A 56,697-nucleotide genomic window follows, 5' to 3' on the forward strand; every position below is an offset into this window, starting at 1 on the left:
CCGCTCCACCGGACGCAGCGCAGCGCTGCCCTGGGTCGGGAACTCGCGCGCCCCCCGGGCGCGAGTCTCCGCCGACCGGTCCGCCCGCCGAGCACCCTCGCCCGCGCCCCGGGTCCGCTCCGCCGCGATCCGGCCCCCCGACCGCGGTGCGCGCTGCCCGGCGCCGGCGATGTCCCGACGCTTGTCTACGTTCATGTCCCCTCCCCCTCTTCGTCCGTGGTGTCCCCCGGCGCCCGCCGCGGATCCGGACCGGATCCCGTGGTCGACGCCGTCCCCGGTTGGTGCATCGCCTTGACCCGGCGGCGGTACCGTTCGCGGTCGGTACGCCCCCGTTGCCGTGCCTGCGGGTCGATCCGCTCCGCGGCCCGCAGGCGCACCGAAGCGGCCCGCGGGTTCGCGGTGACCTCCGCCTCCCCAGGCAGTTCCGCGCCCCGGCTGAGCAGCCGGAACGTCGGTTCTGACCCGGGCAGTTCGACCGGGAGGTCGATCGGACCCGTGCTGCGGACCCGATCGGCGAGCGCCTGCTTGGTGAGCCGGTCCTCCAGCGAGTGGTAGGACAGGACCACCAGGCGACCGCCGACGGCGAGCCGGTCCAGAGCGGCCGGCAGCGCTGTCTCCAGCACTGCCAGTTCTCTGTTTACCTCGATCCGTAAAGCCTGAAACGTTCTCTTTGCCGGGTGCCCCCCGGTTCGTCGGGCTGGTGCCGGAATCGACTCCCGGACCAGCTCGGCCAGCCGCGCCGACGAGGTGATCCGGCCACGTTCCCGCTCCCGGATGATCGCCGAGGCAATCCGCCCGGCGAACTTTTCCTCGCCGTACACCCGCAGCACCCGGGCCAACTCCGGGTGCGGGTAGGTGTTGACCACCTCCTCGGCGGTCACCCCCCGGGTCTGGTCCATCCGCATGTCCAGCGGCGCGTCCTGCGCGTACGCGAACCCGCGGTCGGGCGCGTCGAGCTGCAGCGAGGAGACACCGAGATCGAACAGGATCCCGTCCACGGACGGATATCCCAGCCGGTCGAGCACCTCGGGCAGTTCGTCGTAGACGGCGTGCTCCAGATGGACGCGGTCGGCGAACCGGGCCAGCCGGACCCTGGCGTGGGCCAGCGCCTCGGTGTCCCGGTCCAGGCCCACCAGCACCGTCTCCGGCTGGGCCTGCAACACGGCCTCGGCGTGGCCGGCAAGACCCAGCGTCGCGTCGACATGCACGGTGCGCCCACCCCGGCCCAGCGCGGGGGCCAGCAGCTCGAGACACCGCTCGAGCAGCACCGGCACGTGCGTGCCGCGTAGCTCCCCCATGTCGACCCCCACTGGTTGAACCGGTTGTGAATCCGCGCCCTGTTCGTCGGACGACGCCGTGCCGTCGTACCGCCAGATCCCCATCCGCTCTCCGCCCGCCCATCGGGCCGCAGGGCCCGGAGGGTCGGATCGTGCGCCTGGCACCGGGGAAGGGATGCCAGGAACTCGAAAGCGGCTGGAGATCTCGCAGTACGTCGGGCGTCGCCACGCCTACAGACCGCCGGGCAGCACCCCTTCCTCGATGTCGGCGAAGTCGTCTTCGCTTTCGGCGAGGTAGGTCTCCCAGGCGACCTTGTCCCAGATCTCCACCCGGGTGCTCGCACCGATGACCACCAGGTCCCGGTCGAGCCCCGCATATGTACGTAGGTGCGGCGGGATGGTCACCCGACCCTGCTTGTCCGGCACCTCGTCGTGCGCGCTGGCGAAGAACACACGGCTGTAGGCCCGGGCCGCCTTGTGCGTCATCGGCTGCGCGCGCAACTGCTCCGCGATCCGCTGAAACTCCGGCGTCGGGAAGACGTAGAGGCAGCGCTCCTGCCCTTTGGTGATCACGACACCCCCCGCCAGCCCATCCCGGAACTTCGCCGGAAGGATCAACCGGCCTTTGTCGTCCAGGCGCGGAGTGTGGGTGCCGAGAAACATCGGCCCAACCCCCTCGCCCTTTGAGCGGCGTTCGCGCGCCGCCGACCCCCCGGGCCGGTGGGCCCCTCCCGGCCCCACCAATGCGCCCCACTCTACTCCACTTCCCTCCACTCGCAACCAGATTTGACCGCGTGGCGCGCCGCGCGTCGCCACAAAAGCGCACGTCAGGCGGGGTGGAGCGGAGTGGAGGGCCGAGCGGGCGCCCCCGGGTGGGTCCGCTTTCCGACATTGATCGACTCCGTCCGGCCGAGGGTCACCCGACCGGGCGCTGGCCGCGCCGAGCGAACGGATCGCCGTCGGTGCCGATCTCGCGGGTCCGCTGGTCCGGTAACCTCGCTCGGGTGACGGACGCGAAGATGCCCCTGCGGGCCAAGGTGGCCAGCTCCATGTCACGGACCGCCGCGGCGTTGTCGCGGGCGGCGGGCCGGGGCGACGGCTCGGTGATCGGTGGTTGGCTCGGCCTGAAGATCGACCCCGAACTGCTCGCCCACCTCTCCGCCGGACGGGCCATCGCGCTGATCTCCGGCACCAACGGCAAGACCACCACCACCCGGCTCGCCGCCGCGGCCGTCGGGGTACTCGGCCGGGTCGCCACCAACTCGTTCGGTGCCAACATGCCGACCGGGCACACCTCCGCGCTGGCCAAGGCCGGCAGCACGCCGTACGCGGTGCTGGAGGTCGACGAGCACTACCTCGCCCAGGTGATCGAGGCGACCGACCCGCACGTGGTGGCACTGCTCAACCTCTCCCGTGACCAGCTGGACCGGGCCAAGGAGGTCGCCATGATGGCGCAGCTCTGGCGCGCGGCGCTGGCCCGGCACCCGGACATCCGGGTGGTCGCCAACGCCGACGACCCGATGGTGGTCTGGGCCGCCACCCCGCCGGCCTCACACGACCAGCGGATCACCCCGCCGCACGTCACCTGGTTCTCCGCCGGTCAGCGCTGGCACGACGACTCCTGGGTCTGCCCCGAGTGCGGCTCCACCATCCAGCGCTCCGGCGAGCAGTGGTGGTGCACCGGCTGCCCGCTACGCCGGCCGGCGCCGCAGTGGACCGTGGACGAGGAGGGCGTCGTCGACCCGACCGGCGCCTGGTACAAGGTCAAACTCCAGCTTCCGGGCAAGGTCAACATCGGCAACGCGGCGACCGCGCTGGCGGTCGCCGCCGAATTCGGCGTACGTCCCTTCGACGCGGTCCCCCACCTCGGCGACGTGACCTCGGTGGCCGGGCGCTACGCCCAGGTCGTTCGGGACGGTCGCACCGTGCGGCTGCTGCTGGCCAAGAACCCGGCCAGTTGGCTGGAGGCGTTCGACATGGCCGACGAGGCGCCGACGCTGCTGTCCATCAACGCCCGGGACCCCGACGGGCTGGACACCTCCTGGCTCTTCGACGTCGACTTCGCCCCACTGCGCGGCCGCCTGGTGCTCATCACCGGCGACCGGGCGTACGACCTGGCCGTACGGCTGGAGGTCAATGACGTGCCCTTCCAGTACGTACGCACCTTCGACGAGGCGGTCCGGGCGGTACCGCCGGGTCGGTTGGAGGTCATCGCGAACTACACCGCGTTCCAGGACATCCGAGCGGAGTTGGATCGTGTCAACTGAAACCCTGCGCATCGTCTGGATCTACCCGGACCTGCTGTCGACCTACGGCGACCGGGGCAACGCCCTGATCCTGGCCCGCCGGGCCCAGCAGCGCGGGTTTCCGGTCGAGGTGCTGGAGGTCCGCTCCGACGAGCGGTTGCCCACCACGGCCGACATCTACCTCATCGGGGGCGGGGAGGACGGCCCGCAGGCACTCGGCGCGCAACGACTGCTCGCCGACGGTGGCCTGCACCGGGCGGTGGCCCAGGGTTCGGTGGTCTTCGGCGTCTGCGCCGGCTACCAGTTGCTGGGCACCTCGTTCTTCGCCAAGGGCACCCAGTACCAGGGCCTGGAACTGCTCGACCTCTCCTCGGACCGGGGCCCCAGCCGGGCCGTCGGCGAGTTGGCCGGCGACATCGACGCCCGCCTCGGCCTGCCACCGCTGACCGGGTTCGAGAACCACGGCGGGCGCACCCACCTGGGCCCCGGCGTCTCACCGTTGGCCCGGGTCACCGCCGGGGTCGGCAACGACGGTGCCACCGAGGGAGCCTGGCGGGGCAAGCTGCTGGGCACGTACTCGCACGGCCCGGCGCTGGCCCGCAACCCGGCCCTGGCCGACCTGCTGCTGCGCTGGGCGACCGGCGCGCAGCACCTACCCCCGCTCGACGACACCTGGGCCGACCGGCTGCGGGCCGAACGCCGGACCGCGGTGGCCACCGCCCGGGCATGATCCGCAAGCTGCGGAGACGACTACTGCGGGCGAGCCGGGCGGGCGACCCCGTAGCCGGCCCTCCGCAGCCCGACACACCACCGCTCGGCCCCCCGCCCGCCGGGTTGCGCCGCCTGCTGGTCGCCGCGACGCCGTCGGCCAGCCGGTTCGCGCTGCTGCTGCTCCTGCTCACCGCCTTCGGGGTGACCCTGCTGCTGGTGCCGCACCCGGAACCGACGGCACTGCCGGACCTCGCCGACCGGATGGGCGGGCTCGCTCCGGTGGCCGGGGTGCTCGGCGGCGCGCTGCTGCTGGTGGCGCTGGTCCCCCGCACGTTCATCACGCTGGCCGCGGGCGCGATCTTCGGTGCCCTGGAAGGTGCCGCGTACGCGCTCGGCGCCGCCCTGCTGGCGGCGGCGATCGGCTTCACCGTGGGTCGGGTGCTGGGCCGGGAGTTCGTCGCCGAACGCGTGCGAGGCCGACTGGCCCGCCTCGACCGCTGGTTCACCCGGCAGAGCGTGCTCGGCGTGGTCACCGTACGGCTGCTGCCGATCTCCGGTTTCGGCCTGGTCAGCTACGGCTACGGCACCACCGGCGCACGGGTGCTGCCGTTCCTCGTCGGCAGCGTGATCGCCTCCGCGCCGACCGCGTTCGGCTACGCCGCCGTCGGTGCCGCGGTGACCAGCCCCGGCGGGATCAACTGGTTCGCCGCCGCCCCGGCGTCGCTGGGCTTCATCGCCAGCGCCGTACTGTTCGCCCGATGGTGGCGCGCCGAACGCCGCCCCCGCCGCTGACCCCACTCCCCACGCCCCCCGACCACCACCCCCGCAGGCACCCCACGCACCCCGCAGGCCGCGCACCCCACTGCACCCCACGCACGCAGGCCGCGCATCTTCGGGGAAAGTGCTGGGTCCGAGGCGGTCGAGGCAGCACTTTCCCCGAAGATGCGGGCGCCGGTAAGGCGGGGGCGGGGGTGGGGGCCGGGGCGGGTCAGCGGGGTGGGGTGACCAGGCCGGCCTCGTACGCGGCGATGACCAGGTGAACCCGGTCGCGGGCGCCGAGCTTGCTGAACAGTCGGGCCACGTGCGCCTTGGCGGTGGCCGCGCTGATCACCAGTTCGGCCGCGATCTCGGCGTTGGAAAGGCCCCGACCGACGAGGGTGAGCACCTCGCGCTCCCGATCGGTCACCCCGGACAACGGCCGGGGCGACGGGACCGCCGGCCGGCGGGTGAACTCGGCGATCAGTCGCCGGGTGACGCCCGGCGCGATCAACGCGTCCCCGGCCGCCACCACCCTGATCGCGCCGAGAATGTCCTCCAACGCCATGTCCTTGACCAGAAAGCCACTCGCACCGGCCCGCAGCGCGGCGTGCACGTGCTCGTCGTCGTCGAAGGTGGTGAGCACCAACACCCGGGCAGGCCCGCCGGAGCCGGTGATCGTCCGTGTCGCCTGGATGCCGTCGGTCCCCGGCATCCGCAGGTCCATCAGCACCACGTCGGGCAGCACCTCCCGAGTCAGGCGCACCGCCTCGGCGCCGGTGCCAGCCTCGCCGACCACCGCCATGTCCGGCACGTCGGCGATCAGCACACGCAGCCCGGCCCGCACCAGTGGCTGGTCGTCGACGAGCAGCACCCGGATGGTCACCCGTCCACCGCCTCGTCCCGGCGGCCTTCGGCCCCGCCACCACGATCCGAACGACCACCGGCGCCGCCGCCGTCGACCGGACGACCACCGGCAGAACCAGCACCACCCAGACAGCCCCCGACGTGACCGTCGTCAACGGGACGAGCGCCAGCACGGTCGCCGTGGGCCGGACGATCGCCGGCCGGGACGGCGGTCTCCGACGACACCGGCAGCCAGGCTGTCACGCGGAAGCCACCCTCGGCGCGTGGTCCGGCCCGGAACCGGCCACCGATGTCCGTGACCCGCTCGCGCATGCCGATCAAGCCGTGCCCCTCGACGCCGACCGGTCCGCCCCGGCCGTCGTCCACGACCTCGACCATGACGGCGTGTTCGCCGCGCTCGACGACGACCCGGCACGCGTCGACCCCGGCGTGCCGGACCACGTTGGTGAGCGCCTCCTGGACGATGCGGAACGCGGTGAGGTCGATCTCGGCCGGGACCGGCCCGTCGCCGGCCGTGCACAGCTCGACCCGGACTCCGGCATCACCCGTCGCGGCTATCAGCCGCTCCAGGCCCACCAACCCGGGCACCGGCTCCAGCGGTGCCGGATCCCCGTCGCCGCGGCGCAGCGCGCCGAGGGTACGCCGCAGCCCGGCCAGGGTGTCCCGACTGGCCGCCTCGATGGTGGCCAGCGCGGCGCGGGCCTGCGCCGGCTGGGTGTCGATCACCCGTGCACCGACCCCGGCCTGGATGGCGATGACACCGATGCTGTGCGCGACCATGTCGTGCAGTTCCCGGGCGATGCGCAGCCGCTCGGCGGTGACCGCCTCGGCGGCGGCGTGCCCGCGCATCGCGGCCGCGTGGCTCCGCCGTGCCCGCACCGAATTGCCGGCGATCCAGGCTGTCGCGACCGCCAGCACGGTCAGCACCGCCTGGTCCACCGGCTCGACTCCGAGGTTCACGAAGGCGGCGAGCACCTGCGTCACCAGCACCGCCCCGGCGGCCGGCAGCGACACCCGACGGGAGCGGTTCGCGGCGACGACGGCGAGCGCCGCGTCGACGGCGAGGAACTGGAGGTTGAAGAGATCGCCCAGATACCCGGGCTCCCAGCCGTGCACGCTCGCGGCGCACAGCGTCGCTCCGGCGAGCATCAGGCCGAGCGCGGTCACCGGGCGGTGACGCAGCAGACCTGCCGGCAGCAGCACGATCAGCACCGGCACCAGATAGCGCACCGGCAGCCACCAGCCCATGACGCCGACACCGCCGCCGCTGGTCGCCACGGCCGGCGCCATCACCCAGAGCACCGGCAGGAGGACGACCCCGGCCCAGACCAGCACCGCCCGTACCACCGGCACGGCGGCACGCGGCCGGATCAGGGCGGTGGCGTCCACCGGCACACCGTATCCAGCGGCACGCCGCACCGGCATCGGCCCGGGGGCGTACGCCCGCAGGCCACTGTCCAGGCACCCGGTACGGCCGGCGGGCCGACGCGGCAGTGACCGGCCACCCGGCAGCGTGAACGGCATGATCGAACTTGATGGCCTGACCCGGCGGTACGGCCGCATCACCGCCGTCGACGGTCTGACCCTGACCGTCCGACCCGGCCGGGTGACCGGCTTCCTCGGCCCGAACGGTGCCGGCAAGTCCACCACCCTGCGCATGGTTCTCGGGCTGACCACTCCGACCGGCGGCACCGTCACGGTCGCTGGCGTCCGGTTCCGGGACCTCGCCCGAGGGCTACGGCACGCCGGCGCGCTGCTCGACGCCGGGGACGTGCACGGCGGGCGCAGCGCGCGGGCGCACCTGGCGGCCCTCGCCCGCGGCAACGGCATCGGTTCCCGGCGGGCCGACGAGGTCCTGGGACTGGTCGGTCTCGACGATGCCGCCAACCGCCGGGTCGGCCGATTCTCGCTCGGCATGCGGCAACGTCTCGGTATCGCCGCCGCGTTGCTGGGCGACCCGCCCGTGTTGATGTTCGACGAGCCGTTCAACGGCCTCGACCCGGAAGGCGTGCGCTGGGTACGGAAGCTGTTCCGACGGCTCGCCGCCGAGGGCCGTACCGTCTTCGTCTCCAGTCACCTGATGGGCGAGGTCGAGCACTGCGCCGACCACCTCGTCGTCATGGGCCGGGGCCGGTTGATCGCCGACGAGTCCCTGGACGACTTCGCCGCCCGCGCCGGCCGGGCCGAGGTCGTCCTGCGTACCCCCGAACCGGCCGCCCTGACCACGGCGCTGGTGGGCGTCGGCGCGGACGTGCGGCCGGATGCGAGTGGTGCGCTCGCCGTCACCGGGGTGGGCACGGAACAGATCGGCGAACTGGCCCTCGGCCTGCGAATCCCGCTGCACCAGTTGACCACCCGCACCGCCTCACTGGAGGAAGCCTTCATGGCACTCACCGCCACCGATGTCGAGTACGCCGCCGGGGAGACTCGATGACCGCCGCGACCCGACCCGCCACCCGCGCCATCCCGACCCGCTACCGCGATCTGCTCGCCGCCGAATGGATCAAGCTCTGGTCTCTGCGCTCCACCTGGGCCGCCTTCGCCCTGATCCTGCTCGCCATGGTCGGCCTCGCCGTCCACGCCGCGCTGGCCACCCATGCGGGCTGGCCGGACTGGTCGGCCGAGCGGCGGGCGGTACGCTCCCCGCTTTGGGACGCCTTCCCCACCGAGGCGCAGATGTTCGTCGTCCTCGCGGCCAGTGGTGTCGGCGCGGTCGCGATCGGCGGCGAGTACGCCTCCGGCCTGATGCGCACCACGTTCGCGGCCGTCCCCCGGCGTTACGCGGTGGCCGCCGCCAAGTTGACCGTGCTGACCGGCGTGCTGACCTTGCTGGGAGCGCTGGGCGCGACGGCGGCGTTCGTGGTGTCGCAGGCGATCCTCGCCGACGTCGGCGCGAACATGTCCGTGGGCGACCCCGGCGCGCTACGCGGCATCGCCGCCTCCGCCCTGCTGGTGCCGCTCTGCGCGCTCGTCGGCATGGCCCTCGCAGCGCTGATCCGGCACACCGCACCCGCGATCGTCACCGCCGCGACGGTGCTGCTCCTGCTGCCCACCGCCGTCAACGAGGACGAACGCTGGAGCGCGCTGCTCCGACACGCCATGCTGGTCCCGGCATGGCAGCGGCTCAGAGATCCGAACGGCACCCCGCCGTGGCTGACCGACATCCACCCCGCCACCGTCTCCGGCGCCTGGACCACATACACCGTCTGGGCCGCCCTGACCGCCCTGATCACCACGCTAGCCCTGACCCACCGCACCCCCTGACCACCCACCCCCTGACCCCGCACCCACCCCCTGACCCACCCACCCAGCGTTGATCATGAGGTTGACGGCAGTAGTCGATCTTCAAACTGCCGCCAACCTCATGATCAACGCGGACGGAGCGAGCAGGGTGGGGTGGGGTGGGGCAGGGCAGGGTGGGGTGGGGTGGGGTGGGGTGGGGTGGGTGGGGCTACAGGACGATGGAGACCATGCGGGCGGGGATGACGATGACCTTGCGGGGTTCCCTGTCGGCCAGGACGGTGGCCACGGCGGCCAGGGCCGCCGCCCGTACGTCGGTCTCGCTCGCGTCGGCGGGGACCTCGATGCGGGCGCGGACCTTGCCGTTGATCTGCACCGGGTAGGTGACCGTCTCGGCGACCAGCAGGGCCGGGTCAGCGGTCGGGAAGTCGGCGTAGGTCAGTGAGGTGTCGTGGCCCAGCCGCTGCCACAGCTCCTCGGCGACGTGCGGGGCGAACGGCGCGACCATCAGCACCAGCGGCTCGGCCACCTCGCGCGGGGTACCCGACAGGCGGGTCACCCCGTTGGTCAGCTCGATCAGCTTGGCGATCGCGGTGTTGAACCGGATCTGCTCCATGTCGCCCCGGACACCGTCGATGACCTTGTGCAGCAGCCGCCGGGTCGCCTCGTCGGCGGGGGCATCCACCACCCGGGACTCGCCGGTCCGCTCGTCGACGACGGCCCGCCAGACCCGTTGCAGGAACCGGTACGAGCCGACCACCGCCCGGGTCTCCCACGGGCGCGACACCTCCAGCGGTCCCATCGACATCTCGTACACCCGGAACGTGTCCGCGCCGTAGGCGGCACACATCTCGTCCGGGGTGACCACGTTCCTCAGGGACTTGCCCATCTTGCCGTACTCGCGGTTGACCTGGACGTCGCCCAGGAAGAAGCCGCCGTCACGCTCGGCGACCTCCTCCGCCGGCACGTACGCGCCCCGGGCGTCGGTGTACGCGTACGCCTGGATGTAGCCCTGGTTGAACAGCTTGCGGAACGGCTCGAAGCTCGACACGTGGCCCAGGTCGTACAGCACCTTGTGCCAGAACCGGGCATACAGCAGGTGCAGCACGGCGTGTTCGGCGCCGCCCACGTACAGGTCGACCCCGCCGCAGTCACCCTCGCCACGCGGGCCCATCCAGTACCGCTCGTTGTCCGCGTCGACGAACCGGTCGCCGTTCGTCGGGTCCAGGTAGCGCAGCTCGTACCAGCAGGAGCCGGCCCACTGCGGCATCACGTTGGTCTCCCGGGTGTAGCGCTTCGGCCCGTCACCCAGGTCCAGCTCGACCTCGACCCAGTCCCGGCGGCGCGACAGCGGCGTCTCGGGGTTGCTGGCCGCGTCCTGCGGGTCGAAGGTGCGCGGGGAGAAGTCGTCCACCTCGGGCAGCTCGACCGGCAGCATCTCCTCCGGCAGGGCGATGGCGGCACCGTCGGCGTCGTACACGATCGGGAACGGCTCGCCCCAGTAGCGCTGCCGGCTGAACAGCCAGTCCCGCAGCCGGTAGGTCACCGCGCCCTGGCCGTTGCCGGTCTCCTCCAGCCAGGCGATGATCCGGGCCTTGGCGTCGGCCACGCCCAGGCCGTCCAGGTCCAGGCCGCGCTCGGGCGCGGCGCTGTTGATCGCCGGCCCCTCCCCGGTGTACGCCTTGCCGTCGAAGCCCTCCGGCGGCTGCACGGTACGCACGATCGGCAGCTCGAAAACCTCGGCGAACTCCCAGTCCCGCTCGTCCTGGGCGGGCACCGCCATGATCGCGCCGGTGCCGTAGCCGGCCAGCACGTAGTCGGCGATGAAGATCGGAATCTGCCCACCGGTGACCGGGTTGGTGGCGTACGCGCCGGTGAAGACTCCGGTCTTCTCCTTCGTCTCGGCCTGCCGCTCCACATCGGTCTTGGCCGCCGCCGCCTTGCGGTACGCCTCGACGGCCTCCCGCGGGCTGCCGTGCCCGCCGGTCCACGCGTCCCGGGTGCCCTCCGGCCAGGCCGCCGGCACCAGCGTGTCGACCAGCTCGTGCTCCGGGGCCAGCACCATGTAGGTGGTGCCGAAGACGGTGTCGGGCCGGGTCGTGAACACCCGGATCGGGGCGACCGGGGTCGGGAAGTCGATGTGCGCGCCCTGCGACCGGCCGATCCAGTTGCGCTGCATCAGCTTGATCGGCTCGGGCCAGTCCAGCTTGTCCAGGTCGTACAGCAGCCGGTCGCCGTAGGCGGTGATCCGCATCATCCACTGCTTCAGGTTGCGCTTGAAGACCGGGAAGTTGCCCCGCTCGGAGCGGCCGTCGGCGGTGACCTCCTCGTTGGCCAGCACCGTGCCCAGCCCGGGGCACCAGTTCACCGGCGCCTGCGACACGTACGCCAGGCGGTGGTCGTCGACGACGGCGCGCCGCTCGGCGGCCGACAGCTGCGCCCACGGCCGGCCGTCCGGGGTGCGCCGCGCACCCTCGGCGAACTCGGCGATCAGCTCACTGATCGGCCGGGCCCGACCGGCGTCGCGGTCGTACCAGGAGTTGAAGATCTGCAGGAAGATCCACTGGGTCCAGCGGTAGAAGTCGGTCTCGATGGTGGCCACCGACCGCCGCTGGTCGTGGGCCAGCCCCAGCCGGCGCAGCTGCTCCTTGTACCGCTGGATGTTGGCCTCGGTGGTGGTCCGCGGGTGGGTGCCGGTCTGCACCGCGTACTGCTCGGCGGGCAGCCCGAACGCGTCGAAACCCATCGCGTGCAGCACGTTGCGGCCGGCCATCCGCTGGTACCGGGCGAAGCAGTCGGTGCCGATGTAGCCCAGCGGGTGCCCGACGTGCAGCCCGGCCCCGGACGGGTACGGGAACATGTCCAGCACGTACAGCTTCTCCGCACCGGACCGCGGGTGAGCCGGTTCGGCCAGCGGACCGGACGGGTTCGGCGCGTGGAAGGCGCCCTCCCGCTCCCACCGGTCCTGCCAGCGGCGTTCGATCTCGTCGGCCAGCGCTGCGGTGTACCGGAACGGTGGGACGTCTGCCTCGGTCATGGCCTTCTCCTCGCGTCGCTCGGCGGAGTCTGTCGGAGTGCTGGCTGGTCTCGGGTCTGCACACCGGCCCGTCGCGGGCCGGCAGCGGGCACGAAAAAGCCCCTCACGCAGGAGGGGCCGCCGTGCTGTCGCGCGTTCAGCGCATCAGCACGGCCCGGTAAGAAGCAGGAAGACTCCGGCCATGACGGGCAGTGTACCGCGTGCGGTATGTCGCCGCCGCCCACCACCCCTGTGCCAGGCGACCGGGCGGCAAGGACCACCTCGTCCTGTCTCGGGTCCGGGCAGCCGGATCCGGGCCCGCTTACCCGGCAGAACCGACGACATGCGCTGCGTGAATGACAAATCACTGCGTAAGGGCTCAAACACCTGCGACCGGTCGGCGTTGACGACAAACATGGTTAGCCTGAGAGGCCAGTGAGATTGCCGCGGCACATGAGGCTCCCAACGTCGCGAACGAAACGACGGGGCCAGATGCTCTTGTAGAGAGCTGCCGTGACGGCGACGAGGAGGAGGCCCGTGACTCAACAGACCTGGGACGACGTTGGCGGTCTGCTGCCGTACGACGAGTTCCGCGCCGCCAGTGACGCGATCGTTACCAACATCGAACAGGTCATCGAGGGCAAGACCGCGACCGTGCGGCTGGCGCTGGCCGTCCTGCTCGCCGAGGGTCACCTGCTCATTGAGGACGTACCCGGCGTCGGCAAGACCAAGCTGGCCAAGGCCCTGGCCCGGTCGATCGACTGCTCGGTACGCCGCATCCAGTTCACGCCCGACCTGCTGCCCAGCGACGTCACCGGAGTCAGCGTCTACAACCAGGAAACCCACGACTTCGAGTTCCGTCCGGGTGCCGTCTTCGCGAACCTGGTCGTCGGCGACGAGATCAACCGGGCCTCGCCGAAGACCCAGTCCGCGCTGCTGGAGTGCATGGAGGAACGGCAGGTCACCGTCGACGGGGTGACCTACCAGTTGCAGACGCCGTTCATGGTGATCGCCACCCAGAACCCGATCGAGATGGAGGGCACCTACCCGCTGCCGGAGGCGCAGCGCGACCGGTTCACCGCCCGCATCGCGATGGGATACCCGGACCCGACCGCCGAGCTGGCCATGCTCGACGGGCACGGCGCCGTCGACCCGCTGTCCGGGCTGCGGCCGGTCTCCGACGCCGACACCGTGCGCCGGCTGATCGGTCACGTTCGGCAGGTGCACGTCGCCGACGCGGTCAAGCAGTACGCGGTCGACCTGGTCACCGCCACCCGCGAGTCACCCGACCTGCGTCTGGGCGCCTCCCCCCGGTGCACCCTGCAACTGCTGCGCACCGCCCGCGCGGTGGCCGCCCTCGACGGGCGTGACTACGTCCTCCCCGACGACCTGCAGGTGCTCGCCGTGCCGGTGCTGGCGCACCGGATCATCCCCACGGCCGACGCCCAGCTCGCCCGGCGTACCACCGACGCGATCGTCGCCGACCTGGTGCACCGGCTGCCGCTGCCGCACGACCGCAAGCGCTCGCCCTACGACACCCGACCACCGAGCGGCAACGGCCGGGCCCCCTTCGAGCCGCGGAGGCCGTGACGTGCGTGACGGGCTGCGCGGACTGACCACCCGCGGCCGCTCCTTCCTGGCCGCGGCGGTGGCGGCGGCCATCTCCGCGGGCATCCTCGGCGAGAAGGACCTGCTGCGGGTTGCCGTGCTGCTGGCCGTCCTGCCGTTGCTCGCCGCGCTCTACGTCGGTCGCAGCCGCTACAAGCTCGCCTGCCACCGGTCGCTGGAGCCGCACCGGGTACCCGTCGGCGCGACCGCCCGGGTGGTGCTGCGCCTGCAGAACATGTCCCGGCTGCCCACCGGCACCCTGCTGCTGGAGGACCGGCTCCCGTACGCCCTCGGCAGCCGTCCCCGGGTGGTGCTGGAACGTCTCGGCGCACACCAGGCCAGCTCCGTGGCGTACACGGTGCGCGCCGACGTGCGGGGCCGGTACGAGGTGGGGCCGCTGGTGATCCGGATGACCGACCCCTTCGGCCTCTGCGAACTGAGCCGCGCCTTCCCCGGCACCGACCGGCTCACCGTCGTGCCGCAGGTGGTTCCACTGCCGGCGGTGCGACTGCCCGGCGAGTACGCCGGCAGCGGCGAGAGTCGGGCCCGCTCGGTGGCGGTGCACGGCGAGGACGATGCGGCCACCCGGGAGTACCGGCGCGGCGACGACCTGCGCCGGGTGCACTGGAAGTCGACCGCGCGCACCGGCGAGCTGATGGTGCGCCGGGAGGAGCAGCCCTGGGAGAGCCGGGCGACGGTGCTGCTGGACACCCGCGCGTACGGGCATCAGGGCGACGGTCCGACGGCGAGCTTCGAGTGGGCGGTCTCGGCCGCCGCCAGCATCGCGGTGCATCTGCGGCAGGCCGGGTACAAACTTCGCCTGGTCACCGGCTCGGGCGCGGACGTCGATGCCACCGAGGGCGCCGGCGACGGCCTGCTGCTCGACCAGCTCGCGGAGGTCCGGCTCGACCAGCGGGTCGAGATCACCACTCTGGTGCAGCACGTACGGCAACGCGCCGACGGCGGGCTGATCATCGGGCTGTTCGGGTCGCTGAGCACCGCCGAGGCGGAGCTGTTGGCCGGGCTGCGGGCCAACGGCGCCACCTGTGTCTGCTTCCTGTTGGACAGCTCCGCCTGGCTGAACCTGCCGACGCCCGCTCGGGCCGAGGCCGACCAGGCGCACGACGCCGCGGCGCTGGCGCTGCTGCAGGCCGGCTGGCGGGTGATCGGTGTCGACCACGGCGGCCGGCTGCCGACGCTGTGGCCGCAGGCGGGGCGGGGCTCGCAGGGGTTCGCGCTGCGCGCGGCGATGGCCGAGACCGTGTCCGGTGGCGTGCGATGAACGGAAGGTCCCCCTCATGATCGCCCATCGGAACCTGGGCCTGGTGGCCGCCGGCGCGACGCTGCTCGCGGCAGCACCACTGTCGGCCATCTTCGAACGTTGGACGTGGCTGGTCCAGGCGGTCATCGCGGTGGCCGCGGTGGCGGCCGCGGCGTCGCTGGCCCGGCTCGGCCGGACCCCGCTGTGGGTGCAGATCCTGGCCATGGTCGGCGGTCTCACCCTCGCTCTGACCTGGCTTTTCCCCAGCGGCTCCGAGCTGCTGACGGTGCTGCCCACCCCGGCCACCTTCGGACACTTCGCCGAGTTGCTCGGCAACTCGGTCGAGGACATGCGCTCCCACGGCGTGAAGGTTCCGGACACCGACCCACTGCTGTTCGTCACCGTGCTCGGCATCGGCGCGGTGGCGGTGCTGGTGGACGTGCTCTGCGTCGGGCTGCGCCGCCCTGCCCTGGCCGGGCTGCCCATGCTGGCCATCTACTCGGTGCCGGTGGCGGTCTACGTGGACAGCGTCCCGCCGGTGCCGTTCGCGATCGGCGCCGCCGGTTTCCTGTGGCTGCTGGTCACCGACAACGTGGACCGGGTCCGTCGGTTCGGCCGGCGGTTCACCGGCGACGGCCGCGACGTGGACGTCTGGGAAGCGTCGCCGTTGGCCGCCGCCGGCCGGCGGCTGGCGGTGGTGGGTCTCGCACTGGCCGTGCTGGTGCCGTTGGCCGTGCCGGGAATGACCGCCGGGTTGATGACCACGCTCAACTCCGGCCCCGGCTCCGGCATCGGTCCCGGGTTCGGTGGCTCCCCCGGCCGGGTCGATCTCTTCGCCGCGCTCAGTGGGCAGCTCAACCAGTCCCAGGTGACCGACCTGGTGACGGTCACCACCACCGAGGAAGAGCCGTTCTATCTGCGCTTCGGGGTCGCCGACGACCTGCGTACCGACGGCTTCCGGGTACGCGGCCCCAACGGTAGGCGGGTCACCGGCGACCTACCCGATCCCTCGGGGCGGTCGGCGCCGGGCATCCAACGCACCCGGCAACGGGCCACCGTGCAGGTGAGCCGCGAGCTGAACATGCCGCTGCTGCCGGTCTACGCCGAACCGGTCAACTTCGCCGAGCTGGGCAACAACTGGTTCTACGACCCGACCCTGCAGGTCGTCTTCTCCAACCGGGAAAACTCGCGGGGTAAGGAGTACTCCTTCGACTACGTCCGCTCGTCGTACAGTCCGCGGGCGCTGCGGCGGGCTCAGCCGCTGCCGGCGGACCTGCCGCTGCGCCGGCAGCAGACCGTGACGCCGGACGTGCCGGAGGTCCGTGCCCTGGTGGAGGATCTGATCCGGGGGGCACGCACCGAGTACGACAAGGTGCGAGCGATCTACAACTACTTCTCCGAGGACAACGGCTTCAGCTACCGGCTCAGCACCGAGCAGGGCAGCAGCGGCCAGGCGATTCTCGACTTCCTGGAGAACAAGGTCGGCTACTGCCAGCAGTACGCCGCGGCGCTGGCCTGGATGGTCCGCGACGCGGGGATCCCGGCTCGGGTCGCGTTCGGGTTCACCAACGGCAGCCGCCGCAGCGACGACACCCTCACGCTGACCAACCGCAATCTGCACGCCTGGACCGAGGTCTACTTCGACCAGATCGGCTGGGTGCCCTTCGACGCCACCCCGGCCTACGGCGTGCCGGGCTCCACCCGCTCGGCGTGGGCGCCGGACGTGGACGCCCCGGAGGAGGGCACGCCGCCGGGAGGCACCGCGGACACACCCGACGAGACGGATCCGTCCGCCGAGGCGGAGCAGGGACCGAACCAGTTCGAGGAGGGCGAGGACCCGGGTGCGGCGCTCGGCTCCGACGCTTCCGCCGGGCAGGCACCCGTCTGGCCGTGGCTGGTCGCGGCCAGCGTCCTGGCGCTGCTGGTGCTGCTCGCCGTGCCCGCACTGCGCCGACTCGCACTGCGCCGCCGTCGGGGCAGACCGGCACCGGCGGTGCGGCCGGTCGACGCGCTGGACGCGGCCCCGTCCGCGACCGGGCAACCGGTCGTGATGGTCGCCACCGATCCGGACCGGGCGCGGGCCGACGCGCACGCCGCCTGGGACGAGCTGATCGACACGCTCATCGACTACCGGGTCGGGGTGGATCGGACGGAAACCCCCCGTGCCACGGCGGAGCGGGTGGCCCGTGAGCGCCTGGCCGCGCAGACCGATGCCGGCTCGGCGGTACGTCTGCTCGGACGTGCGGAGGAGCGGGCCCGTTACGCCCGGGACCCGTTGACCGGTGAACCACTGCCGGCGGCCCTGCGGACGGTGCGCGGTGCGCTGGCCGGGCAGGCCGACCGGCGGACCCGCCTGGTGGCGACCGTGTTGCCGCCGTCGGTGTTGTCCCGCTGGCGCACCGCCCTCGCGGACAACTCGTCACGACTGGTCAACTCGGCCGGGCAGGTGCGCCGGAGGCTGCTGCGGTTCAGTCCACGCCGGCTGATCGCCAGCCGCGCGGGGCGCTGATTCTCGTTGCCGGCACCACCCGGGTCGCCGGCGACGGCCCGCCGATCGGGGTCACGGCGTGTCCAACGTGATCGTCGGTCCGGTGCTGAAATCCTGATAGCGGACGTGACGGGGCATCCCCCGGTTCCCTCTTGAGGAACATGTCAGGGCGACATTTCCATGTCTCCCTGACATCACGTTGGATGCTCTACCAGTCCACTCAGCGGCACACCGGACATCCGGCCGGCGACAGCTAACAGCGACCGGCGGGCACCACGAAGACTCGCACGGCACCCTGGGCGCTCGCGCCTACTCACCCCGGGCGGTCGGCCCGGAGTGACGTGCCTCCGCGTCAACGGCGCAACGGGGTCAGCGGTGCCCCTCCGGGCGCTGCCGCCACCGGTCCTCCATCCGGTCGAGGAAACCCGACCTCCGTCCGGCACGGCCTCGGGACCGGCGACGACTCGCCGTGCCCCCGACGACGTGCAGGTCGGGTGACTGCGCCCGACGGTGCGACTGCACCGCGAACGCGGCCGAGGCCAACATGACAACGAATCCCGCCACTGCCAACGGCGGAGTCTTGATCACCGCGCCATAGACCAGCAACGCCAGGCCAGCGATGATCAGGCCGGCAGCGACGAGCAGGCGACGCCGCGCGTGGAAGCGCGGATCGCTGGCGCGCACGGCCGAGGCGAACTTGGGGTCCTCGGCAAGCGACCGCTCGATCTGCTCGAACAGCCGCTGCTCGTGCTCCGAGAGCGGCACGGCACTCCTCCCCGGTCACGTTGGTCGGTCCGGTCGGACCGACAGACCGTGGCAGCCAACCGGCTGCTTACCCGCAAGTCTACGAGGGCCCTCGCGCGTCGGAAAGCGGGACGACCTACGGCCGGGTCGGATTTTCATTTCGGCGAGGATCGCGCCCGCTGAGAAGACTGGCCGGTCCTATGACGGACCGCCCGAAACGGGCAGCCGCCGCGTCGGCGGCGACCTCCGCCTCCCGCCAGCCCCGCTCCGGCTGCCCGAGGGCGAGCTGCTGCGGTGTCTGGTCCGCCGCCGTCAGCCCCTCCGCCCGGACACCGAGCAGCCGGATCCGCTCACCCGGGTCCAACGCGGTGTAGAGCGCCCACGACGTGTCGAACATCTCCCGAGCCACATCGGTCGGCACGGTCAGGGTGCGGGCCCGGCTCACCGTGCGGAAATCGGCGGTGCGCACCTTCAGCGAAACCGTCCGCCCCACCTGCCCGCTGGCTCGCAACCGGGCACCGACCTTTTCGGCCAGGGCCAGCAGCGTCCGTCGGATCTCGGTCGGATCGTCGACGTCCACGTCGAAGGTGATTTCCGCGCCGATCGACTTCTCCGCCTGCTCCGGGCTGACCCGGCGGGGGTCGCGGCCCCAGGACAGCTCGTGCAGGTGCGCGGCGCCCGCCGCGCCGAGCGCGGTCCGCAACATGCCCAACGGAGCCTGCGCGAGGTCACCGACGGTACGCAGACCGAGCCGCAGCAGTGCCTGCTCGGAACGCTCCCCCACCCCCCACAGCGCGGCGACCGGTAGTGGGTGGAGGAACTCGAGCACCCGGTCGGCCGGCACCACGAGCAGACCGTCGGGCTTCGCCCGGGTCGAGCCGAGCTTGGCCACGAACTTGCTCGGTGCCACCCCCACCGAGCAGGTCAGCCCCTGCTCCTCGGCGACCCGCTCCCGGATGCGGCGGGCGATCGTCGCCGGCCGACCGAACAGTCGCCGGGCACCGGCGACGTCAAGGAACGCCTCGTCCAACGAGAGCGGCTCGACCAGCGGCGTGACGTCACGGAAGATCTGCATGACCGCCCGCGAGGCCGCCGAGTAGCGGGCGAAGTCGGGGGCGAGGAAGACCGCGTGCGGGCAGAGCGCACGGGCCCGCATCGTGGGCATGGCGCTGCGAACGCCGTACCGCCGGGCCTCGTAGCTGGCCGAACTGACCACGCCGCGCGGACCGACCCCGCCGACCACGACGGCCAGGCCACGCAGCTCGGGGCGGTGACGGACCTCCACCGAGGCGTAGAAGGCGTCCATGTCGACGTGCAGGATCGGGCACCCGGCGTCGTCGGCGCCGGGCCCGAACCGGGGATCGCCGCCCCGGGGTAGCGACTGGCTGCGGCCCACCTGCGCAGGTTAACCCGCGGGGGTGACATTCCGGCCGGTCAGCCCCGCACCACCAGCAGCGGAATGGTCATCTCGGCTGCCGTGTCCGCGCCGTGGAAGGCCACCAACCGGGACACCACCGGCGGCTCCGATCGACTGGCCAACACGGCGTACGTGTCGTTGCAGACCACCACCACGTCGCCGATCCGGTCCAGGTGGTCGGTGGCCACCGACCCGAACCGGCCGCTGGCCACCGCCTCCTCGCGGGTCAGCACCCGGGCGGCGGTGCCGAGCACGGCCGACCAGGCCGCCACCACGTCGGCGGTGGCCCCCGGGGCGACGTGCAGGTACCGCACCCGGGGCTCGCCCGCCACCACCCGCACCCCGTCGGTCAACCGGGGGTCGGTGTCCAGGTCGAACCGGTCTCCGGCGGGGATGTCGAGCTGCCCGTGATCGGCGGTGACCAGCAGCGCGGCGTCGGGCGGCAACCCGTCCACCAGCCGGGCCAGCAATCCGTCCAACTCGGTCACCGCCACCCGCCACGGCAACGAGTCGACGCCGCTGAGGTGACCGTGGCGGTCGACGTCAGGGTGGTAGGCGGAGACGAGAGTCGGACCGGGTCCGGCGGTCAGCGCCGCCAGCGTGGTGGCGGCCACCGCGTCGACCCCGGCCGCGCCCCGGTAGTCACCGCCCCGGTTCGCGGCCAGGGTCAGGCCGGTGCCGCCGAACTCCGGCCGGCTCACCACGGTCACCGCCACACCCGCCGCCCGTGCCCGTTCCAACTGGGTGGGGACCGGCTGCCAGCGCAGCGGGTCGGGATCGCCGTCGCGCCACTCGATGTGGTTGAGCACCCGCTCGGTGCCCGGGACGCATACGGTGAAGCCGAGCACCCCGTGCGCACCGGGTGCCACGCCGGTGCCCAGGGTGACCAGGCTGGTCGGGGTGGTGGAGGGAAAACCGGAGGTGAGCGGTCGACCGGCCGCGGCGGTCAGCCCGGCCAGGGTCGGCGCGTACGGCGCGGCGGTCGGGATCTGGTACCAGCCGAGGCCGTCGACCAGCAGCACCGCGACCCGGCGCACCCCCGACAGTTCGGTGGCGAGGCCGAGGGGGTCCGTGACGCCGGGGACACCGAGCACGGCCAGCGCGCTGGGCAGCACGTCGGCGAGGCTGCCGCCGCCGTATCCCGGCGCGACGACCTCCAGCGGTCGGGCTCGACCGGTCACGCCGGTCATGCCGGACGGCGGGCGAAGAGGTGCAGCTGGGCCGCGACGTCCCGCCAGGGTGGTTGCGCGGCCAGCGTCCGCTCCAGCTCGACCAGGGCAACGGCCTGGCCGTCCGCCACCGCCGCGGGCAGCAGGTCGGCCAGGACGCGTACGCCGTGGATCTCCTCGACGGTGAGCCCGGCGGCGGTCAGCAGCGCGGCGGCGCTCTCGACGTCGAAGCGGCGGCGCAGGGTGTCCCGGGCGCCAGCGGCGCCGGTCGGGTCGGCGGCCAGGGTCGCGGCCACGTCGAGGTGCCCGTTCATCGCCCGGCCGAGCACCGCGGCGGCCCGCCCGGCGACCAGCACGCTCGCCGCACCGCCCGGTCGCAGCGCGCCGACCAACGCGGACACCACAGGTGGCGGGTCGTCGACGATCTCCAGCACGGCATGGCAGAGCACCAGGTCGACGCTGGCCGGCTCGATCAGGCCGGCCAACGCGTCAGCGTCACCCTGCACCGCGCGTACCCGCCCGGCGACCCCGGACTCCGCGGCGCGGCGGCTGAGCGCGGCGAGCGCGTCGGGACTGGCGTCGACCACTGTCACCCGGTGCCCGGCCCGGGCCAGCGGCACCGCGAAGCCGCCGGTGCCGCCCCCCACGTCCAGCACGGTCAGCTCGGCGGCCGGCCGGCGGTCCAGCTCGGCGCGCAGCACCGACCAGACCACGGCGGTACGGGGGGTGAGCGGCGGCCCGGCCGGGCCTGGGGTCTGTTCCACCCGGTCGAGCCTAGTCAGCCGGGACCAGATCGCCAGGGGGTCACCTCTGCGCTGTCAACGGAAGTCGCGGGAGGCGGGGCGGACCGGTGCTTCGAGCGGGTCCAGCCGGTCGGCGACCAGGTTGACCACCCCCTCGTGCCGCTGCAGCCGGCCCCGCACCACCAACGCCGTGCTGGTGCGGGCCACCCGTCGATGCCGCTGCCACAGGCCCGGCGAGCAGGTGACGTTGAGCATGCCGGTCTCGTCCTCCAGGTTGAGGAAGGTGACCCCGCCGGCGGTCGCCGGCCGCTGCCGGTGGGTGACGATCCCGCCGACCCGGATCCGCCGACCCGGCTCCACCCGGCCCAACCTGTCGATCGGCACCGCGCCCACGGCGTCCAGCTGGGGCCGGATGAACCGGGCCGGGTGGTTCTCCGGCGACAACCCGGTGGCCCAGACGTCGGCGACCAGCCGGTCCACCTCCTCCATCCCGGGCAGCACGGGCGCCGCCGTACCGGTCACCGTGCCGGGCAGCCGGCCGGGCCGCTCCTGGGCCGCCGCGCCGGCCGCCCAGAGCGCCTGCCGCCGGGTCAACCCGAAACAGGCGAAGGCGTCCGCGGTGGCCAGCGCCTCCAACTGCGCGGCGGTCAGACCCACCCGCCGGGCCAGATCCGGCATGTCGAGGTACGGGCCGTCCGCCGCCCGCTCGGCCTCGATCCGCTCGGCCACACCGTCGCCGAGGGTACGCACACCGGACAGCCCGAGCCGGACCGCCGGACCGCCCAGCCCCCAGGCGTGCGGCGGTTCCCCCGCTCGACTGCCCCAGCGGGTGTCCGGGGTGGATTCCAGCACCGGCTTCGCGCCGCTGGCGTTGACGTCCGGTCGGCGTACCTCCACGCCGTGCCGGCGGGCGTCGTCGACCAGGGTCTGCGGCGAGTAGAAGCCCATCGGCTGGGCGCTCAGCAGCGCGGCCAGGAACGGACCGGGGTGGTAGCGCTTCAGCCAGGAGCTGGCGTAGACCAGGTAGGCGAAGCTCATCGCGTGGCTCTCCGGGAAGCCGTAGCTGGCGAACGCGGTGAGCTTGCGGTAGACGTCATCGGCCGACTCGCCGGTGATGCCGCGCTCCGCCATGCCCCGGTAGAGCCGGTCGGCGATCTGCTCCATCCGCTGCACCGACCGTTTGGCGCCCATCGCCCGGCGCAGCTGGTCGGCCTCGGCCGCGTCGAAGCCGGCCAGGTCGATGGCGAGCTGCATCAGCTGCTCCTGGAACAGCGGCACGCCGAGGGTCTTCTCCAGCGCGTTGCGCATCAGCGGGTGCGCGAAGGTCACCGGCTCCTGACCGTTCTTGCGCCGGATGTACGGGTGCACCGAGCCGCCCTGGATCGGCCCGGGTCGGATCAACGCCACCTCGACCACCAGGTCGTAGAACTCGCGGGGCCGCAGGCGGGGCAGGGTGGCCATCTGGGCCCGGCTCTCCACCTGGAACACCCCGACCGAGTCGGCCCGGCAGAGCATGTCGTAGACCTCGGGGTCGCCAAGCGTCATGTCGCCGAGATCCAGGCTCATCCCGATCATGTCGTAGCCGTAGTGCAACGCCGACAGCATGCCGAGGCCGAGCAGGTCGAACTTGACCAGACCGACGGCGGCGCAGTCGTCCTTGTCCCACTGGAGCACGCTACGGCCGGGCATCCGACCCCACTCCACCGGGCAGACCTCGATCACCGGCCGGTCGCAGATCACCATGCCGCCGGAGTGAATGCCCAGGTGCCGGGGAAACGTCTGGAGATCGTTGGCGTACGCGACCACCTGCTCCGGGATCTCCGGCACGTCCACCGTGGCCACGTCGCCCCAGCGGTCGATCTGCTTGCTCCACGCGTCCTGCTGGCCGGGTGGGAAGCCGAACGCCTTGGCCACGTCCCGCACCGCCGAGCGGGGCCGGTAGGAGATCACGTTGGCCACCTGGGCGGTGTGCTCCCGGCCGTAGCGGGTGTAGACGTGCTGGATGACCTCCTCCCGGCGGTCGGACTCGATGTCCACGTCGATGTCGGGCGGCCCGTCGCGCTCGGGAGCGAGGAAGCGTTCGAACAGCAGCCGGTGCCGGACCGCGTCCACGTTGGTGATCCGCAGCGCGTAGCAGACCGCCGAGTTCGCCGCCGATCCCCGACCCTGGCAGTAGATGTCCTCCCGTCGGCAGAAGTCGACGATGTCGTACACCACCAGGAAGTAGCCGGGGAAGCCCAGCTCCTCGATCATGTTCAGCTCGTGGTCGAGTTGCGCGTACGCCTGCGGGTGCGCCTCGCGCGGGCCGTAGCGTTCCCGAGCACCCTGCTCGGTGAGGTGGCGCAGCCAACTCATCTCGCTGTGCCCCGGCGGCACCGGGTACGCCGGCAGCTGCGGCGCGACGAGCTGGAGGTCGAAGGCCAGCTCGACGCCGAACTCGGCGGCCCGGGCCACCGCGCCCGGGTACGCGGCGAACCGGGCCGCCATCTCGGCGCCGTCGCGCAGATGGGCGGTGCCCGCCGCGGGCAGCCAGCCGTCGATCTCGTCCAGGCTGCGCCGGGCCCGGACGGCCGCGAGGGTGGTGGCCAGTCGACGCCGCCCCGGAGTCGCGTAGTGCACGTTGTTCGTGGCCACCGTGGGCAGGCCGGCGGCGGCCGCCAGCTCGGCCAGGGCGTCGTTGCGGTCGCCGTCGATCGGATGCCCGTGGTCGGTCAGTTCCACCGCCACCGTCTCCGCGCCGAACAGCGCGGTGAGCTGGTCCAGCTTGCGGGCCGCCGCGTCGACTCCCTCGGTGAGCAGGGCGGCCGGCACATGTCCCTTGCGGCAGCCGGTGAGCACCAGCACGTGGTCACGCAGGTCGGCGGCGATCTCCTCCAGCTCGCCGTAGACCGGGCGGCCCTTCTCACCGCCGCGTAGCTGGGCGCGGGCGATGGTCGCGGCCAGCCGGGCGTACCCCTCGTGGCCGTGGGCCAGCAGCAGCAGGTGGTTGCCGTGCGGGTCGGGTACGCCGTTCTGCGGACCGGGCAGGCCGAGGGACAGCTCCGCTCCGAAGATCGTTGGCAGGCCCAGCGCGCGGGCCGCCTCGGCGAACCGCACCACGCCGTAGAAACCGTCGTGGTCGGTGACGGCGAGCGCGGTGAGCCCCAACCGGACGGCCTCCTCGGCCAGTTCCTCCGGGTGGCTGGCACCGTCGAGGAAGCTGAAGTTGGTGTGCGCGTGCAGTTCGGCGTACGGCGGCACGTCGGCGGGCCGGGTCAGCTCCGGCGGTCGGTAGTGCTCCCGCCGTCGGCTCCAGGCCGGCGAGTCGCCCCCGTCGGCGTCGACCGCCAGCGGATCCACCACATGCAGGTGCCGCTCCCCGCCGCCCTCTCCACCCTTTCCGTCCCCCCGGCCCGGCCGCCCGGAGAGCACCCGCTCCAACTCCGACCACGGCAACCGAGGATTGTGAAAACTCACCACCCCCACCCCGCCATCACGCAGAACGCCACACCCCGTGCCCTCAACCACCCCGGACGCCCCGGGTAGATCTTGGTACGAAACGACCCCCTGGAGGGCTGTTTCGGACCAAGATTCACGTCAGTCATAGATCGCCTCCAGCAGCCACTGGCCGGACTCGACCGCGAGCAGCAGGGCGCTGCCGTCGGCGAGGCGGACCTGGAACCGGGCTCGGCGGCGGGCCTCGGCCGGTGCCCACCACCGCTCGTCGACCGGCCACGGACCGGCCCAACCGACGATCTCGGCCGACGCGACCGTCCCACCACGAAAGGCGGTGGCCGAAGCGGTGATGGCCGAAGCGGTGATGGAAGGGGCGGAACCCGGGGCGGTGGTGGAAGGGACGGAACCCGGGGTGGGAGCGGGGCTGATGGCCTGCGGTGGCAGCGTGCCGATGCTCAGCCGGGCCGGTGGCGCGCTGACCGCCAGCCGGGCGCTCACCACCACCGGCGCGCCGGTGGCGTCGAGCACGCTCGCGGCGAGCGGGACGGGCAGCACCACGGCCGGTGAGGGCGGCGGCAGTCGCCCCGGCCAGGACGGTACGGCCGGCCCCGCGCTCGCCCGTCGCCCCCCGGAACGGGCCACCCCGCCACCGGATGTCACCGGCCCACCACCGGAGCCGGCCGACGCACCGGAGCCGGCCGACACACCGGAGCCGGCCGACGCACCGGAGGCGGCGGATGTGACGTCCGACCCGGGCCAGGAGCGCGCGACGGGTTCGGGTAGCGGCGGCGGACCGGGGCGGGCGGGCCGACGCTCGTCGCCCCAGGGCACCAGCCGGGTCTGGTCGGCCGGGGACCGCCCACCACCGAGCACCGCGGTGACCACCGCTTCGGGACCGAGCAGGCCCTGCACCCGGCTCAGCGCGCGGTGCGCCCGCTCGCGTTCCGCGCCGGTCTCCCCCCACAGCCCCGGTTGCAGGCCGGCCTGGGTCAGCACCCCGTCCGGCAGCAGCCGCAGCCGGACGATCCCGGCGGTGGGACGGGGCGGCCGGTCACCGCCACGACGCGCACCGGAGAGCCAGCCGTCCAGTTGCCAGCGGACCCGGTCGGCGATCGCCCCCGCGGTCAGCAGCCCGTCGTGCCGCCAGACCCGGTGCAGTTCCTGGCCGTGCGCGGTGACCGCCTCGATGCCAAGGCGGGTGCAGGCCAGACCGTGGCCGGCGAGCCGTTCGTGCAGTTGCTCGGCCAGTGTCCGGGCCGCGAACGCCGCCACGTCGATCCGGTCGATCGGCTCGTCCAGGTCGGCGGTGACCGTCAGCTCGACCGGCGGGCGCCGCACCGCGAGCGGCCGGTCGTCCCGTCCGGCGGCCAGCCGATGGGCCAGCGCCCCGTCGAACCCGAACCGGGCCAGCACGTCACCGGCGGGCAGCGCGGCGAAGTCGCCGAGCGTACGCACGCCCAGCCGGCGCAGCAGGTCGGCCAGGGCGGGACGGCCGAGCGCCTCCACGGGCTGACCGGCCAGGAACTCCGGTGTCCCGCCGGGCGGCACGATCCGCCCCTCGCGGGCGGCCAGCCCGGCGGCGAAGACCCCGGCGGCGACACCGATCTGGCTCTCCACCGCGCAGCTGAGGGCGACATGCTCGACGATCCGCTCGGCAGCCGCCTCCTCACCACCCAGATAGCGGCTCGGACCCCGGGCGGCCAGCGCGCAGGCCCCCGGGCGGATCACCTCGACCCCGACCGCCACCTCCTCGACGGCGGCCACCACCGGCTCGAACGCCCGCGCGTCCCGTCCCGGATCGTGGTCGACGACGGTGAGCCCGGAGCAGCGTCCCTGCGCCTCCCGCCGACGCAGTCCTCGGCGTACCCCTTCGGCGCGGGCCCGCTCGGAACAGGCGATCACCCGATTGGCGTGCAGCACCGCGACCGGCCCGGTGGCGGGCACTCCGTCGACGATCTCGGCGGCGAGTACCGGCCAGTCCGGGCACCACAGCAGCAGTGTCCGGACCGGTTCATCCACGGCCCGCCACCACCCGCAGGCGGGTGGCACCCGACCGGGCGGTGGCGGCCGGGCCGGGGACGACCCGGGTCAGCTCGTCACCGGGCAGCCAGACCTTGACCTCCCGGGGTCGGGCGGCGGCGCCCCGCCCACGAGCCGAGATGGTCACCTCCCGGCGGCGCAACCGCCCCCGCCCCGCCCCGAGCCCCTGCCAGATCCCACGGACCACCTGGAGCGTCACGTCCGCGCCGTCCCACCGGCCGTACGGCACCAGCACGCTGCCGCGTTGCCGGGCCCGCGCGGCCAACCGGTCGGCGACGGAGGCGGAGACGGTGGACGGAACCGCGGTGACCACCACGTCGACGCCGTCGATGAGCGCGGCGACGACGGTGGGCCACTCCGGACCGGGCTGCGGCACCAGGGCGAGCCGGTCCAGGACGATGCCGGCCTCGGCCGCCGCCCCGGCCCCGAAGGTGGGCATTCCGACCACGGCGCACCAGGAGCCGGCGCGGGACGCCTCGGCGAGCAGCGCGAGCAACAACGAGGTGGTGCCGCTGGGCCGGGTCTGCCCGCCACCGACCGCGATGGTGCTGCCGCGTCGCAGCCCCCGGTTGGGCAGCAGCCCGGTCAACTCGGGCCGCACGGGCAGCACCCGGTGCCCGCCCGCCGGGTCGGGTGCGCTGGCCGGACGGACCAGCCCGGCCAGCGCGGCGGAACCGACCACCATGCGGCCCGCCATCGGACCTCCCCCGTCGTCGCCACGGACATCCGGCCCGTGGATGGTGCTGTCGTGGATCAGAAGAACGTGTGTGTGGCGGGGCGGCGTCCGGCCACCCTAGGGTCCCGCCAACGGCAGCCGGACGCCGCGGCTCAGGCGGCGAGACCGTCGATCGCCGGCTGGTGCGCCAGGCCGAGTGCCGCCTCCACCACGGTCACGAACTCCTCGGCGGCGCGGAGCAGGTCGTCGGCCTCCCGGGCGGTCACCACCCGGGGAATGCCGGCCTCGGCGGCGGCCCGTTTGCCGGCGCCGAGAGCGAAGTAACCGGCCCACTCGTCGAGCTCGGGGGCGACGCTGGCGAGCAGGACCCAGACGCTGGTGATCCGGTGGCGTCGGGTGGGTGCGGGACGGGCGCGGGCGGCGAGCATCGCCGCGGCGGCGCGCAGGGCCGCGAGATGGGCGGCGGCGTACCGGAGGCCATCGGGGCCGGTCCGGGCGGCCTCGGCGAGCCCCTGCCGGGCCACCGCGAGCAACTGGACGGGAGTACGGTGCGGCAGCACGTTCGCGGGCACCGTCGGTGCCTGAGCCGGACTGGTCGGCATGGTCTCCTCCAGATGAGCCGGGGCGGGCAGGCGCGCGACGGAGTGGAGCCGTCGACGCGGCGGTCCGCGGCGGTCGGTGCGGAGGAAGACGCACCAGGTGGATGGCCGGCCGGGTGCGGAGCTTCCCCACACCACACCCGGCCGGCGTACCGGCGGGTCCGGACTCGCGACTGCCCGGGGCCCAGGTGCGGTCCGCGGTGCCGCACCTGTCGGAGGCCGGTGCCGCGAAACACCCGCCCCCGAGAGGGTTGGAACGAACGTTCGAGGCAATCGAACACTCGTTCTAACTGCTGCTGACAGTACACCCTCCCCCCGACAAAAACGCAACGCACGACGCACCCCAACTTGGCCGGTGGCGCGGGCGGTCCGCGTACCGGGAAGAATGGCGGCATGCAGTCACACCCGAACGTCCGGGCGGTGCAGGACGCGCTCGATGCCGCGAACGCCCGGAACGGCTCCGACGCGCCCGCCACGGTCCGCCTGCTGCCCGACGCCGCGCACACCGCCGCGGCCGCCGCCGACGCGCTCGGTGTCGATGTCGGCGCCATCGCCAACTCGCTCGTCTTCGACGCCGACGGCACCCCGCTGCTGGTGCTCACCTCCGGCGCGCACCGGGTGGACACCGCCGTTCTGGCCACCCGGCTCGCCGTCACCCGGCTGCGCCGGGCCACCCCGCAGTTCGTCAAGGAACACACCGGGCAGGTGATCGGCGGGGTCGCCCCGGTGGGTCACCCGCAGCCGCTGCGTACGCTCGTCGACACCGCCCTGGACAAGTACGACGAGATCTGGGCCGCCGGTGGTGTACCGCAGGCGGTCTTTCCCACCACCTACGCCGAACTGCTGCGGGTCACCGGCGGGACCCCGACCGACGTGGCGTGAACGGCCCACAGAGTGTCCCCGAGCTGGTCACCCTGCACGTGTGGCGGATCGCGCCGATCGCCGTGGGCCGGGCACTGACCCGGATGGCGGTCGACCCGCGCCGGCTGCGGGCCCTGCCCGGCGTGCGGTTCGGCAAGCTGCTCGGCACCGGGACCGGCACCGGCTTCGGGCCCGGCGACGCGGACCTGACCCGGTGGGCGGCGCTGACGGTCTGGGACTCCCCCGCCGCGGCCGCCCGGTTCACCGACTCGCCGGTGGCGCGGGCCTGGTCCGGTCTCGCCCAAGCGGGCGTCCGGCTCGACCTGCGACCGCTGACCAGCCGGGGTGAGTGGTCCGGCCGGCGGCCGTTCGGTGCGCCCGCCGGTGGCCGGGTCACCGGCCCGGTGCTGGCGCTGACCCGGGCGCGGCTACGCCCGACCCGGGCACTCACCTTCTGGCGGGCGGTCCCGCCGGTGGCCGCGGCCCTGCACGCCGCACCGGGACTGCTCGCCCGCTTCGGCGTCGGCGAGGCCCCCCTGGGCTGGCAGGGCACGGTGAGCGTGTGGCGTGATCCGGCGGATCTCGTGGCGTTCGCGTACCGTCACCCGCAGCACCGGGCCGCGATCACCCGGACGGAGACCCAGCGGTGGTACGCGGAGGAACTCTTCGCCCGATTCGAGGTGCGGGACGTGGTCGGCGACCGGACGGTACTGGGGTGGGCCACCGACGGCGGTGACCCGGCGAAGGGTGAACGGGCATGAGGTTGGTGCGGTGGACGCCGGACGATCTCCTCCGGCGGCTGGACGACGTGGCGGCCGTCTACGGCGAGGCGATGGGTTACCGCGCCGGCCTGCTGGAGGCCCGCCGCGGCTACATCGCCACCCACGTACGTCGGCCCGGCTTCCGCGCCGTGGCCAGCCTCACCAGCTCCGGCCACCTGGCCGGTTTCGGGTACGGCTACGTCGGCGCCGCCGGTCAGTGGTGGCACGACCAGGTCTGGCGGGCACTGGACCAGCCCACCCGGCGACGCTGGCTGACCGACTGCTTCGAGGTGGTCGAGCTGCACGTGCGGCCACCGGCCCAGGGGCACGGGCTGGGCGCCGGGCAACTGCGCGCCCTGCTCACCATGGCCGAGAACGCCACCACCCTGCTGTCCACTCCGGAGGCCGACGAGCAGACCTCGCGCGCCTGGCGGCTGTACCGCCGGTTCGGTTTCCTCGACGTGCTGCGCGACTTCCGTTTCCCCGGCGACGAGCGTCCGTTCGGGGTGCTCGGCCGGGACCTGCCGCTGGCCGTGCCGGGGTCGACACCACCGCCGTCGGTGCCGACCCCACCGCCCGCGCGGTCATGACCGCTCCCGCACCGGTCCGCGGCTACGCCTGGACGCTGCTGGCCCTGCTGGTACTGGCGCAGATCTGCTACCCGCTGACCGGCGGGATCACCCGGGCCCGGCTGACCGTGGCCACCGTCGTGCTCGGCTACCTGCTCTCGGTCGGTCACGCCCTGACCACCCGGGGGCCACGGGCGGCGGCGGCACTGGTCGCGGTGGCCACCGGCGGCGGGTTCGCCATCGAGGCGCTCGGCGTGACCACCGGCTTCCCGTTCGGCAGTTACGACTACTCCGGCCAGCTCGGCCCCAAGCTGGCCGGAGTACCGTTGATCATCCCGCTGGCCTGGACCTGGATGGCCTGGCCCGCCTGGTTGGCGGCCACCCGGCTCACCGGCGGGTCGTCCGGTCGGTGGCGCTGGCCGGGCCGCATCGCGCTGGCCACCCTCGGGTTGGCCACCTGGGACCTCTTCCTCGACCCGCAGATGGTGGCCGAAGGGCACTGGGTGTGGCGGGATGCCACACCGGCCCTGCCCGGGCTGCCCGGCATTCCGGTCAGCAACTACCTGGGCTGGCTGCTGTTCGCGTTGCTGATGACGACCGCGCTGCGCCCGCTCGCCGGGTCCACCGTGGCCACCACCGGCGACAGCGACCAGCCGATGTACGCGCTCTACCTGTGGACGTACGGCTCCAGCGTGCTCGCCCACGCCGTCTTCCTCGACCTGCCCGCCTCGGCGGTGTGGGGTGCGGTCGGCATGGCGGTGGTCGCCGTACCGCTGGCCGTCACCCTGCTGCGGGCTCGGCGGACCCGCGACCGGGACACCGGTTCGCCACGCTCCCCGGTCGACGTGGCGGCATGATCGCCGCGCTGGTCCTGCTGCTCGGTGTCACCGCGCTGACCGCGCACACCGTGGTCAACGCCGGCCGCTGGCTGCGCCGGCCGACCGACCGGCCGGTGGAGCTCAGCGAGCCGGTGGCGGTGCTGCTGCCGCTGCGCGACGAGGCCGACCGGGTCACCCCGTGCCTGCGCGCCCTGCTCGCCCAGCGGGGAGTGCCCGGGCTGCGCGTCGTGGTGCTCGACGACGGCTCGGTCGATGGCACCGCCGAAGTGGTCCGCGCGCTGGTCGCCGACGACCCCCGGGTCACCCTGCTCACCGGGGTGGACCCTCCGCCGGGCTGGCTGGGCAAGCCGCACGCCTGCTGGCAGTTGGCCACCCGCGTGGAGGACTCGGCCAGCGCACTGGTCTTCGTCGACGCCGACGTGGTGCTCGAACCGTACGCCGTGGCGGCGGCGGTCACCGAACTGCGCGCCGCCGGGGCGACGCTGCTGTCACCGTACCCACGGATCGTGGTGCGGACGGTGGCCGACCGGCTGGTGCAGCCGCTGTTGCAGTGGCTGTGGCTGACCTTCCTGCCGCTGCGGGCGATGGAGCGTTCGCCGCGACCGTCGCTGGCCGCGGCCGGCGGACAGTTCCTGGTCGTCGACCGGGCCGGCTACCTGCGAGCCGGCGGGCACGCGGCGGTCGCCGACCGGGTGCTGGAGGACATCGAGCTGGCCCGGTCGGTGAAGCGGGCCGGCGGCCGGATCGCCCTCGCCGACGGCTCCCGCCTGGCCAGCTGCCGGATGTACGAGGACTGGCCGCAGCTGCGCGACGGCTACACCAAGTCGCTGTGGGCCTCGTTCGGGCACCCGAGCGCCGCGGCTGCGGTGCTGACCGTGCTGCTGGCGCTCTACACCGCACCGCCGCTGGTGGCCGTCGCGGCGCTGCTCGCCGGCGCGCCGACGGTGGCCGGGGTCACCGTGGGCGCGTACCTGACGGGGGTGGCCGGGCGGATGGTCAGCGCCCGCGCCACCGGCGGCCGGGCCTGGCCCGACACGCTGGGCCATCCCGTGTCGGTCGCGGTCCTCGGTTGGCTGACCCTGCGGTCGTACCATCTGCGCAAGCGGCGACGCCTGTCCTGGCGTGGCCGTCCGGTCGGCTAGGTCCTGGGAGGACGCGGCATGGCGCGGATCGTGGTGGTCGGTGCCGGGGTGGGTGGGCTGGCCACCGCGGCCCGGCTGGCCGTCACCGGACACCAGGTGACCGTTCTCGAACGCGCCGAGGAGGTGGGCGGCAAGCTGGGGCGGCACCGCCGGGACACCCTTGAGGGCGCGTTCCACTTCGACACCGGCCCCAGCCTGTTGACTCTGCCCGAGGTCTTCCACGAGCTGTTCGAGGCGACCGGGGCGAAGCTCGACGAGTACCTCGACCTGGTGCCGCTGGACCCGATCGTGCGGCACGTCTTCCCCGGTGGCGGCCCGGTGCTCGACTCCTGCGCCGACCCGGCCGAGTTCACCGCCCGGATCGGCGCGGCCCTCGGCGACCGGGCCGCCGGCGACTGGCAGCGGTTGTGGCGGCGCGCCGCCCGGGTGTGGCACGCCTCGGAACGCGACATCCTGCGCCGCCGTGTCGACTCCCCCCGCGACCTGGCCCGGCTCGCCTGGCGGCTGGGCGACCTGGCCGCGATCCGACCCGGCCAGAGCCTGCGCGGGCTGGGTCGCAGCCTGATCTCCGACCCGCGACTGCGGATGCTGCTGGACCGGTACGCCACCTACACCGGCGCCGACCCGCGCCGGGCGCCCGCCGCGCTGGTCGCGGTCCCCTACGCCGAGCTGGCCTTCGGCGGCTGGTACCTGCGCGGCGGGCTGGGCACCCTCGCCGACGCGCTGCTGTCGCGCTGTCTGGACCTGGGGGTGGTGGTGCGTACCGGCACCACGGTGACCCGGATCGACGCGGCGGGCGGCCGGGTGCACGGGGTACGCGTCGCCGACTCGGCCACCCCGATCCCGGCCGACGTGGTGGTGGCCAATGTCGACGCGCTCAGCGTCTACCGTGACCTGCTGCCCGATGCGCGCCGGCTGGCCGGGCTCACCGACCGCAGCCTGGCCGGATTCGTGCTGCTGCTCGGCGTACGCGGCGACTCCGGTATGGCCCACCACAACGTCTTCTTCCCGTCCGACTACGACGCCGAGTTCGACGCGGTCTTCGGTGATCCGGGACGGGGGGTGCGGGCCCGCCCGGCCGCCGATCCGACGGTCTTCGTCACCGTGGCGAACGACCCGGCCGTCCGCCCAGCCGGGCACGAGGCATGGTTCGTGCTGGTCAACGCCGCCCGTCAGGGGACCGCCCCGGGAGCGATCGACTGGCGCCGGCCGGAGCTCGCCCAGGCGTACGCCGATCGGATCCTCGACGTGCTGGCCGAACGCGGCGTGGACGTACGCGACCGGCTGGTGTTCCGCGACGTGCGTACCCCGGCCGATCTGGCCGCCACCACCGGCGCGCCGGGCGGCACCATCTACGGCACGGCCGGTGGCCTGCTCCGGCCGGCCAACCGGGGACCGGCCCGGGGACTGTGGCTGGTCGGCGGCTCCAGCCATCCCGGCGGTGGTCTGCCGATGGTGACCCTGTCCGCGCAGATCGTCGCCGACGCGATCGGCCCGGCCTGGTAGCTCAGCCGGCGTCGATCAGTGCCCGGCGCACCGCGGAGAGCAACTGGCCCAGCCCGAAGGCGGCAAGCAGCACCCAGACCGCGGTCGCCATGGTGATGGTGCCGGCGGCCAGGTCCACCTCGATCAGTCCACTCAGGCCGGCCAGCAGGAGCCCCGCCACGGCCACACAGACCCGGGTGGGTCGCTCCCCCACGGTGACCGCGCCGATCTCCCGCATGCCGGCGGCGACCGCGCGGGCTCGGACGTACTCGTGCAGCCAGGAGAGCGCGCCACCTGCGGCGACCAGCGCCCCCGGCGCGCCGACCAGCCAGAACGCCACCAGCCAGGCGGCCTCGCCGATCCGGTCGGCCAGCGAGTCGTAGACGTAGCCGAGCCGGGTGGTGCGGCCGGTGGCCACGGCCACCGCACCGTCGACGCTGTCGGCCACCGAGGCGAGCAGTACGAACAGCGCGCCCAGGAACGGCCCGTCGCCCGGGCGGACCGCGAGCAGCGGTACGCAGAGACAGAGCAGGACCCCAACCACCGTGATCGTGGTCGGGCCGACCCGTAGCCGGCCCAGCAGAGACCCGACGTGATAAGAGAAGCGCAGCCAGCCACGTACCACCGGAGTGGCGGCCCGGGGATCGAACCCGCCGTGCAGCCGGGCCCACGCCGTGGCGTACTCGTTCCAGTTCAGCTGTCTGCCCACCACGGTTCAACCGTCGCGACAGCGCCGAGGTGTCGCGCGCCGGGTGTCACGTCGCGGCGCCCACCCGCAGGTTCTGCCATATCTCCCGGGTCGCGGTCGACCGGTTGAAGGTGATGAAGTGAATCCCCGGGATTCCCTCGTCGAGCAGCCGGCGGCACATCTCGCTGGTCTGCTCGATGCCGAGCCGGCGGACCGCCTCCGGATCGTCGGCGACCCGCTCGAACCGCGCGGCCAGCGCGGGTGGGAAGGGTGCCCCGGACAGCTGCACGGAGCGCTCGATGGTGCCGATCCGGGTCACCGGCATCACCCCGGCCAGGATCGGGGTGTCGCAGCCGGCGGCGGCCACCCGGTCACGCAGCCGAAGATACTCGTCGGCGTCGAAGAACATCTGGGTGATCGCGAAGTCCGCGCCGGCCCGGCACTTGCGCACGAAATACTCGGTGTCGGCGGCGACGTCCGGTGAGCGCGGATGCCGGTGGGGAAAGGCGGCGACACCGACGCTGAAGTCGCCGGAGCGACGGACCAGCCGGACGAGGTCCTCGGCGTAGTGCACGCCGTCGGGGTGCGGGATCCACTCGCCGGTGGGATCGCCCGGCGGATCACCGCGTACCACCAGCACGTTGCGTACCCCGACGCCGGCCAGCCGGCCGATCACGTGCCGCAACTCGGCGACGGAGTGGTTGACCGCCGTCAGGTGGGCCATCGGCAGCAGGGTGGTCTCGGTGGCGATCCGCTCGGTGACCGCGACCGTGGTGTCCCGGGTCGAGCCGCCGGCACCGTAGGTGATCGAGACGAACGACGGACGCAGGGGCTCCAGCTCGCGGATGGCCTGCCACAACTGCCGCTCGCCCTGCTCCGTCTTCGGGGGCATGAACTCGAAGGAGAAGGTCGGCTGGCAGTCGCGGACCAGCTCTCCGATCGCCGGTTGCGAATTCGGGAGGACGGAGGGAAGACCGAGCGCCACGCACCGACTCTAGCGGTCCGGGCCGGACACCCCCACCGGCTTCCCAGCGGTGGGGACAGCGGCGGGCGGATCGGTCCCGGTTCGCGCGGTCGTGAGCGATGGGAGAGGGTTCACCACCATGTCACAGCGACATGATCATGTCAGCGTGACATGGCTCGTGTCGCCATGCCGCTGCCGCCCGGTGCGACCGCGCCCGCCCCGAGGATCCGCCGCGGCCAACGGCGCGGGAAACTGTCGCACCGCCGGACTAGCCTGCTGACCTGCGCGGGTGTGGTCGAGAGACTACGGGGGGCCGCGCGGGGGTCAGCAGCAGACAGTGCGTACCGGCACCGCCCTGATCGGGTGGCGTCGGGCCGTCGCCCGCCGACCCGCCGGAGGATCAATGTCCCCGCCCCCGCTCACCCCTGACCGGCCCGTTCCGACCTCGCTCGGCCCGCTGGTTACCCGGTCACGGCTCGCCCGGGGGTGGAGCCAGTCCCGGCTCGCCGCCGAACTCTGTGCCGCCGCCGGAGTGTTCACGCTCAGCCGGCACGAGATCTCCCGCTGGGAGCGAGGGGTGCGCGTGCCGGGACGCTTCTGGCGCGGCTGGCTGGTCCGGGTCCTCGCGGTGCCCGGCGCCTCGACCAGGCCCGGTGCCCCGACCAGGCCCGGCGGGTCGCCACGCTCGACACGGCGCATCTCCGGGCCAGCCGGGCCGACCCGGCCGTGACCAGCGACGGACGCGACGCGCCGGAGGGCGGGTGGGTCGTCGCGGCGTACGCGTACCCATTAGCGTCGGGGCGTGACCCATGCTGCTCCCGTCTCCCCCGTCGACCGTGCCAGCCTGCGTCAGCGGGTCGACAAGGCGCTGTCCGACTTCCTCGCCGGCCGTCGCGCCTGGATGACCGACGTCGACGACGCCCTGGTGCCGGTCGCCGAGGCGATCGAGGCGTTCGTGCTGGGTGGTGGCAAGCGACTGCGGCCGGCCTTCGCCTACTGGGGCTACCGGGGTGCCGGCGGAGTGGACACCGACCCGGTGGTGACCGCCCTCGCCTCGCTCGAATTCGTGCAGGCCAGCGCCCTGATTCACGACGACCTGATGGACCGCTCGGACACCCGACGAGGTGAGCCCGCGGTGCACCGGCGGTTCGCCACCCGGCACCGCTCAGCGGGTTGGGGTGGCGACCCGGACGGCTTCGGTGACGCCGCGGCGGTCCTGCTGGGCGATCTGTGCCTGGTCTGGTCCGACGAACTGCTGCACTCCGCCGGACTCGACCCCCGGACGGTGGCCCGCGCCCGACCGGACTTCGACGAGATGCGCACCGAGGTCACCATCGGGCAGTACCTCGACGTGCTGACCCAGGCCACCGGCGACACCTCGCTGGAGCGGGCCGGCAAGGTCGCCCGGTACAAGTCGGCCAAGTACACAGTGGAACGGCCCCTGCTGATCGGCGCGGCGCTGGCCGACGCCCCCGCCGACGTACGCATCGCCTACTCGGCGTACGGTCTGCCGCTGGGTGAGGCTTTCCAGTTGCGCGACGATGTGCTGGGCGTCTTCGGCGACCCGGCGCAGACCGGCAAGCCGGCCGGCGACGACCTGCGCGAGGGCAAACGGACCTACCTGGTGGCGGCGGCTCTGGAGGTGGCCGACGACACCGGTCGTGCGTTGCTGCTCGGTGGCCTCGGCGATGGCGAGTTGGACGCCACCAGGGTCGCTCGGCTGCGGGAGCTGATCGTCGACACCGGCGCGCTGTCCCGTACCGAGCAGCGCATCGTCACCCTGACCGACGCGGCGCTCGCCGCGCTCGCCGCCGTCGATCTCGACACCGAGGCCCGGCAGGCGCTGGTGGACCTGGCCATCGCCGCCACCCGCCGCGCCGACTGACTCTCCTCAGAAGCCCAGGGCCTGGGCGCGACGCTTGACCTCACGGGCCTGATCGCCACCGAGGGCGGCTGCGGGGGTGCCGCCTTCCAACGTGTCGTCGGGCTCGTAGAGCCAGCGCAGTGCGGCCTCGTCGTCGTAGCCGGCGTCGGCCAGCAGGGTGAGCACGCCCGGCAGGTGTTTGAGCACGGTCCGGTTGGCCACCAGGTCGGCCGGGATCCGGCGGACACCGTCGCGGCGTACCGCGATCAGTTCCCGGTCCCGGATCATCTGGTGGACCTTGCTGATCGGCAGGTCGAGCCGCTCGGCGACATCCGGCAGGGTCAGCCAGCCCGCCGCGTCGGCGGGACCGGCCAGGGGCGCGGTGCCCTCGGCGGGTACGGAATCGGTCACGCGCAACACCCTGCCACGCCACCCCCAGGCCCGGCCAACGGCCTCCCGGCAACCACCCTGAGCAGGGGAAATCGTCACCCTGCGCGCGAGTCGGACCCGAGCGGGCAAGCCTGTCGGTAGCATCCTGTTCAACCTTCGTCCCCCAGACACATAGACTGCATGCTGATGGATACACAGGTCGCCGACACGTTGCTGGGCTCGCTGATCGACGGGCGCTACCGCATTCGCGGTCGCGTGGCCCGGGGCGGCATGGCGACCGTGTACACCGCCACCGACGAGCGACTCGAACGCACCGTCGCCGTCAAGATCATTCACTCCGCCCAGGGATCGCCCGGCCAGGCCGGCCAGCCCAGCTTCGTCGACCGGTTCACCGACGAGGCCAAGACGATCGCCCGGCTCACCCACCCCAACGTGGTGGCGGTCTACGACCAGGGCAACCACTCCGGGCGGCCCTACCTGGTCATGGAGTACGTCCGCGGCCGCACCCTGCGCGAGGTGCTGGCCGAACGGCGCCGACTCAACCCGGACGAGGCGCTGGCCATCACCGAGCAGATGCTCGCGGCCATCGGCGCCGCTCACCGGGCCGGCCTGGTGCACCGCGATGTGAAACCGGAGAACGTGCTGGTCGCGGAGGCACCCAGCAGCGGCCCGGCCAACCTCGTCGACAGTGTGGTCAAGGTGACCGACTTCGGGCTGGCCCGGGCCGTCGAGGCGAGCACCGACCACGACAGCGGAAACCAGTTGATGGCCACCGTGGCGTACGTCGCTCCGGAGCTGGTCACCGACGGCCGGGCCGACGCCCGCACCGACGTCTACTCGACGGGCATCGTGTTGTTCGAGATGCTCACCGGCCGAGTGCCGTACGACGCTGACCGGCCTATCGACATCGCCTGGCAGCACGTCGACCGGGACGTCCCCGCACCGTCGACGCTGGTGCCTGGCCTGCCGAGGGTGCTCGACGACCTGGTGGCCCGCGCCACCCGTCGCGACCCGTCGGCCCGCCCCGCCGACGCCGGCACGCTGCTGGCCGAGGTGCAGGTGGCCCGGGACGGGCTGGGCAGTCCGAACAGCCACACCGCACTGATCGCTCCGGTGACCGACGGCCCGGCCGTGTCGCAACCGACGATGATGGTCGCGCCCGTACGCCCGCCCGAGCGACCGGCCTGGGCCCGCCTGCCGGAAGATGGCCCACCCGCCCGCGGCCGGCGTCGGGCGACGCCGAGCGGCGGAGACGATCTGCGTGATCGACTGGCCGGGCTGGGCGCCCAGCTGACCGGCCAGGGCGGGGGACGTTTCGCCGTGGCGGCCGTCGTCGTGTTGCTCGGGCTGGTGGCCGCGCTCGGTGGCTGGTGGTTCGGCGTCGGTCGGTACACCACCGCACCGCAGCTGGTGAGCATGACCAAGGCCGAGGCGGAGGCACAGGCGTCCCAGGCCGGCTTCGACGTGGTCTACGCCGACCCTCGGTTCGACGACCAGATCCCCCGCGACGGCGTGTTGGGCCAGGATCCCGCCTCCACCGCCCGGATCCTCAAGGGCGGCACCATCACCCTCACCCTGTCGCTCGGGCCGGAACGCTTCGAGCTGCCGGACGTGGTCGGCAAGGAGTTCGCGCTGGCCGAGGCCGACCTGCTCAGCGCCCAGCTCGAGGTGGTCAAGGGCACCGCCCGGTACGACGACAGCCTGCCCGAGGGCATCGTGGTGGCCACCGACCCGAAGGCGGGCGAGGAGGTCAAGCCGGGTGACGAGATCAACGTCATCCTCAGTAAGGGCCGGGCCCCGATCACCGTGCCGAAGCTGGTCGGCAAGAACCTGAACGACGCCCGTAACCAGATCGCGCAACTCGGACTGGTGCTGGTGGAGCCGACGCGCAAGGAGTCCGACAAGCCGCGTGACGAGGTGATCGGGCAGAGCCCGGCCGCTGGCGGCGGCGTGGAGAAGGGTGCCCAGATCCGGCTGGAGGTCAGCGAGGGCCCGCCGCTGGTGACCGTGCCGCGCGTGGTCGACCTGCCCTGCCAGCAGGCCAAGCAGGTGCTGGAGAGCCAGGGATTCCCGGTGACGGTGCAGTTCAACCCGAACGCGGTCACCCGGTTCCAGAATCCGAACGAGAACGCCCAGGTCGCGCCGGGCACCCAGATCACCATCGGGTGTTTCTGATGCCGACGCCGGATGCCGGGTACCGGCCGATCGGATCGCACACGCCAACCTCGGGAGGGCTGGCGAAGGCGGCGCTGCCGTACGTCGACGCGGCCGGCTCCGAGGTGGCGCAGGTCTACGTCGGCAACTCCCGGGGCTGGGCGATGCCGGCCGGCGATCCGGCGCAGGACGCGCTGTTCCGGGACGGCTGCGCCGAGCGCGGCGTCGCCGTTTACATCCACGCCTCGTTGCTGGTCAATCTCGGCTCACCGACCGCGGCAACTGTCGAGCGGTCGACCCAGAGCCTGGCGCACGCGCTGCGCCGAGGTGCCGCGATCGGCGCCCGTGGGGTGGTCTTCCACGCCGGCAGTGCGGTGGACGCCGGGCACGCCGACGCGGCCATGCGGCAGGTACGCGAGTCGCTGCTGCCGCTGCTCGACTCGACCGCCGACACGGGCGGCCCGATGCTGCTGGTCGAGCCGAGCGCCGGGGGCGGCCGGTCACTTGCCTGTCGGGTGGAGCAGCTCGGCCCGTACCTCGACGCGGTGGACCGGCATCCGCAGCTCGGGGTCTGCTTCGACACCTGCCACGCCTGGGCGGCCGGGCACGACCTGGCCGCCGAGGGCGGGATGGCCGCGACGCTGGATGCCCTGGTGACCGCCGTCGGGGCGGACCGGCTACGGCTGATACACGCGAACGACTCGAAGGACCTGTGCGGTTCCACCCGGGACCGGCACGAGAACATCGGCAAGGGCATGATCGGCGAGCCCGCCTTCGCCGAGCTGATGCGTCACCCCGCCACCGCCGGTGTCCCGATCCTCGTCGAGACCCCCACCGAACGCCACGAGGGCCACGCCGCCGACATCACCACCCTCCGCCGCCTCCACCCCTAACCTCCCACCCCTTACCCTCCCGCCCCGTTGATCATGAGGTTGGCGGCACTCACAGAGATCGAGATCGCCGCCAACCTCATGATCAACGGGGGTGGGGGGTAGGGGGTGGGTTAGCGGCGGAGGATGTGGGTGAGGGTGGTGATGGCCTGGTCGACCTGGGTGTCGCTGACGTCCAGGTGGGTGACCAGGCGGGCGGTGTGGGGGCCGAGCACCGAGATCAGTACGCCCTCGGCGCGGGTGGCGGCGGCCAGCGTGGGCGCGTCCAGCGGGGCCTTGGTCAGGTCCAGCGGAACGATGTTGGTGCGTACCGTGGTGGCCAGCACCCCGAACGGGGCGACCGCCTCCGCCAGTCGGGCCGCCTTCGCGTGATCCTCAGCGAGCCGGTCGATATGGTGGGCCAGCGCGTGCCGGCCGGCGGCGGCCAGGATGCCGGCCTGGCGCATCCCACCACCCATCCGCTTACGGATCACCCGGCCCCGTTCGATCCGATCGGCAGCGCCCACGACCAGTGATCCGACCGGCGCGCCGAGCCCCTTGGACAGGCAGACCGACAGGGTGTCGAACAACGCGCCGTAGGTGCCCAGCGGCACCCCGTCGGCGACGTGCGCGTGCCAGATCCGAGCACCGTCGCAGTGCAGCGCCAACTGCCCGGCGTCCGCGACCCGACGCAGCTCGCGCAGCGCGTCGAGGGGAATCACCCCACCGCCACCACGGTTGTGGGTCTGCTCCACCCCGATCGCCCGGGTGGGCACCGCCCAGTAGCCGTCGGGACGCACCATGCCGGCGACCACGTCGGGGTCGAGCTGGGCGCCCACCGCAGGCCAGGTCCGCGAGGTGACCCCGCCATACGCGGCGGCGGCCCCCATCTCGTACGTGACCACGTGCGCGTCGGCGTCGCAGAGCAGCTCCGAGCCGGGCGGCACCAGCAGTTGCAGGGCGATCTGGTTGGCCATCGACCCGCTCGGGCAGAACAACGCCGCCTCGTGCCCGAACATCGCGGCGACCTCGACCTCCAGGGCCTGCACCGTCGGGTCCTCGCCGTAGACGTCGTCACCCACCTCGGCGCCGGCCATGGCCTCCCGCATCGCGGCAGTGGGCCGGGTCACCGTGTCCGAACGCAGGTCGACCAGGTCAGGCACAGTAGCCCTCACGGCCGCCGACTGCGGGGCTCGCAAGCTCACTCCTCGCGTCAGCCACGGAGCAACCCTTCGGCCGCCGACTGCGGGGCTCGCAAGCTCACTCCTCGCGTCAGCCACGGAGCATCTCCGCGACGAGGAAGGCCAGCTCCAGCGACTGCTGGGTGTTCAGCCGGGGGTCACAGGCGGTCTCGTAGCGGCCGGGCAGATCGAGATCGGCGATGCCCTGAGCGCCGCCGAGGCACTCGGTGACGTCCTCACCGGTCAACTCGACATGCAGACCGCCGGGGTGAGTCTCCAGGCCACGGTGCACCTCGAAGTAGCCCAGCACCTCGTCGACGATCCGATCGAAGTGGCGCGTCTTGTAGCCGTTGGACGACTCGTGGGTGTTGCCGTGCATCGGGTCGCACTGCCACACCACCTTGGCTCCGGCGGCGGTCACCTTGGCCACGATCGGCGGCAGGGCGTCGCGGACCTTGTGGTTGCCCATCCGGCTGATCAGCGTGAGCCGGCCAGGGATGTTGTCCGGGTTCAGCTTCTCGCACAGCTCGATCGCCTCGTCCGGGGTGGTGGTCGGGCCGAGCTTGACCCCGATCGGGTTGGCGATACGGGAGATGAAGTCGATGTGCGCCCCGTCGATCTGCCGAGTGCGCTCACCGATCCAGAGAAAGTGCCCGGAGAGCCCGTACGGCCGGCCACCGGAAACCCGGGTCAACGCCCGGTCGTACTCCAACGCCAGGGCCTCGTGGGAGCAGTACAGGGTGACCGTGCGCAACGCGTCGTCCTCGGTCATCCCGCAGGCGCGGATGAACGCCAGGGCCCGGTCGATCTCCCGGGCGATCGCCTCGTACCGCTCGCCGGCCGGCGAGTTGCGCACGAAGCCCTTGTTCCAGTCGTGCACCGCGTGCAGGTCGGCCAGCCCACCGGCCAGGTACGCCCGCAACATGTTCATGGCGGCGGCCGAGTTCGCGTACGCCCTGATCATGCGCTGCGGGTCGGCGACCCGCGCCTCCGGTGCGGCCTCCAGCGAGTTGATCATGTCGCCGCGGTAGGCCGGCAGGCCCCGCGCGTCGGTCGGAAGCGATCGGGGCTTGGTGTACTGCCCGGCGACCCGGGCCACCTTCACCACCGGCAACGACGCGCCGTAGGTCAGCACGATGGCCATCTGCAACAGCGTGCGGGCGTTGGCCAGCAGGTGACTCTCGGTGTTGTCGGCGAAGGTCTCCGCACAGTCACCGCCCTGCAACAGGAACGCCTTGCCCTCGCAGACCAACGCCAGACGCTGGCGCAACTGATCGACCTCGTAGGGGGCGACCACCGACGGCACGGTGTCGAGCACCTTGCAGACCTCGGCGACCTGGGCCTCGTCGGGCCAGGGTGGGGTCTGGGCGCGCGGCAGCCCCCGCCAGCGGTCCAGGCCGAGGGCTTCGTCCTCGGCAGAGTCGACGGTCGGGCGGCTGGTCTGCAGCACCGGGCTGCCCACCGCCGGATGACTCAACTGATGCCACTCATGGCGCATGGTATTCAGCGTACGGCGACCGGCCGGGTGGGCCACCGGCGAGGGGCCGGGTTCCGGTAGATGGACGACCTGCGTGGGTGACGCCGTTCAGGGCGTGGGTGTCGGGGCCGGGCCGCGCGCGCCGGGCCGTTCGTCGGAGATGCACCAGTCGAGCCCGTCGCGGGTGACGGTGAAAAGCAGCGGGCGGGACGCCTTCTTCCTGCCGACGGTCACCGTTACCGCAGTGCTGACCTCCTGCCCGGACGGGCCGGGTCGGATGTCGGTGATCTCGGACTTCGACACCTCGAAGTGGTCGGCGAAGTCGCCGTTCGGATCGGTGGCGGCGGCGTCGAACGCCTCGTGCAGCACCGCGCAGAGTTGGCTGCGCCCGGCCGCCACGTCCTTGGCGGCCATCGCGTCGAGGTACGCCTGGACCCGCTCGCGGGACTTCAGGGTGGCCTCCTCGGCCGGTGCCCGCCCCGGCTGCTCCGCCTCGGTCTCACCACCGACGAGCCCACAGCCGACCAGCGCGAAGGGCACGGTGGCTAGCAGCACGACGACGCCCGCCGGACGCTGGCACCTGACCCGCATCGTCACCTCCCTCGACGCCGGACATCGAGACACAGTCGAGCGGCGAGTCTGTCACATCGCCGGCCGGACATCGAGATCGACCCCGGGCACGCCGGACGGGGAGGGGCCGGTGCGGGGCCCCTCCCCGTCGTGTGGGTGGTGCGTCGACCGTCGGCTCAGCCGAGGCCGCCCTTGATGGCGCCGATCAGCTCACCGTTGCTGGTGTCACCGGAGAGCTCCCAGAAGAAGGCGCCACCGAGGCCCTGGTTCTTGGCGTACGTCATCTTGCCGCCGATGGTCGACGGGGTGTCGTAGCTCCACCAGTTGCTGCCGCACTTGGCGTACGCCGTGCCGGCGACGGTGCCGGTGGCCGGGCAGGTGTTCTTGAGCACCTTGTAGTCCTCGATGCCCTGCTCATAGGTGCCCGGTGCCGGCCCGGTGGCGGTGCCGCCCGGCGTGGACTGGGTGACCCCGGTCCAGCCACGGCCGTAGAAGCCGACGCCGAGCAGCAGCTTGTTGGCCGGGATGCCCTTGCTCTTGAGCTTCTGGATCGCCGCGTCGGACCAGAAGCCCTGCTGCGGGATGCCGGAGTACGAGTACAGCGGCGAGTGCGGGGCGGTGGGGCCCTGCGCGTTGAAGGCGCCGAAGTAGTCGTACGTCATCGGCATGATCCAGTTGAGGTGCGTGGCGGCACCGGCGTAGTCGGTCGCGTCGATCTTGCCGCCGTTGCTGCCGTCGGCGGTGATCGCGGCGGTGACCAGGTTGTTCGAGCCGAACCGGGCACGCAGCGCGCCGGCCACGTTCTTGAACGCGTTCGGGCCGCTGGCGTCACAGGTCAGGCCACAGGCGTTGGGGTACTCCCAGTCGATGTCGATGCCGTCGAAGACGTCGGCCCAGCGCGGGTCCTCGACCAGGTTGTAGCAGCTCTCGGCGAAGGCGGTCGGGTTCTGCGCGGCCTGGGTGAAGCCGCCGGACCAGGTCCAGCCACCGAACGACCAGATCACCTTGAGGTGCGGGTACATCTTCTTGAGCTTGCGCAGCTGGTTGAAGCTGCCGCGCAGCGGCTGGTCCCAGGTGTCGGCGACCCCGTCGACACTCTCCGCCGCGGTGTACGCCTTCTCGTAGTCGGCGTAGCTGTCTCCGATGGTGCACCGGCCGCCCGTGGTGTTGCCGAAGGCGTACAGGATGTGGGTCAACTTCGCGGCCGAGCCGCTGGTGTGGATGTTCCGCACGTGGTAGTTGCGGGCGTAGACGCCCCACTGGGCGAAGTAGCCGACCACCTTCTGCGCGCCCGGGTTCGGGGGCGTGGTGGTCGGCGGCGTGGTCGTGGGTGGCGTGGTCGTGGGCGGGGTCGTGGTGGGCGGTGCGGTGGTGGTCGGCGGCGTGCTGCCGCCGCCGCACGACGCGCCGTTGATGGTGCAGTTCAGCGGCGCCCGGTACGCGCCGGTGCCGTTGTAGCCCCAGCTGAAGGAGGCGCCCGGGGCCAGCGCACCGGCCCAGCTCTTCTTGACCGCCACATAGCGGTTGCCGTTGCGGGTGACGTCGGCGTCCCAGGAGCTGCCGATGCTGGTGCCCGACGGCAGCTCGAATTCGATGCGCCAGGTGCTGACGCTGGCGTCCGACCCGTTGGTGATGGTGACCCGCGTTTCGTGACCCGTACCCCAGTCCGACGCCCGGGTGAACGAGGCGGTCACGCTTCCGGCGCCGAACGCCGAGGCCATCGGGACCGTGGCGACGGTCACCGCGACCACGGCGCCGACCCAGAGGGCCCGGCGAAGCGATCTCTTCATGTGGCGTCTCCAAACAGTTAGGAAACTTTCCAAAAGGATGAGGAGACGCTACTCACACGCCACCGCTTCGTCAAGATGTCCATGTTTCGATTCGTCGAGGAGGCCAGATTGGACTCCCCCGACGTCACCGCCGGTCAGAGGTCGGGTACCGGTTGGTAACTTCACCCCGACCGGATCACCCCGCTCATCGGCGCCGCACTAGCCTCGGTGGCATGACCGTCTTTGACATCCCGATCGGCGCCCTCGCCGGTGGCCCGGCCGACCTCGCGCAGTACCGCGGACGCGCCCTGCTGATCGTCAACGTCGCCTCGCGCTGCGGCCTCACCCCGCAGTACGCGGGGCTACAGGCCCTGCAGGACGGGTACGCCGTCCGTGGGCTGACCGTGCTCGGCGTGCCGTGCAACCAGTTCGCCGGCCAGGAGCCGGGCAGCGCGGCGGAGATCAGCGAGTTCTGCCAGGTCAACTACGGGGTGACCTTCCCGATCACGGAGAAGGTCGACGTCAACGGCCCCGACCGCCACCCCCTGTACGCGGCCCTGGTGGACACCGCCGACGCCGACGGTCACACCGGCGACGTCCGATGGAACTTCGAGAAGTTCCTCATCGCGCCCGACGGCTCCGTCGCCGCCCGCTTCGCTCCCACCGTCATCCCCGACGACCCCGCCCTGCGCGCCACCATCGACAAGCACCTCCCCGGGTAACCAGCCGCCGTCTCGCCGATCATGCAGTTGCGGTAGCTCTTTTTTGAGCTTTCGTACCCTTTCGGACCAGCCCGGACTGCATGATCGACGACGTACGTTTCCGGTTCCGCCGTCCACCGGAATCAGATGCCGCCGGGGACGTGTAGATCCCGTGGAGATTTCGTCTCGGCTCCATGGAGATTCCATGTAGATCTCGTGACTTATCGAGCGAGCCGGGATTGACGGGCACGAGACGAGTCGCCAGACCGAGGCGCGGACCACACCGAAAAATGGTGCGCCACCAACCAAGAAAACGGCACTACCGGACTCGGCGGGCACCTGGAGCCAACCCGCGCGGAGAAACCATCCGACATCGTCATGGCGGCGAAACGTGATCATTCCGGTGTCGATATGGACCACGACGTCCGGAGTGTCAGGCATGTGAGGGCCCGCCAGCCACCCGCTGCCCGCTACCAGAAATCGACGTCGTCCGCCAATTTCCAAGCCGAAACAACATCGACATACACCGCTATGTCTCGTGCCGCTGTGCCCCACCGGCCGGGGCTGCGGGGTTTGCCATTCCCAGAAAATTCTCGGGTAGTGTCGAGGCTCGCTGACCTGGGGCTACCCCGAGTCCGGCAGGCCCACGGCAGGACAGATTGTCGATAGATTCGCGCCTGCGTACGCCGCCCGGGATTGGCGGCGTACCGTATGCCCCTTGGATGGAGACCGTGTCCGTACTCAGAGTGAAATCCCTCTACAAGGTCTACGGGAGCCGCGCCGACAAGGCGGCGGCGATTCTCCGTAACAACGCGGACCGGGACGAGAAGCTGGCAGGACTACCGGTCACGGCCGCGGTCGTCGACGCGAACTTCGAGGTCAGACGCGGCGAGATCTTCGTGGTCATGGGCCTGTCCGGCTCGGGGAAGTCCACCCTGATCCGGATGCTCAACGGGCTGCTGTCCCCCACGCACGGCACGGTCGAAATCGACGGGGTCGACATCACCAAGCTCAAGCCAGCCGCGCTACGGAAGCTGCGCCGTGAGAAGATCAGCATGGTCTTTCAGCACTTCGCGCTCCAGCCACACCGGTCGGTGTTGGACAACGCCGGCTACGCGCTGGAGATCGCGGGCCTGCCTCGCGCCGAGCGCCGGGAGAAGGCGCTGCAGGCGCTCCGGATGGTCGGCCTCGACGGCTCAGCGGACAAGCTGCCGCAGGAGCTCTCCGGCGGCATGCGCCAGCGCGTCGGCCTGGCCCGCGCGCTCGCCGCCGGCACCGACATCATGCTCATGGACGAGGCCTTCTCCGCGCTCGATCCGCTGATCCGCCGCGAGGTGCAGGACCAGTTGCTCGGGCTACAGGCCGAGCTCGGCAAGACGATCGTGTTCATCACGCACGACCTCAACGAGGCGATGCGCCTCGGCGACCGCATCGCGGTCATGCGTGCTGGTCGGATCGTCCAGATCGGCACCGCCGAGGAGATCCTCACCGACCCGTCCAACGACTACGTCGCCCGATTCGTCGCCGACGTCGACCGGACCAGGATCCTCACCGCGTCGGCGGTCATGGAGCGACCGCTCGGCGTCGTGGACGTGAACTCCGGCCCACGGGTGGCCGCCCGGGTGCTGCGCGAGACCCAGACGTCGGCCGTCTACGTCACCGGCCGGGACAAGCGTTACCTGGGCACCGTGACCGCCGACGCCGCCACCCAGGCGGTCCGGGACGGCCGGAAGAACCTCCAGGAGATCGTGTCGACCGAGTACGCCCACACGGTCGAGGACACGACGCCGGTGGCCGACATCTTCGCCGCCTCTGCCCAGAGCCCGGCACCGGTCGCCGTGGTCGACAGCGCAGGACGGCTCGCCGGCGTGATTCCGCGGGTCACCCTGCTGAGCGCCCTGGGCAACCTCAGCACCGACACCGGCGAGACCACCGCCACCCCCGGGCCTGCCGACAAGGCAGGCACGTCGCCGACCACTGACCCGACCCGGGCCGTCGGAACGGCCGGCACGGCACCGACCGGAAACGGTGACCCGACCGCGGAGGTGCCGGCCCAGGTGGTTGCCGACCCATCGGTCCGGCTGACGGGAGAGCCCGCATGAACAGCGCCGACAGTATCGATGACCTGCTGCCGTACGTGCGGATCGGCGACGCGTTCAAGGTCGGCGTCGACTGGTCCAGGGATCATCTGTCCGCCGTCTTCGACGGCATCGCCTCCGCCGTCGATTCGCTTGTCGAGCCGCTGGTGGACCTGCTGACCGCACCCCCGGCGATCGTCATGGTACTGATCTTCGCCGGCCTCGGCTGGTGGCTGCGGGGCTGGAAGTTCGGACTCGGCACCACGCTCGGACTCGGCCTGGTGGCCGGGTTGCCGATCTGGGAACAGACGATGAGTACGCTGGCGCTGGTCCTCGTCGCCAGCGGAATCGCCCTGCTGTTCGCCGTACCGCTGGGCATTCTCGTCGCGGAGAGCCGCCGGGTCTCGGCAGTCGTCCGGCCGGTGCTGGACCTGATGCAGACGATGCCCGCGTTCGTCTACCTGATCCCGGCCATCTTCTACTTCGGCGTCGGCGCCGTGCCCGGCGTGCTGGCCACCGTGGTGTTCAGCATGCCGCCCGGGGTACGCCTGACCGAGTTGGGCCTGCGCCAGGTCGACCGCGAGGTCATCGAGGCCGGCGAGGCGTTCGGCGCGTCGCCGTGGAAGATCCTGCTGCGGACCAAACTGCCACTGGCCCTGCCGACCATCATGACCGGCGTCAACCAGGTCATCATGCTGGCCCTGTCGATGGTGGTCATCGCCGGAATGGTGGGCGCCGGCGGGCTCGGTGAGGTGATCATGACGGCGCTCGCCCGGGTCCAGGTCGGCGCGGGCTTCGAGGGCGGCATCGCCGTGGTGATCCTGGCGGTGGTCCTCGACCGCCTCACCGATTCGATCGGCGCGCGTACCGCCTCCGCGAAGGCGCAACGCGCCATGCAACAGGCCTGACCCTCCGTCCTGACCCACGCGGGGAAGTCACCGGTTGCCGGCGCCCTGCCTCGCTACCGCGAGTTCCGCCGGTTCACCGCAACAAGGGAAGGAAACTCCACATGTGGAGCAGTAAATTGGTGCGCCGGGTCGCGCTTGCGGCCACCGCCGCCCTGGCGCTGACCGGCGTCGCCGCCTGCGGCGACGACGGCGACTCCGGCAACTCCGCCGGCGACAACAAGCAGATCACCATCGGCTACATGGCCTGGGACGAAGCCATCGCCGCCTCCTACCTCTGGAAGAACCTGCTGGAGGAGAAGGGCTACGACGTCGAGCTCAAGAACGTCGAGGCGGGGATCGTCTACCAGGGCCTGGCGACGGGGGACATCGACCTCTTCCTCGACAGCTGGCTGCCGCAGACCCACGCCGACTACATGAAGGAGTACGGCGACAAGATCGAGAAGGTCGGCGTCTGGTACGACAACGCCAGCCTGAGCATCGCGGTGCCGGAGTACGTCAGCGACGTCAACTCGCTGGAAGACCTGGCCGCCAACGCCGACGCCTTCGGCGGCGAGATCATCGGGATCGAGCCCGGTGCCGGCCTGACCGCCGCCACCCAGGACAAGGTCATCCCGGAGTACGACCTGGCCGGCAAGCTCACCCTGAAGACGTCGTCGACGCCAGCCATGCTGGCCGCGCTGGATGGCGCGATCAAGGACCAGAAGCCGATCGTGGTGACCCTCTGGCACCCGCACTGGGCCTACGCGAACTACCCGCTGAAGGACCTGACGGACCCGAAGGGCACGCTCGGCGGGGCCGAGGAGATCAACACGCTGGCACGTGAGGGCTTCGGCGCGGACTTCCCCGAGGTCACCGAGATGCTGAAGAAGTTCAAGATGGACGACCAGCAGCTCGGCACGCTCGAGGACCTGATGTTCAACGTGCACAAGGACGACGAGGAGAAGGCCGTCGAGGAGTGGCTGAAGGCCAACCCGGACTACGTCGGGACGGTTGACGTCACCTCCTGACCCGTCCTCGGTACGATCGGCCGCCGGTGGCGGGGGCAAACCGCCCCGCCACCGGCGGCCGAACTATTTGTCAGGAGCCACACCGCCGGAGTCCCGGATCGACAGGACGCTGGCGCCCCGGGCCCGCCACTCGGGGGCGAGCAGGGACCAGATCTCCAGGTCGATCCGGCCGTCCGGGCCGGGCAACACCTCGCGCAGCACACCGTCGCGCCGCATGCCCAGCCGGCGGGCCACCGCGATGCTGCGTACGTTGCCGGCGTCGGTCCGCCACTCGACCCGGTGCAGTCCACGTTCGACAAGCACCCAGTCGACCAGCCGTTCGACCGCCCTGGTCACCAGACCCCGGCCCTCGGCGGCCGGTTCCAGCCAGCAACCCGCCTCGCACACCCCGGACGCCGTGCTGAGCGACACCAGCAGCACGCCGCCGACCAGCTCGCCGCCCCACCAGATGCCCCAGATACCCCCGTCGTCGCGGGCCCACCTGTCGGCATAACGCTTGAGCACGTGCCGCGCCCCGTCGAGGTCGGTGGCCACGAAGGACGGCGACACCCACGGTGCGATGTGCTGCCGTGCCCGGTCCAGGTCGGCCAGGAACTCCTCGGCGTGCCACGGGTTCAGCGGCCGCAGCTCGGCATCCTCGCTCGACGCCAAGGCGGACATCAGAGCCCGCCTCGCCGCATCGCGGCCATCGACGTGGGACGGAAGCCAAGCTCCCGGTAGAGCGGCTCGCCCTCCGGGCTAGCCTTCAGATCCACCGTGCAGACGTCGCGCTCGGCAAACCAGCCGAGCAACGCCACCAGGCAGGCCCGCGAGAAACCCCGACGACGGTACGCCGGATCGGTCGCCACGTTGAACACGTACCCGAACCGGCCGCTCGGATCCGCCGGCCCCCCGAGCCGCAGATCGACCACCCCGACCGCACAGGCGGCAAGCGTTCCGGGCCACCCCGGCGCATCCACCACGTAGGCGGCGAGGTCGGCCTCCGGGTCCGGCAACTGCCGCCGGAGCGTACGCAAGGCGCTGTGCTGCCATTCGCCGGGCTCCGGCGGCGCACCGCTCATCGCGCCCAACATGACCGTCCGTAGCCGGACCAGTTCCCGGGCGTCGTCCACGGTCGCCCGTCGCGCGTCACTCACCGGCAGAGCCTAGCCGTCTGCTCGTCTCGGCCTGGGCCTCGACCGACTTGGCATCGTCGCGGCCCTACCCTCGCGATCGCCCGCCACCGTACCCAAATCAGATCGGGCGGCGGCCGGCGAAGCCGCAGTCGGCGCGGTGGTACCAGCGCACGTCGCTGTCACCCTCAAGCCAGCACCAGAGCACCTGTCGGCCCTCGCGTTCGCCGGGGAAGTCGAGCAGCACCGGTGCCACGCTCTTGACCTCGATGCCGTGCTGCTGAATCTCTTCGAGGACCGCGTACAGCCGGGCCTCCAGGCCCTTGACCTCGGCCCGGCCGCCGAGTGCGCTGAGCCCGTGGGCGGCCAGGTCGGCCTGCAACTCGGCCAGGTCGGCACGGACCCGGATCAGCTCGTCGATCCGGGGATGCAGGGTGGCCGCGAGGTGCCGGGCCTGGGCGAGAGTGAACACCGCGCCAGTATGCGCCACCCCGCCCCCACCCCGACCCCCCACCCACTCCGGTACACCGAAAGCGCCCGCCTCCGTTGATCATGAGGTTAGCGGCAGTTCAAAGATCGACTTCTGCCGCTAACCTCATGATCAACGCCGCCGAAAGGACGGGTGGGGTGGGGTGGGGTGGGGTGGGGTTATTCGGCTTGGGCGGCTAGTTGGCGGGCGCGGTCGCGGGCGGCCTCCAGGGCTGCCAGCAGGGCGGCGCGTACGCCGTGGTTCTCCAACTCGCGGATCGCGGAGATGGTGGTGCCGGCGGGCGAGGTGACCGCCTCGCGCAGCTTCACCGGGTGCTCGCCGGAGTCGCGCAACATCACCGCCGAGCCGATCGCGGTCTGCACGATCAGGTCGTGCGCGACCTGACGGGGCAGGCCGAGCAGGATGCCGGCGTCGGTCATCGCCTCGACCAGCAGGTAGAAGTAGGCCGGGCCGGAGCCAGAGAGGGCCGTCACGGCGTCCTGCTGGGTTTCCGGCACCCGGATGGTCGCGCCGAGCGGCTTGAACATCTCCTCGGCCAGCGCCAGGTGCTCGCCGGTGGCGTACGCGCCGGCCGAGATCGCGGTCATCGCCTGGTCGACCAGTGCCGGGGTGTTGGTCATCACCCGCACCACCGGCGTGCCTTCGGGCAGTCGGCGGCTGAAGAAGCTGCTGGGCAGGCCGGCGCAGAGGGAGATCAGCAGTTTGCCGGGCGGCACCTTGGGGCCGATCTCGTCCAGCAGCGCGGCGGCGTCCTGCGGCTTCACCGAGACGGCCAGCACCTCGGCCTCGTCCACGGCGGTGAGGTTGTCCACCACCCGTACGCCGTAGCGGGCGGCCAGTTCCTCGGCGCGGGCCGGGCGGCGGGCGGTGGCCAGCAGCCGGTCCACCGGCCAGCCGGACCGCAGCAGCCCGGAGAGCATCAGCTCGCCGATCTTGCCCGCCCCGATCACCGCGACCGTGTGCGCCCCGGCTGACACCTGGCGTACCCCCTTCGTGGGCCGGCGTCGCGGCGGGCCCGGCGGCCCGGCCGCGACGCCGGAGAGACGATCAGCTACCGAAGAAGACCTCGGCCTCGGCGTACCGCTCGATCGGCACGGTCTTCAGCTCGGCGGTGGCGTCGGCGAGCGGGACGCGGACGATGTCGGTGCTCTGCATCGCGACCATCTTGCCCCAGTCGCCCTCGTGGACGGCGTCGATGGCCTGCAGGCCCAGCCGGGTGGCGAGCACCCGGTCGAACGCGGTGGGGGTGCCGCCGCGCTGGATGTGGCCGAGCACGACCGTGCGGGCCTCCTTGCCGGTCTTCGCCTCCAGCTGCTCGGCCAGCCACTGGCCGATGCCGCCGAGCCGGACGTGACCGAACGCGTCCAACTCCTGGTTCTGCAGGACCATCTGGCCCTCCAGCGGCTGGGCGCCCTCGGCGACCACGACGATCGGGGCGTACTGGTGCTGGAAGCGCTTCTCGACGTAGCCGGCGACCTGCTCGACGTCGAAGTTGCGCTCGGGGAGCAGGATCACGTTGGCGCCGCCGGCCAGGCCGGCGTGCAGGGCGATCCAGCCGGCGTGCCGGCCCATCACCTCGACCACCAGGGTGCGGTGGTGGCTCTCGGCGGTGGTGTGCAGTCGGTCGATCGCCTCCATGGCGATGTTGACGGCGGTGTCGAAGCCGAACGTGTAGTCGGTCGCGCCGAGGTCGTTGTCGATGGTCTTCGGCACGCCGATGACGTTGACGCCCAGCTCGTGGAGCTTGGTGGCGACACCGAGGGTGTCCTCACCGCCGATGGCGATCAGGGCGTCGACGCCCTGCGTCGCCAGGTTGTCCTTGATCCGCTCGACGCCGTTTTCGATCTTGAAGGGGTTGGTCCGGGAGGAGCCGAGGATCGTGCCGCCCCGGGGCAGGATGCCGCGGACCTCCGCGATGCCGAGCGGGCGGGACAGCCCCTCGAGCGGACCCTTCCAACCGTCCTGGAAGCCGACGAATTCGTGGCCGTAGCTGGCGACGCCCTTACGGACCACCGCCCGGATGACCGCGTTGAGACCCGGGCAGTCGCCGCCGCCGGTGAGCACGCCAATACGCATGATTTGCTCATCCTCCTGGGGAGCATCTGGTCAAGCCCGATCAAGCCCCAGGATATGTGTCAGCGCGGACCCTCGGCACCGTTGCCGGCCCGGGGCGGGCCGTCCCTACGAACTGTAGTCGCCCCTCGGTACGGACCACACCGCGCCCCACTACCGGTCAGTAGCCGTCCTCCCGGCGATCGGCCGAAGACCCACCGCCGGACGCTGCGCCGACCGATCCGATCAGCTCGACCCGACCACCCCGGGCGTCCCAGCACCGCGCGGCCGTGGGGCGCACGGCGACCAGCGTGAGACCCTGCGTGGCCGGACCGTCCGGAAACCAGGAGGCCAGTCCGGGGTGCCACAGCCGCTCGGCGCGCGCCTGGTCAGGGTCGTCCCGGGCGCTGCCGGTGATAGAGGCCCGGACCTGCGCCTGCGGGTCGTGCAGGCTCAGCTCGACCTCGGGGTTGACCCGCACCTGCCGGACGGCCGCCGAGCCGGCGTACGCGAAGAACCACAGCTGCCCGTCGAATTCCTCCCGTTGCAGCGTCATCGGCCGGCCCACCAGCCGACCATCAAGGGAAATCGTGGTCAGGGTGCAGATCCGCGCGGCCCGGATCAGCTCGGTGATCCGGGTCCGGGCCTGCCGGCCACCGATCACCCCGCCGCTCACGTCGAAACTCCCCTGCGCCTGCCCACGCCGGCACTCCCTCGCCTCGGCCCGTCGGCGAACCGGTGCCCGGGACAGCACGGGTCAAACCACCGAATAAGCGAATCTCACGAACCGGTCATCGCCCGCCACCGGGCCAGGTTGTGCCGGGCGTCGACCAGCGCGTCGTGCCGGGCCGCCGCGGCGTTCGGCAACGGGGGCCGGCCCCGCTCGTCCCACAGCTGCCGCAGCTCCTTGGTGTACCGGGGGATCTCCCGGGGCAGCGCCGGCATCGCGCCCCACAGCTGCGCCAGCGCCACGTGGTCGTACGCGGCGTACCAGGCCCACAGTTCCACCTCCTCGCCGGTGCGGCCCCGGATCGGCTCGACGAGGAAGTCGTACAGGTCGTCGCGGATGCGCTCGCGGGACCGCCACGCCCGGTCGGCCGGGGAGGGCAGCTTGTCCAGCACGTTGCGGCGCACCCAGGGCACCGCCCGGGACGCGTCGAACTCGGTGGAGACCGCGTAGAACTCGCGGCCGTGCTCGTCGACGACGCCGATCGAGACCAGTTCGACGGTCCGGCCGTCCTCGATGAACTCGCAGTCGTAAAAGTAGCGGTAGGCCATCGCGACCATCCTCGCGGACGGTCACTGCGGCCCGTGCATCGGGTCGGCGACACCGGGAGCGCTTCCATGGTCCGCCCGGAGGTCACGCCCCAGCTCGAACCGGTCACGGAAGTGATTTGAGGGGTGTACAGCAAGCGACCGGACCGTCATGATCTGATGTGTTACCGCTGCCGGACGCCGCACGGGTGTCGGATCACCTCGTCAGGGCCGCCAGGCTCGCCCGGGTGAGCGACTTGGGGTCCTTGACCGGGGAGGGGTGGGGCCGTGGAGATGCGCCTGCCGGAGCCGGGCGACGCGCTCACCGGCGTCGACATGTTCGCCGGGCTCGAACCGGAGGTACGCCAACGGGTGGTCGCCGCAGCGGTGCCCCGGACGTACCGCAAGGGTCAGCTGCTGTTCGTGGAGAACGACCCGGGCGAATCGCTGATCATCCTGCGGCGGGGCGCGGTGGCCGTGTTCCGGACCGCACCCACCGGCGAACGGGCGATCCTGACCGTGATGCGTCCGCCGGACGTGCTCGGTGAGGTCTCCCTGCTGGACGCCTCGACCCGGTCGACCTCGGCCGAGGCGATCGAGGACACTGCCGCGCTGGCCTTGTCCCGGCCGGCGTTCATGGAGCTGGTGCACTCGAACGCGCGCATCCTCGACGCGGTGATGCGGTCCCTCGGTGCGTTGATCCGTCGGCTCACCGAGCAGAACGCCGACCACGTCTTCCTCGACCTACCGGGCCGGGTGGCAAAGACGCTGGTCCGGCTCGCCGGTGAGAGCCAGGCCCCGATGATCACGATCGAGCTGAACCAGAGCCAGCTCGCCGAGATGGCCGGCGGTTCCCGGCAGAGCGTCAACCAGGCGATCGGTTCGTTCGCGAACCGGGGTTGGCTGCGTACCGAGGGTCGGCGGATCGTGGTCACCGACGTGCCCGCGCTGCGCCGCCGCGCCGGCATGAACGAGCGCTGATCGGCCCCGCGCAGCCGGCGGAGACGAAGACCGAGGCGGGGCCGGGACGATCGACCCGGCCCCGCCCCGTGACTGCTCGGTCAGGGCTTTGTGCTGCCCGGCCCGACCCATTCGGTGTCACCCGGTCCGACCCAGTCCGTACCGTCCTTGCCACCGCCGGGCACCTCGCCGACGATCCCCTGCGCCTGCAACTGGGCGAGGGTGGCGGCGTCCACGTCCACCGAGTCACCCGCGGAGT

General features: G+C 72.4%; 50 protein-coding genes and 2 pseudogenes (1 of these 52 only partly in view). 23 read left to right on the forward strand and 29 right to left on the reverse strand.

Annotated elements, in window-relative coordinates; genetic code table 11:
• The 3 genes and pseudogenes from AC2CHE_RS14755 to mraZ all read right to left on the reverse strand — a co-directional run.
• Positions 1–195: pseudogene (locus AC2CHE_RS14755) on the reverse strand (hypothetical protein); the annotation flags it as partial.
• On the reverse strand, positions 192–1,298 hold the full coding sequence (rsmH, locus tag AC2CHE_RS14760; protein ID WP_484505510.1) for a 16S rRNA (cytosine(1402)-N(4))-methyltransferase RsmH: 1,107 nt from the start codon (positions 1,296–1,298) through the stop codon (positions 192–194). The gene rsmH and the pseudogene AC2CHE_RS14755, both read right to left, overlap by 4 nt.
• Before the next feature lie 210 nt (positions 1,299–1,508).
• Positions 1,509–1,940 (reverse strand): division/cell wall cluster transcriptional repressor MraZ, encoded by a 432-nt coding sequence (gene mraZ, locus AC2CHE_RS14765; protein ID WP_484505465.1) that lies wholly within the window; start codon positions 1,938–1,940, stop codon positions 1,509–1,511.
• 356 nt (positions 1,941–2,296) lie between these two features.
• Between mraZ and AC2CHE_RS14770 the strand changes: the two genes are divergently transcribed.
• The 3 genes from AC2CHE_RS14770 to AC2CHE_RS14780 are packed head-to-tail and all read left to right on the forward strand — an operon-like array spanning position 2,297 to position 5,026.
• Positions 2,297–3,544, forward strand: coding sequence for a MurT ligase domain-containing protein (locus tag AC2CHE_RS14770; RefSeq protein WP_484505511.1), 1,248 nt, complete (start codon positions 2,297–2,299; stop codon positions 3,542–3,544).
• Positions 3,534–4,253: a type 1 glutamine amidotransferase gene (locus AC2CHE_RS14775; protein WP_164449191.1), complete on the forward strand. Its 720-nt coding sequence runs from the start codon at positions 3,534–3,536 to the stop codon at positions 4,251–4,253. Before AC2CHE_RS14770 ends, AC2CHE_RS14775 begins: the two co-directional genes overlap by 11 nt.
• On the forward strand, positions 4,250–5,026 hold the full coding sequence (locus tag AC2CHE_RS14780) for a TVP38/TMEM64 family protein (RefSeq protein WP_484505466.1): 777 nt from the start codon (positions 4,250–4,252) through the stop codon (positions 5,024–5,026). Before AC2CHE_RS14775 ends, AC2CHE_RS14780 begins: the two co-directional genes overlap by 4 nt.
• A gap of 196 nt (positions 5,027–5,222) precedes the next feature.
• Here the strand turns inward: AC2CHE_RS14780 and AC2CHE_RS14785 are convergent, their stop codons facing one another.
• Together AC2CHE_RS14785 and AC2CHE_RS14790 are read right to left on the reverse strand one after the other, a co-directional pair.
• A complete protein-coding gene (locus AC2CHE_RS14785; RefSeq protein ID WP_484505467.1) occupies positions 5,223–5,876 on the reverse strand; it encodes a response regulator in 654 nt (217 codons plus the stop codon).
• On the reverse strand, positions 5,873–7,381 hold the full coding sequence (locus AC2CHE_RS14790; RefSeq protein WP_484505468.1) for a sensor histidine kinase: 1,509 nt from the start codon (positions 7,379–7,381) through the stop codon (positions 5,873–5,875). The genes AC2CHE_RS14785 and AC2CHE_RS14790 overlap by 4 nt, the downstream gene beginning before the upstream one ends.
• Here AC2CHE_RS14790 and AC2CHE_RS14795 point away from each other — a divergent pair.
• Together AC2CHE_RS14795 and AC2CHE_RS14800 are read left to right on the forward strand one after the other, a co-directional pair.
• Positions 7,380–8,291: an ABC transporter ATP-binding protein gene (locus AC2CHE_RS14795; RefSeq protein WP_484505469.1), complete on the forward strand. Its 912-nt coding sequence runs from the start codon at positions 7,380–7,382 to the stop codon at positions 8,289–8,291. The two genes, AC2CHE_RS14790 and AC2CHE_RS14795, sit on opposite strands and share 2 nt — an antisense overlap.
• Positions 8,288–9,121, forward strand: a complete 834-nt coding sequence (locus AC2CHE_RS14800) for a hypothetical protein (protein WP_484505470.1) — start codon at positions 8,288–8,290, stop codon at positions 9,119–9,121. Before AC2CHE_RS14795 ends, AC2CHE_RS14800 begins: the two co-directional genes overlap by 4 nt.
• A 187-nt stretch (positions 9,122–9,308) precedes the next feature.
• Here the strand turns inward: AC2CHE_RS14800 and leuS are convergent, their stop codons facing one another.
• The gene (gene leuS, locus AC2CHE_RS14805) at positions 9,309–12,134 is read right to left on the reverse strand and encodes a leucine--tRNA ligase (protein ID WP_484505471.1); all 2,826 of its coding nucleotides are present in this window, start codon (positions 12,132–12,134) and stop codon (positions 9,309–9,311) included.
• A 516-nt stretch (positions 12,135–12,650) separates the two neighbouring features.
• Between leuS and AC2CHE_RS14810 the strand changes: the two genes are divergently transcribed.
• Genes AC2CHE_RS14810 through AC2CHE_RS14820 form a run of 3 tightly spaced genes read left to right on the forward strand, consistent with a single transcriptional unit; the run spans position 12,651 to position 17,491 of the window.
• The gene (locus AC2CHE_RS14810; RefSeq protein ID WP_093401166.1) at positions 12,651–13,703 is read left to right on the forward strand and encodes an AAA family ATPase; all 1,053 of its coding nucleotides are present in this window, start codon (positions 12,651–12,653) and stop codon (positions 13,701–13,703) included.
• A 1-nt stretch (position 13,704) separates the two neighbouring features.
• Positions 13,705–15,003 carry a DUF58 domain-containing protein gene (locus AC2CHE_RS14815; protein WP_484505472.1) on the forward strand — a complete coding sequence of 433 codons (1,299 nt, stop codon included), beginning with the start codon at positions 13,705–13,707 and terminating at the stop codon, positions 15,001–15,003.
• Positions 15,004–15,019: 16 nt separating this feature from the next.
• Positions 15,020–17,491: a transglutaminase TgpA family protein gene (locus tag AC2CHE_RS14820; RefSeq protein WP_484505473.1), complete on the forward strand. Its 2,472-nt coding sequence runs from the start codon at positions 15,020–15,022 to the stop codon at positions 17,489–17,491.
• A 348-nt stretch (positions 17,492–17,839) separates the two neighbouring features.
• Here the strand turns inward: AC2CHE_RS14820 and AC2CHE_RS14825 are convergent, their stop codons facing one another.
• From AC2CHE_RS14825 to AC2CHE_RS14860, 8 genes and pseudogenes are all read right to left on the reverse strand, one after another.
• A complete protein-coding gene (locus AC2CHE_RS14825) occupies positions 17,840–18,235 on the reverse strand; it encodes a DUF3040 domain-containing protein (RefSeq protein WP_281563935.1) in 396 nt (131 codons plus the stop codon).
• Positions 18,236–18,350: 115 nt separating this feature from the next.
• Positions 18,351–19,610 (reverse strand): DNA polymerase IV, encoded by a 1,260-nt coding sequence (locus AC2CHE_RS14830; RefSeq protein WP_484505474.1) that lies wholly within the window; start codon positions 19,608–19,610, stop codon positions 18,351–18,353.
• Positions 19,611–19,648: 38 nt separating this feature from the next.
• Entirely contained in the window at positions 19,649–20,821 is a 1,173-nt protein-coding gene (locus AC2CHE_RS14835; protein ID WP_484505475.1) for an alkaline phosphatase family protein, read from the reverse strand.
• Positions 20,818–21,582, reverse strand: coding sequence for a methyltransferase domain-containing protein (locus AC2CHE_RS14840; protein ID WP_484505512.1), 765 nt, complete (start codon positions 21,580–21,582; stop codon positions 20,818–20,820). The genes AC2CHE_RS14835 and AC2CHE_RS14840 overlap by 4 nt, the downstream gene beginning before the upstream one ends.
• 36 nt (positions 21,583–21,618) lie before the next feature.
• Positions 21,619–24,999, reverse strand: coding sequence for an error-prone DNA polymerase (locus AC2CHE_RS14845; RefSeq protein WP_484505476.1), 3,381 nt, complete (start codon positions 24,997–24,999; stop codon positions 21,619–21,621).
• A 516-nt stretch (positions 25,000–25,515) separates the two neighbouring features.
• Positions 25,516–26,997 (reverse strand): annotated as a pseudogene (locus AC2CHE_RS14850) (DNA polymerase Y family protein); the annotation flags it as partial.
• Entirely contained in the window at positions 26,990–27,715 is a 726-nt protein-coding gene (locus tag AC2CHE_RS14855) for a hypothetical protein (protein WP_281563940.1), read from the reverse strand. The gene AC2CHE_RS14855 and the pseudogene AC2CHE_RS14850, both read right to left, overlap by 8 nt.
• A gap of 131 nt (positions 27,716–27,846) precedes the next feature.
• Positions 27,847–28,296 (reverse strand): SAV_6107 family HEPN domain-containing protein, encoded by a 450-nt coding sequence (locus AC2CHE_RS14860; RefSeq protein ID WP_281563941.1) that lies wholly within the window; start codon positions 28,294–28,296, stop codon positions 27,847–27,849.
• Positions 28,297–28,686: 390 nt separating this feature from the next.
• Here AC2CHE_RS14860 and AC2CHE_RS14865 point away from each other — a divergent pair, with 390 nt between their 5' ends.
• Genes AC2CHE_RS14865 through AC2CHE_RS14890 form a run of 6 tightly spaced genes read left to right on the forward strand, consistent with a single transcriptional unit; the run spans position 28,687 to position 33,971 of the window.
• Entirely contained in the window at positions 28,687–29,175 is a 489-nt protein-coding gene (locus tag AC2CHE_RS14865) for a YbaK/EbsC family protein (protein WP_484505477.1), read from the forward strand.
• Positions 29,172–29,915 (forward strand): monooxygenase, encoded by a 744-nt coding sequence (locus AC2CHE_RS14870; protein ID WP_484505478.1) that lies wholly within the window; start codon positions 29,172–29,174, stop codon positions 29,913–29,915. The genes AC2CHE_RS14865 and AC2CHE_RS14870 overlap by 4 nt, the downstream gene beginning before the upstream one ends.
• Complete coding sequence (locus AC2CHE_RS14875) at positions 29,912–30,505, forward strand: GNAT family N-acetyltransferase (RefSeq protein ID WP_484505479.1); 594 nt, start codon at positions 29,912–29,914, stop codon at positions 30,503–30,505. Before AC2CHE_RS14870 ends, AC2CHE_RS14875 begins: the two co-directional genes overlap by 4 nt.
• Positions 30,502–31,341 carry a carotenoid biosynthesis protein gene (locus tag AC2CHE_RS14880; protein WP_484505480.1) on the forward strand — a complete coding sequence of 280 codons (840 nt, stop codon included), beginning with the start codon at positions 30,502–30,504 and terminating at the stop codon, positions 31,339–31,341. Before AC2CHE_RS14875 ends, AC2CHE_RS14880 begins: the two co-directional genes overlap by 4 nt.
• Entirely contained in the window at positions 31,338–32,465 is a 1,128-nt protein-coding gene (locus tag AC2CHE_RS14885) for a glycosyltransferase family 2 protein (RefSeq protein ID WP_484505481.1), read from the forward strand. The genes AC2CHE_RS14880 and AC2CHE_RS14885 overlap by 4 nt, the downstream gene beginning before the upstream one ends.
• 18 nt (positions 32,466–32,483) lie before the next feature.
• Complete coding sequence (locus tag AC2CHE_RS14890) at positions 32,484–33,971, forward strand: phytoene desaturase family protein (protein WP_484505482.1); 1,488 nt, start codon at positions 32,484–32,486, stop codon at positions 33,969–33,971.
• A gap of 1 nt (position 33,972) precedes the next feature.
• Here the strand turns inward: AC2CHE_RS14890 and AC2CHE_RS14895 are convergent, their stop codons facing one another.
• Complete coding sequence (locus AC2CHE_RS14895; RefSeq protein ID WP_484505483.1) at positions 33,973–34,662, reverse strand: CDP-alcohol phosphatidyltransferase family protein; 690 nt, start codon at positions 34,660–34,662, stop codon at positions 33,973–33,975.
• Positions 34,663–34,705: 43 nt separating this feature from the next.
• Positions 34,706–35,623: a methylenetetrahydrofolate reductase [NAD(P)H] gene (gene metF, locus AC2CHE_RS14900; RefSeq protein ID WP_484505484.1), complete on the reverse strand. Its 918-nt coding sequence runs from the start codon at positions 35,621–35,623 to the stop codon at positions 34,706–34,708.
• A 382-nt stretch (positions 35,624–36,005) separates the two neighbouring features.
• Between metF and AC2CHE_RS14905 the strand changes: the two genes are divergently transcribed.
• On the forward strand, positions 36,006–36,332 hold the full coding sequence (locus AC2CHE_RS14905) for a helix-turn-helix domain-containing protein (RefSeq protein WP_484505485.1): 327 nt from the start codon (positions 36,006–36,008) through the stop codon (positions 36,330–36,332).
• Positions 36,333–36,404: 72 nt separating this feature from the next.
• The gene (locus tag AC2CHE_RS14910; protein WP_484505486.1) at positions 36,405–37,487 is read left to right on the forward strand and encodes a polyprenyl synthetase family protein; all 1,083 of its coding nucleotides are present in this window, start codon (positions 36,405–36,407) and stop codon (positions 37,485–37,487) included.
• 6 nt (positions 37,488–37,493) lie between these two features.
• Here AC2CHE_RS14910 and AC2CHE_RS14915 read toward each other — a convergent pair whose 3' ends face one another.
• A complete protein-coding gene (locus AC2CHE_RS14915; protein WP_484505487.1) occupies positions 37,494–37,877 on the reverse strand; it encodes an Rv2175c family DNA-binding protein in 384 nt (127 codons plus the stop codon).
• A 165-nt stretch (positions 37,878–38,042) separates the two neighbouring features.
• On the opposite strand from AC2CHE_RS14915, the gene AC2CHE_RS14920 reads away from it, so the two are divergent.
• Positions 38,043–40,031 (forward strand): Stk1 family PASTA domain-containing Ser/Thr kinase, encoded by a 1,989-nt coding sequence (locus AC2CHE_RS14920; RefSeq protein WP_484505488.1) that lies wholly within the window; start codon positions 38,043–38,045, stop codon positions 40,029–40,031.
• The gene (locus tag AC2CHE_RS14925) at positions 40,031–40,903 is read left to right on the forward strand and encodes a deoxyribonuclease IV (RefSeq protein WP_484505489.1); all 873 of its coding nucleotides are present in this window, start codon (positions 40,031–40,033) and stop codon (positions 40,901–40,903) included. The genes AC2CHE_RS14920 and AC2CHE_RS14925 overlap by 1 nt, the downstream gene beginning before the upstream one ends.
• Before the next feature lie 110 nt (positions 40,904–41,013).
• Here the strand turns inward: AC2CHE_RS14925 and AC2CHE_RS14930 are convergent, their stop codons facing one another.
• The 4 genes from AC2CHE_RS14930 to AC2CHE_RS14945 all read right to left on the reverse strand — a co-directional run bounded on the left by AC2CHE_RS14930 (position 41,014) and on the right by AC2CHE_RS14945 (position 45,897).
• Positions 41,014–42,033 carry a threonine aldolase family protein gene (locus AC2CHE_RS14930; RefSeq protein ID WP_484505513.1) on the reverse strand — a complete coding sequence of 340 codons (1,020 nt, stop codon included), beginning with the start codon at positions 42,031–42,033 and terminating at the stop codon, positions 41,014–41,016.
• Between the two features lie 118 nt (positions 42,034–42,151).
• Entirely contained in the window at positions 42,152–43,558 is a 1,407-nt protein-coding gene (locus tag AC2CHE_RS14935; protein ID WP_484505490.1) for a class II 3-deoxy-7-phosphoheptulonate synthase, read from the reverse strand.
• A gap of 87 nt (positions 43,559–43,645) precedes the next feature.
• Positions 43,646–44,128: a hypothetical protein gene (locus AC2CHE_RS14940; RefSeq protein ID WP_484505491.1), complete on the reverse strand. Its 483-nt coding sequence runs from the start codon at positions 44,126–44,128 to the stop codon at positions 43,646–43,648.
• A gap of 155 nt (positions 44,129–44,283) precedes the next feature.
• On the reverse strand, positions 44,284–45,897 hold the full coding sequence (locus AC2CHE_RS14945; protein WP_484505492.1) for a glycosyl hydrolase family 18 protein: 1,614 nt from the start codon (positions 45,895–45,897) through the stop codon (positions 44,284–44,286).
• A gap of 212 nt (positions 45,898–46,109) precedes the next feature.
• On the opposite strand from AC2CHE_RS14945, the gene AC2CHE_RS14950 reads away from it, so the two are divergent.
• The 4 genes from AC2CHE_RS14950 to AC2CHE_RS14965 all read left to right on the forward strand — a co-directional run bounded on the left by AC2CHE_RS14950 (position 46,110) and on the right by AC2CHE_RS14965 (position 50,570).
• On the forward strand, positions 46,110–46,598 hold the full coding sequence (locus AC2CHE_RS14950) for a glutathione peroxidase (RefSeq protein ID WP_484505493.1): 489 nt from the start codon (positions 46,110–46,112) through the stop codon (positions 46,596–46,598).
• Positions 46,599–47,299: 701 nt separating this feature from the next.
• Entirely contained in the window at positions 47,300–48,679 is a 1,380-nt protein-coding gene (locus tag AC2CHE_RS14955; protein WP_484505494.1) for a quaternary amine ABC transporter ATP-binding protein, read from the forward strand.
• A complete protein-coding gene (locus AC2CHE_RS14960) occupies positions 48,676–49,563 on the forward strand; it encodes an ABC transporter permease (protein WP_484505495.1) in 888 nt (295 codons plus the stop codon). The genes AC2CHE_RS14955 and AC2CHE_RS14960 overlap by 4 nt, the downstream gene beginning before the upstream one ends.
• 101 nt (positions 49,564–49,664) lie before the next feature.
• Positions 49,665–50,570, forward strand: coding sequence for a glycine betaine ABC transporter substrate-binding protein (locus AC2CHE_RS14965; RefSeq protein ID WP_484505496.1), 906 nt, complete (start codon positions 49,665–49,667; stop codon positions 50,568–50,570).
• 63 nt (positions 50,571–50,633) lie between these two features.
• Here the strand turns inward: AC2CHE_RS14965 and AC2CHE_RS14970 are convergent, their stop codons facing one another.
• The 7 genes from AC2CHE_RS14970 to AC2CHE_RS15000 form a co-directional block, all read right to left on the reverse strand.
• Complete coding sequence (locus AC2CHE_RS14970) at positions 50,634–51,230, reverse strand: GNAT family N-acetyltransferase (protein WP_484505497.1); 597 nt, start codon at positions 51,228–51,230, stop codon at positions 50,634–50,636.
• Complete coding sequence (locus AC2CHE_RS14975) at positions 51,230–51,706, reverse strand: GNAT family N-acetyltransferase (RefSeq protein WP_484505498.1); 477 nt, start codon at positions 51,704–51,706, stop codon at positions 51,230–51,232. The genes AC2CHE_RS14970 and AC2CHE_RS14975 overlap by 1 nt, the downstream gene beginning before the upstream one ends.
• A gap of 97 nt (positions 51,707–51,803) precedes the next feature.
• Positions 51,804–52,154: a DUF2203 family protein gene (locus AC2CHE_RS14980; RefSeq protein ID WP_484505499.1), complete on the reverse strand. Its 351-nt coding sequence runs from the start codon at positions 52,152–52,154 to the stop codon at positions 51,804–51,806.
• Positions 52,155–52,330: 176 nt separating this feature from the next.
• Entirely contained in the window at positions 52,331–53,149 is an 819-nt protein-coding gene (proC, locus tag AC2CHE_RS14985) for a pyrroline-5-carboxylate reductase (protein WP_484505500.1), read from the reverse strand.
• A gap of 70 nt (positions 53,150–53,219) precedes the next feature.
• Positions 53,220–54,248: a 6-phosphofructokinase gene (locus AC2CHE_RS14990; protein WP_484505501.1), complete on the reverse strand. Its 1,029-nt coding sequence runs from the start codon at positions 54,246–54,248 to the stop codon at positions 53,220–53,222.
• Between the two features lie 157 nt (positions 54,249–54,405).
• Positions 54,406–54,900, reverse strand: a complete 495-nt coding sequence (locus tag AC2CHE_RS14995) for a pyridoxamine 5'-phosphate oxidase family protein (RefSeq protein ID WP_484505502.1) — start codon at positions 54,898–54,900, stop codon at positions 54,406–54,408.
• A gap of 104 nt (positions 54,901–55,004) precedes the next feature.
• Complete coding sequence (locus AC2CHE_RS15000; protein WP_484505503.1) at positions 55,005–55,502, reverse strand: polyadenylate-specific 3'-exoribonuclease AS; 498 nt, start codon at positions 55,500–55,502, stop codon at positions 55,005–55,007.
• A 264-nt stretch (positions 55,503–55,766) separates the two neighbouring features.
• On the opposite strand from AC2CHE_RS15000, the gene AC2CHE_RS15005 reads away from it, so the two are divergent.
• A complete protein-coding gene (locus AC2CHE_RS15005; RefSeq protein WP_093401197.1) occupies positions 55,767–56,459 on the forward strand; it encodes a Crp/Fnr family transcriptional regulator in 693 nt (230 codons plus the stop codon).
• Between the two features lie 80 nt (positions 56,460–56,539).
• Here AC2CHE_RS15005 and AC2CHE_RS15010 read toward each other — a convergent pair whose 3' ends face one another.
• A protein-coding gene (locus tag AC2CHE_RS15010) for a hypothetical protein (protein WP_484505504.1) crosses the window boundary here: on the reverse strand, positions 56,540–56,697 show its 3' portion. It continues 52 nt past the right edge of the window; 158 of the gene's 210 nt are visible here — the last part of the coding sequence; its start codon lies off the right edge, out of view; it ends in the stop codon at positions 56,540–56,542.

The sequence above is a fragment of the Micromonospora sp. ATLC16 genome, assembly GCF_057196645.1.

Excerpts from the sequence above, each read along its gene's own strand:
- AC2CHE_RS14925 (WP_484505489.1), top strand. The coding sequence starts at position 40,031 with ATGCCGACGCCGGATGCCGGGTACCGGCCGATCGGATCGCACACGCCA.
- AC2CHE_RS14865 (WP_484505477.1), top strand. The coding sequence starts at position 28,687 with ATGCAGTCACACCCGAACGTCCGGGCGGTGCAGGACGCGCTCGATGCC.
- AC2CHE_RS14960 (WP_484505495.1), top strand. The coding sequence starts at position 48,676 with ATGAACAGCGCCGACAGTATCGATGACCTGCTGCCGTACGTGCGGATC.
- AC2CHE_RS14965 (WP_484505496.1), top strand. The coding sequence starts at position 49,665 with ATGTGGAGCAGTAAATTGGTGCGCCGGGTCGCGCTTGCGGCCACCGCC.
- AC2CHE_RS14935 (WP_484505490.1), bottom strand. The coding sequence starts at position 43,558 with ATGCGCCATGAGTGGCATCAGTTGAGTCATCCGGCGGTGGGCAGCCCG.
- AC2CHE_RS14800 (WP_484505470.1), top strand. The coding sequence starts at position 8,288 with ATGACCGCCGCGACCCGACCCGCCACCCGCGCCATCCCGACCCGCTAC.
- AC2CHE_RS14860 (WP_281563941.1), bottom strand. The coding sequence starts at position 28,296 with ATGCCGACCAGTCCGGCTCAGGCACCGACGGTGCCCGCGAACGTGCTG.
- AC2CHE_RS14795 (WP_484505469.1), top strand. The coding sequence starts at position 7,380 with ATGATCGAACTTGATGGCCTGACCCGGCGGTACGGCCGCATCACCGCC.
- AC2CHE_RS14820 (WP_484505473.1), top strand. The coding sequence starts at position 15,020 with ATGATCGCCCATCGGAACCTGGGCCTGGTGGCCGCCGGCGCGACGCTG.
- AC2CHE_RS14920 (WP_484505488.1), top strand. The coding sequence starts at position 38,043 with ATGGATACACAGGTCGCCGACACGTTGCTGGGCTCGCTGATCGACGGG.
- AC2CHE_RS15000 (WP_484505503.1), bottom strand. The coding sequence starts at position 55,502 with ATGGCCTACCGCTACTTTTACGACTGCGAGTTCATCGAGGACGGCCGG.
- AC2CHE_RS14790 (WP_484505468.1), bottom strand. The coding sequence starts at position 7,381 with ATGCCGTTCACGCTGCCGGGTGGCCGGTCACTGCCGCGTCGGCCCGCC.
- AC2CHE_RS14875 (WP_484505479.1), top strand. The coding sequence starts at position 29,912 with ATGAGGTTGGTGCGGTGGACGCCGGACGATCTCCTCCGGCGGCTGGAC.
- AC2CHE_RS14945 (WP_484505492.1), bottom strand. The coding sequence starts at position 45,897 with ATGAAGAGATCGCTTCGCCGGGCCCTCTGGGTCGGCGCCGTGGTCGCG.
- AC2CHE_RS14770 (WP_484505511.1), top strand. The coding sequence starts at position 2,297 with ATGCCCCTGCGGGCCAAGGTGGCCAGCTCCATGTCACGGACCGCCGCG.
- AC2CHE_RS14890 (WP_484505482.1), top strand. The coding sequence starts at position 32,484 with ATGGCGCGGATCGTGGTGGTCGGTGCCGGGGTGGGTGGGCTGGCCACC.
- AC2CHE_RS14970 (WP_484505497.1), bottom strand. The coding sequence starts at position 51,230 with ATGTCCGCCTTGGCGTCGAGCGAGGATGCCGAGCTGCGGCCGCTGAAC.
- AC2CHE_RS14780 (WP_484505466.1), top strand. The coding sequence starts at position 4,250 with ATGATCCGCAAGCTGCGGAGACGACTACTGCGGGCGAGCCGGGCGGGC.
- AC2CHE_RS14940 (WP_484505491.1), bottom strand. The coding sequence starts at position 44,128 with ATGCGGGTCAGGTGCCAGCGTCCGGCGGGCGTCGTCGTGCTGCTAGCC.
- AC2CHE_RS14905 (WP_484505485.1), top strand. The coding sequence starts at position 36,006 with ATGTCCCCGCCCCCGCTCACCCCTGACCGGCCCGTTCCGACCTCGCTC.
- AC2CHE_RS14950 (WP_484505493.1), top strand. The coding sequence starts at position 46,110 with ATGACCGTCTTTGACATCCCGATCGGCGCCCTCGCCGGTGGCCCGGCC.
- AC2CHE_RS14990 (WP_484505501.1), bottom strand. The coding sequence starts at position 54,248 with ATGCGTATTGGCGTGCTCACCGGCGGCGGCGACTGCCCGGGTCTCAAC.
- AC2CHE_RS14835 (WP_484505475.1), bottom strand. The coding sequence starts at position 20,821 with ATGACCGGCGTGACCGGTCGAGCCCGACCGCTGGAGGTCGTCGCGCCG.
- mraZ (WP_484505465.1), bottom strand. The coding sequence starts at position 1,940 with ATGTTTCTCGGCACCCACACTCCGCGCCTGGACGACAAAGGCCGGTTG.
- AC2CHE_RS14880 (WP_484505480.1), top strand. The coding sequence starts at position 30,502 with ATGACCGCTCCCGCACCGGTCCGCGGCTACGCCTGGACGCTGCTGGCC.
- leuS (WP_484505471.1), bottom strand. The coding sequence starts at position 12,134 with ATGACCGAGGCAGACGTCCCACCGTTCCGGTACACCGCAGCGCTGGCC.
- rsmH (WP_484505510.1), bottom strand. The coding sequence starts at position 1,298 with ATGGGGGAGCTACGCGGCACGCACGTGCCGGTGCTGCTCGAGCGGTGT.
- AC2CHE_RS14955 (WP_484505494.1), top strand. The coding sequence starts at position 47,300 with ATGGAGACCGTGTCCGTACTCAGAGTGAAATCCCTCTACAAGGTCTAC.
- AC2CHE_RS14885 (WP_484505481.1), top strand. The coding sequence starts at position 31,338 with ATGATCGCCGCGCTGGTCCTGCTGCTCGGTGTCACCGCGCTGACCGCG.
- AC2CHE_RS14855 (WP_281563940.1), bottom strand. The coding sequence starts at position 27,715 with ATGGCGGGCCGCATGGTGGTCGGTTCCGCCGCGCTGGCCGGGCTGGTC.